The 57,671-nt window shown below is 46.1% G+C and carries 43 protein-coding genes, 2 pseudogenes and 1 riboswitch (1 of these 46 cut by a window edge); of the genes and pseudogenes, 19 read left to right on the top strand and 26 right to left on the bottom strand.

The genetic code is table 11. The annotated features are described in order from the left end of the window. Positions 1 to 27: 27 nt before the first annotated feature. The 7 genes from Q4Q49_RS06220 to Q4Q49_RS06250 all read right to left on the bottom strand — a co-directional run bounded on the left by Q4Q49_RS06220 (position 28) and on the right by Q4Q49_RS06250 (position 7,754). On the bottom strand, positions 28 to 1,713 hold the full coding sequence (locus Q4Q49_RS06220) for a cobyric acid synthase (RefSeq protein WP_311998905.1): 1,686 nt from the start codon (positions 1,711 to 1,713) through the stop codon (positions 28 to 30). Between the two features lie 73 nt (positions 1,714 to 1,786). Beyond that, a complete protein-coding gene (gene cobU, locus Q4Q49_RS06225; RefSeq protein ID WP_259562574.1) occupies positions 1,787 to 2,407 on the bottom strand; it encodes a bifunctional adenosylcobinamide kinase/adenosylcobinamide-phosphate guanylyltransferase in 621 nt (206 codons plus the stop codon). Further along, complete coding sequence (locus Q4Q49_RS06230; RefSeq protein WP_006082834.1) at positions 2,404 to 3,192, bottom strand: adenosylcobinamide-GDP ribazoletransferase; 789 nt, start codon at positions 3,190 to 3,192, stop codon at positions 2,404 to 2,406. Before Q4Q49_RS06230 ends, cobU begins: the two co-directional genes overlap by 4 nt. Positions 3,193 to 3,298: 106 nt before the next feature. Then, on the bottom strand, positions 3,299 to 4,381 hold the full coding sequence (cobT, locus tag Q4Q49_RS06235; RefSeq protein WP_311998906.1) for a nicotinate-nucleotide--dimethylbenzimidazole phosphoribosyltransferase: 1,083 nt from the start codon (positions 4,379 to 4,381) through the stop codon (positions 3,299 to 3,301). Between the two features lie 165 nt (positions 4,382 to 4,546). Continuing rightward, entirely contained in the window at positions 4,547 to 5,704 is a 1,158-nt protein-coding gene (locus Q4Q49_RS06240; RefSeq protein WP_259569747.1) for an iron ABC transporter permease, read from the bottom strand. Then, a complete protein-coding gene (locus tag Q4Q49_RS06245) occupies positions 5,673 to 6,566 on the bottom strand; it encodes an ABC transporter ATP-binding protein (RefSeq protein ID WP_259503600.1) in 894 nt (297 codons plus the stop codon). The genes Q4Q49_RS06240 and Q4Q49_RS06245 overlap by 32 nt, the downstream gene beginning before the upstream one ends. A gap of 99 nt (positions 6,567 to 6,665) precedes the next feature. Beyond that, a riboswitch (cobalamin riboswitch) is annotated at positions 6,666 to 6,831 on the bottom strand. Between the two features lie 203 nt (positions 6,832 to 7,034). Continuing rightward, a complete protein-coding gene (locus Q4Q49_RS06250; protein WP_311998907.1) occupies positions 7,035 to 7,754 on the bottom strand; it encodes a histidine phosphatase family protein in 720 nt (239 codons plus the stop codon). A gap of 343 nt (positions 7,755 to 8,097) precedes the next feature. Between Q4Q49_RS06250 and metH the strand changes: the two genes are divergently transcribed. The 3 genes and pseudogenes from metH to Q4Q49_RS22170 all read left to right on the top strand — a co-directional run. Beyond that, on the top strand, positions 8,098 to 11,832 hold the full coding sequence (metH, locus tag Q4Q49_RS06255) for a methionine synthase (protein WP_311998908.1): 3,735 nt from the start codon (positions 8,098 to 8,100) through the stop codon (positions 11,830 to 11,832). Between the two features lie 1,187 nt (positions 11,833 to 13,019). Then, positions 13,020 to 13,700 (top strand): annotated as a pseudogene (locus Q4Q49_RS22165) (PAS domain-containing protein); the annotation flags it as partial. A gap of 150 nt (positions 13,701 to 13,850) precedes the next feature. Next, a pseudogene (locus Q4Q49_RS22170) lies at positions 13,851 to 14,246 on the top strand (methyl-accepting chemotaxis protein); the annotation flags it as partial. An 859-nt stretch (positions 14,247 to 15,105) separates the two neighbouring features. On the opposite strand, the gene Q4Q49_RS06265 reads toward Q4Q49_RS22170, so the two are convergent. The 4 genes from Q4Q49_RS06265 to Q4Q49_RS06280 form a co-directional block, all read right to left on the bottom strand. Next, complete coding sequence (locus Q4Q49_RS06265) at positions 15,106 to 15,339, bottom strand: hypothetical protein (protein ID WP_311998909.1); 234 nt, start codon at positions 15,337 to 15,339, stop codon at positions 15,106 to 15,108. Between the two features lie 69 nt (positions 15,340 to 15,408). Next, the gene (locus Q4Q49_RS06270) at positions 15,409 to 15,840 is read right to left on the bottom strand and encodes a hypothetical protein (RefSeq protein WP_311998910.1); all 432 of its coding nucleotides are present in this window, start codon (positions 15,838 to 15,840) and stop codon (positions 15,409 to 15,411) included. Between the two features lie 291 nt (positions 15,841 to 16,131). After that, positions 16,132 to 18,411 (bottom strand): DEAD/DEAH box helicase, encoded by a 2,280-nt coding sequence (locus tag Q4Q49_RS06275; RefSeq protein ID WP_311998911.1) that lies wholly within the window; start codon positions 18,409 to 18,411, stop codon positions 16,132 to 16,134. Next, on the bottom strand, positions 18,405 to 19,106 hold the full coding sequence (locus Q4Q49_RS06280) for a hypothetical protein (protein ID WP_259542072.1): 702 nt from the start codon (positions 19,104 to 19,106) through the stop codon (positions 18,405 to 18,407). The genes Q4Q49_RS06275 and Q4Q49_RS06280 overlap by 7 nt, the downstream gene beginning before the upstream one ends. 1,230 nt (positions 19,107 to 20,336) lie before the next feature. Between Q4Q49_RS06280 and Q4Q49_RS06285 the strand changes: the two genes are divergently transcribed. Genes Q4Q49_RS06285 through Q4Q49_RS06295 form a run of 3 tightly spaced genes read left to right on the top strand, consistent with a single transcriptional unit; the run spans position 20,337 to position 25,053 of the window. After that, positions 20,337 to 23,234 (top strand): molybdopterin cofactor-binding domain-containing protein, encoded by a 2,898-nt coding sequence (locus Q4Q49_RS06285; RefSeq protein WP_311998912.1) that lies wholly within the window; start codon positions 20,337 to 20,339, stop codon positions 23,232 to 23,234. Next, positions 23,231 to 23,764, top strand: a complete 534-nt coding sequence (locus Q4Q49_RS06290; RefSeq protein WP_106649631.1) for a (2Fe-2S)-binding protein — start codon at positions 23,231 to 23,233, stop codon at positions 23,762 to 23,764. Before Q4Q49_RS06285 ends, Q4Q49_RS06290 begins: the two co-directional genes overlap by 4 nt. Next, positions 23,764 to 25,053 carry a cytochrome c gene (locus Q4Q49_RS06295; protein WP_311998913.1) on the top strand — a complete coding sequence of 430 codons (1,290 nt, stop codon included), beginning with the start codon at positions 23,764 to 23,766 and terminating at the stop codon, positions 25,051 to 25,053. Before Q4Q49_RS06290 ends, Q4Q49_RS06295 begins: the two co-directional genes overlap by 1 nt. Positions 25,054 to 25,160: 107 nt before the next feature. On the opposite strand, the gene Q4Q49_RS06300 is transcribed toward Q4Q49_RS06295, so the two are convergent. Next, positions 25,161 to 26,141, bottom strand: coding sequence for a dienelactone hydrolase family protein (locus tag Q4Q49_RS06300; RefSeq protein ID WP_311998914.1), 981 nt, complete (start codon positions 26,139 to 26,141; stop codon positions 25,161 to 25,163). Positions 26,142 to 26,361: 220 nt separating this feature from the next. Between Q4Q49_RS06300 and Q4Q49_RS06305 the strand changes: the two genes are divergently transcribed. After that, positions 26,362 to 27,309 carry a LysR substrate-binding domain-containing protein gene (locus Q4Q49_RS06305; protein ID WP_311998915.1) on the top strand — a complete coding sequence of 316 codons (948 nt, stop codon included), beginning with the start codon at positions 26,362 to 26,364 and terminating at the stop codon, positions 27,307 to 27,309. Here Q4Q49_RS06305 and Q4Q49_RS22175 read toward each other — a convergent pair. Further along, positions 27,289 to 27,381: a pentapeptide repeat-containing protein gene (locus tag Q4Q49_RS22175; protein WP_371824891.1), complete on the bottom strand. Its 93-nt coding sequence runs from the start codon at positions 27,379 to 27,381 to the stop codon at positions 27,289 to 27,291. The two genes, Q4Q49_RS06305 and Q4Q49_RS22175, sit on opposite strands and share 21 nt — an antisense overlap. A gap of 253 nt (positions 27,382 to 27,634) precedes the next feature. On the opposite strand from Q4Q49_RS22175, the gene Q4Q49_RS06310 reads away from it, so the two are divergent. From Q4Q49_RS06310 to Q4Q49_RS06330, 5 genes are all read left to right on the top strand, one after another. Then, a complete protein-coding gene (locus tag Q4Q49_RS06310) occupies positions 27,635 to 28,843 on the top strand; it encodes a NupC/NupG family nucleoside CNT transporter (protein ID WP_012088411.1) in 1,209 nt (402 codons plus the stop codon). 351 nt (positions 28,844 to 29,194) lie between these two features. Beyond that, positions 29,195 to 31,492 (top strand): hypothetical protein, encoded by a 2,298-nt coding sequence (locus tag Q4Q49_RS06315; protein WP_311998916.1) that lies wholly within the window; start codon positions 29,195 to 29,197, stop codon positions 31,490 to 31,492. A 12-nt stretch (positions 31,493 to 31,504) separates the two neighbouring features. After that, positions 31,505 to 33,235, top strand: coding sequence for a hypothetical protein (locus tag Q4Q49_RS06320; RefSeq protein WP_311998917.1), 1,731 nt, complete (start codon positions 31,505 to 31,507; stop codon positions 33,233 to 33,235). 126 nt (positions 33,236 to 33,361) lie between these two features. Next, entirely contained in the window at positions 33,362 to 35,674 is a 2,313-nt protein-coding gene (locus tag Q4Q49_RS06325) for a hypothetical protein (protein WP_311998918.1), read from the top strand. Positions 35,675 to 35,815: 141 nt separating this feature from the next. Beyond that, complete coding sequence (locus Q4Q49_RS06330) at positions 35,816 to 36,913, top strand: calcium:proton antiporter (protein ID WP_311998919.1); 1,098 nt, start codon at positions 35,816 to 35,818, stop codon at positions 36,911 to 36,913. A gap of 29 nt (positions 36,914 to 36,942) precedes the next feature. Here Q4Q49_RS06330 and Q4Q49_RS06335 read toward each other — a convergent pair whose 3' ends face one another. From Q4Q49_RS06335 to Q4Q49_RS06355, 5 genes are all read right to left on the bottom strand, one after another. Continuing rightward, positions 36,943 to 38,568: a rhomboid family intramembrane serine protease gene (locus Q4Q49_RS06335; RefSeq protein WP_311998920.1), complete on the bottom strand. Its 1,626-nt coding sequence runs from the start codon at positions 38,566 to 38,568 to the stop codon at positions 36,943 to 36,945. A gap of 197 nt (positions 38,569 to 38,765) precedes the next feature. After that, positions 38,766 to 39,731 carry a D-alanyl-D-alanine endopeptidase gene (gene pbpG, locus Q4Q49_RS06340; protein ID WP_006082859.1) on the bottom strand — a complete coding sequence of 322 codons (966 nt, stop codon included), beginning with the start codon at positions 39,729 to 39,731 and terminating at the stop codon, positions 38,766 to 38,768. A 395-nt stretch (positions 39,732 to 40,126) separates the two neighbouring features. Continuing rightward, on the bottom strand, positions 40,127 to 40,618 hold the full coding sequence (locus tag Q4Q49_RS06345; protein WP_311889624.1) for a GNAT family N-acetyltransferase: 492 nt from the start codon (positions 40,616 to 40,618) through the stop codon (positions 40,127 to 40,129). Positions 40,619 to 40,796: 178 nt separating this feature from the next. Beyond that, the gene (locus Q4Q49_RS06350) at positions 40,797 to 41,516 is read right to left on the bottom strand and encodes an LrgB family protein (RefSeq protein WP_006082861.1); all 720 of its coding nucleotides are present in this window, start codon (positions 41,514 to 41,516) and stop codon (positions 40,797 to 40,799) included. 2 nt (positions 41,517 to 41,518) lie between these two features. Then, the gene (locus tag Q4Q49_RS06355; RefSeq protein ID WP_006082862.1) at positions 41,519 to 41,953 is read right to left on the bottom strand and encodes a CidA/LrgA family protein; all 435 of its coding nucleotides are present in this window, start codon (positions 41,951 to 41,953) and stop codon (positions 41,519 to 41,521) included. A 122-nt stretch (positions 41,954 to 42,075) separates the two neighbouring features. Here Q4Q49_RS06355 and Q4Q49_RS06360 point away from each other — a divergent pair, with 122 nt between their 5' ends. Continuing rightward, entirely contained in the window at positions 42,076 to 42,966 is an 891-nt protein-coding gene (locus tag Q4Q49_RS06360; protein WP_259513872.1) for a LysR family transcriptional regulator, read from the top strand. Between the two features lie 7 nt (positions 42,967 to 42,973). Here the strand turns inward: Q4Q49_RS06360 and Q4Q49_RS06365 are convergent, their stop codons facing one another. Then, on the bottom strand, positions 42,974 to 43,792 hold the full coding sequence (locus tag Q4Q49_RS06365; RefSeq protein WP_006085901.1) for a hypothetical protein: 819 nt from the start codon (positions 43,790 to 43,792) through the stop codon (positions 42,974 to 42,976). A gap of 433 nt (positions 43,793 to 44,225) precedes the next feature. Here Q4Q49_RS06365 and Q4Q49_RS06370 point away from each other — a divergent pair, with 433 nt between their 5' ends. From Q4Q49_RS06370 to Q4Q49_RS06380, 3 genes are read left to right on the top strand one after another with little or no spacing between them, the layout of a single operon-like run. Continuing rightward, complete coding sequence (locus Q4Q49_RS06370) at positions 44,226 to 44,960, top strand: basic amino acid ABC transporter substrate-binding protein (RefSeq protein WP_006085902.1); 735 nt, start codon at positions 44,226 to 44,228, stop codon at positions 44,958 to 44,960. A gap of 7 nt (positions 44,961 to 44,967) precedes the next feature. Then, the gene (locus tag Q4Q49_RS06375) at positions 44,968 to 45,648 is read left to right on the top strand and encodes an amino acid ABC transporter permease (protein ID WP_006085903.1); all 681 of its coding nucleotides are present in this window, start codon (positions 44,968 to 44,970) and stop codon (positions 45,646 to 45,648) included. Further along, positions 45,641 to 46,366 (top strand): amino acid ABC transporter ATP-binding protein, encoded by a 726-nt coding sequence (locus tag Q4Q49_RS06380; protein ID WP_311998921.1) that lies wholly within the window; start codon positions 45,641 to 45,643, stop codon positions 46,364 to 46,366. Before Q4Q49_RS06375 ends, Q4Q49_RS06380 begins: the two co-directional genes overlap by 8 nt. A gap of 457 nt (positions 46,367 to 46,823) precedes the next feature. Here the strand turns inward: Q4Q49_RS06380 and Q4Q49_RS06385 are convergent, their stop codons facing one another. Beyond that, positions 46,824 to 47,675, bottom strand: a complete 852-nt coding sequence (locus Q4Q49_RS06385; protein WP_107946806.1) for an AraC family transcriptional regulator — start codon at positions 47,673 to 47,675, stop codon at positions 46,824 to 46,826. A 92-nt stretch (positions 47,676 to 47,767) separates the two neighbouring features. Further along, entirely contained in the window at positions 47,768 to 48,589 is an 822-nt protein-coding gene (locus tag Q4Q49_RS06390; protein WP_107946805.1) for a GNAT family N-acetyltransferase, read from the bottom strand. Positions 48,590 to 49,390: 801 nt separating this feature from the next. Between Q4Q49_RS06390 and nfsB the strand changes: the two genes are divergently transcribed. The 3 genes from nfsB to Q4Q49_RS06405 all read left to right on the top strand — a co-directional run bounded on the left by nfsB (position 49,391) and on the right by Q4Q49_RS06405 (position 52,131). Next, the gene (gene nfsB / locus Q4Q49_RS06395; RefSeq protein WP_311998922.1) at positions 49,391 to 50,044 is read left to right on the top strand and encodes an oxygen-insensitive NAD(P)H nitroreductase; all 654 of its coding nucleotides are present in this window, start codon (positions 49,391 to 49,393) and stop codon (positions 50,042 to 50,044) included. Between the two features lie 345 nt (positions 50,045 to 50,389). Continuing rightward, a complete protein-coding gene (locus Q4Q49_RS06400) occupies positions 50,390 to 51,034 on the top strand; it encodes a DNA-J related domain-containing protein (RefSeq protein ID WP_006082872.1) in 645 nt (214 codons plus the stop codon). A 341-nt stretch (positions 51,035 to 51,375) separates the two neighbouring features. Beyond that, positions 51,376 to 52,131, top strand: a complete 756-nt coding sequence (locus Q4Q49_RS06405; protein WP_311998923.1) for a DsbA family protein — start codon at positions 51,376 to 51,378, stop codon at positions 52,129 to 52,131. 157 nt (positions 52,132 to 52,288) lie between these two features. Here the strand turns inward: Q4Q49_RS06405 and Q4Q49_RS06410 are convergent, their stop codons facing one another. From Q4Q49_RS06410 to Q4Q49_RS06430, 5 genes are all read right to left on the bottom strand, one after another. Beyond that, positions 52,289 to 52,816 (bottom strand): cytochrome b/b6 domain-containing protein, encoded by a 528-nt coding sequence (locus tag Q4Q49_RS06410; RefSeq protein WP_311998924.1) that lies wholly within the window; start codon positions 52,814 to 52,816, stop codon positions 52,289 to 52,291. A 136-nt stretch (positions 52,817 to 52,952) separates the two neighbouring features. Next, complete coding sequence (gene hemG / locus Q4Q49_RS06415; protein WP_311998925.1) at positions 52,953 to 53,474, bottom strand: menaquinone-dependent protoporphyrinogen IX dehydrogenase; 522 nt, start codon at positions 53,472 to 53,474, stop codon at positions 52,953 to 52,955. A gap of 390 nt (positions 53,475 to 53,864) precedes the next feature. Continuing rightward, positions 53,865 to 55,490: a di-heme oxidoredictase family protein gene (locus Q4Q49_RS06420; RefSeq protein WP_311998926.1), complete on the bottom strand. Its 1,626-nt coding sequence runs from the start codon at positions 55,488 to 55,490 to the stop codon at positions 53,865 to 53,867. 155 nt (positions 55,491 to 55,645) lie between these two features. Next, complete coding sequence (locus Q4Q49_RS06425; protein WP_006085915.1) at positions 55,646 to 56,806, bottom strand: imelysin family protein; 1,161 nt, start codon at positions 56,804 to 56,806, stop codon at positions 55,646 to 55,648. 41 nt (positions 56,807 to 56,847) lie between these two features. Next, positions 56,848 to 57,671 carry the 3' portion of a hypothetical protein gene (locus tag Q4Q49_RS06430; RefSeq protein WP_311998927.1) on the bottom strand. The gene runs 583 nt beyond the window's last position, so the window shows 824 of its 1,407 coding nt (coding positions 584-1,407); its start codon lies beyond the right edge, outside the window; its stop codon occupies positions 56,848 to 56,850.

Here is a 57,671-nt window from a genome sequence, read left to right on the forward strand (position 1 = left end):
TGCTTTTAAAACTTATGCTTCTAAAACTTATGCTTCTAAAATTGGCTGTAATTTTTGCATATCTAAATGCTCGGCTAACACATCGGCTAAACGCTCGAGTTGCTGCTCACGTATTTGATTGATATCTATCGCCTGAGCATCGTTTAATCCCGCCCAGCGCAAAATCAGCTGACAGGCATCCGGACTATCAAATAGCCCGTGTAAATAAGTACCTAAGATTTGCCCATCATCACTTTGCAGGCCATCGGCAAAACTCATCGCTGGCGCAGCTAAGCTTGTCGATTCTGGGATTAACTGCAAGGGCGCATTCGTTTGTTCAAGCCTAGGGATAAGATAACGTGATTCACCGCAGTGGATTTCATAACCCTGCACAGCAACTGTTTGCCCAAGTAACCTTAGCTCACCGCTCACCCGCCGTAACTGTTTATCGGCTTTCAGTTCTGTGCTCAATGGTAAGTAGCCAAGTCCTTCGGTATCGCCCGCACTGTCTTCAATCCCTAAGGGATCGGCAATGCTTTGACCTAACATTTGGTAACCGCCGCAAATGCCGAGCACTTTGCCGCCGTAACGCAGGTGTATGGCGATATCCTTATCCCAACCTTGCTGGCGTAAAAAGGCCAAATCGGCGCGCACATTCTTACTGCCGGGCAAGATCAATAAATCGGCGGCGGGCAGATGAGTGGCGTGACTCGCAGCTTGGGTTTGCAATGACACATAATCAAAATCGATATCGGGATGCAGCCGTAGCGGATCAAAATCCGTGTGATTACTGATCCTTGGGTACACTAATACCCTCACTTTTAAGCGGCTGTTCACGCCTTTGGTCGGCGAGCTTATCAGCGCATCTTCGGCATCGAGATGCAAATCATGCAGATAAGGTAACACGCCTAAAACAGGCTTGTTCGTATAAGCTTCAAGCCAATCGAGGCCAGATTGCAACAGGCTAATATCGCCACGGAAACGATTGATCACAAAGCCCTTTACCCGCGCCTGTTCAGACTCAGATAATAGCGCCAGCGTCCCGACCAAATGGGCAAATACGCCGCCATTATCGATATCGGCAATGATGATCACGGGGCAATCTACGGCTTCGGCAAATCCCATGTTGGCAATATCGCCCTCGCGCAGATTGATCTCCGCTGGACTGCCCGCGCCTTCCACCACTATGGTTTGATACTGGCCACTTAATCGCTCGAAGGATTCCAACACAGCACCGAGCGCCATTGTCTTGTAATCCTTAGATTTAGACCCAAAAAAGGCCGAGGCTTCGAGCGTCGTCAGGGCTTTGCCGTGAACGATAATTTGCGCGCCCGTATCCGAGCTAGGTTTAAGCAGAATAGGATTAAAATCGGTATGGGGCTCAAGATAACAGGCCACGGCTTGCAGTGCCTGTGCGCGGCCAATCTCGCCGCCATCAATAGTGACAGCGCTATTGAGCGCCATGTTTTGCGGCTTAAAGGGCGCAACCTTTACGCCCTCTCGGGCGAGCAAACGACAAATCCCCGCCACTAAGGTGCTCTTACCCGCATCCGACGTTGTGCCCTGTACCATCAAGACTTTTGCGCGTCGAAGCGAATTAATAGCAGGTCTATTCACCACAGAATTAACCGCAGGCGTATTCACCACAAGATTAGCAGCAGAATGAATAGCTAAAGCGTCAGCGGTATCAAGTGCATTTGCACAGCCTGTGTTGTCTGTGTTTGGAGAGGACATAGGGTTAAAAACTTATTCTAGTTTGCAGGGATAAAGATAAAGCTCAGTCTCAACATCACTTAACTTAGTTAGATTACAGTGGTTTGAGTGCCAAGGGTAAACCCGCGACCACTAAGGTGACATTGTCAGCTAAGGCGGCAACGGCTTGGTTTAACCAGCCCGCTTCATCAACAAATTGTCGGCTCAATTCACCTAAGGGCACGATACCAGAGCCAACTTCGTTACTGATCAACACCACCACACCTTCTAGCTCGGCAAGGGAATCCACAAAAGCGGTTTTCTCTGCCTGCCAACTCGCCAGAGCTTCATCGTTAGAGGTTGAACTGGCAGAGGTTATAAAGTCGGTCGCATGCCACTCAGTCGGCGCCGGTTCATCCTCAATCTTGGCGCTGGAAGCGAGTAATTGATTGGTCAACCAAAGAGTTAAACAGTCCACTAAAATCACTCGCCCAGGTTTTGCTAAGCGCTTTAACAGTGCCGTAAGGGCGAGCGATTCTTCAAACAATTGCCATTCGATACCATCGTCCGTTCGTCCCGCTTGATGCTTGGCGATACGGGTCGCCATTTCATCATCCAGCGCCTGCGCCGTGGCCACATAGCAGGCATCGAAGCCTAGCGCAGTGTACTGGCGCACTAAGGCTTCACCGTAGCGACTCTTACCACTACGGGCGCCGCCTAGGACGAGGTGGATCACAGTATGTTACCCACAACGAGCAATACAAAATAACACACGATTTCAGCTATTTGCTGCGCCGCGCCTAAGGTATCACCCGTGTAACCACCAATCTGGCGTCTAAATATCACTATGATCAAACGGCGCAGTCCTATCATCACCAATAGCAATGACAATGCCGCTAACCCCTTGAGGAATAACAACACTAATACGCCACTGGCGATCAGGATAAGCAACTCATTAATGCCTTGATGTTGCGATAGCGGCTTAGACTTACTGGTCTCGTCATCGCGGACATATTTTTCACTAAAGATGATACTGGCTGATACCACGCGGCTGACTGTGTGCGCGACGATAAGTGCCGAGCCCGCGACCACAGGATCGTACAGCGCCAACTCGACTAACAACTGCCATTTCAGCAGCAGGGCCAACATCAACGCCAGTGCGCCATAACTGCCAAGGCGCGAGTCCTTCATGATCCGTAGCTTGTCTTCCGCCGTCCAACCACCGCCAAAACCGTCGAAGGTATCGGCTAGGCCATCCTCGTGAAATCCGCCCGTGAGCAAGACGCCAACCAACATAGCTAACAGCACAGAGACGCCGGCGGGGAGCCAGTTCTGCGTCAGCCAAAATACAATGGCACTTAACAGGCCGACCAAAAGACCGACGAGACCGAAATAACGGCTGGCCTTATTCAACTTATCGCTATCGACTTCGACCCATTTAGGCATAGGAATGCGGGTAAAATAGCCCATGGCAACTAAAAACAAATCTATCTCTTTGTGCCAGCTTTCGCGTTCTGACATAAAGCATCCTTAGTGAATTAACACTTGCTGCAAGGTTTAAGATTAAAACGGTTGGCTAAAAAGTTATTATTTTAAATAAGTAAAATAAGCGACTTAGCAGAGCACATCATACAACAGCCTCAATCCCCGCATCACTAAAACTCGCCATTTGATTGTAAAAATTTACTGAGGCTTGAATAAGCGGCAACGCCAAGGCTGCGCCCGTACCTTCGCCTAATCTCAGCCCGAGTGATAATAAAGGTTTCGCCTGCAAAAATTCTAACATCCGCTTATGGCCTTGCTCGTCTGACTGGTGGGCGAAAATCAAATAATCGCGCACATTGGGGGCAATTTGCACCGCGACTAATGCCGCAGCAGTAGCGATAAAACCGTCCACAACCACCAGCATTTTGCGCTCGGCGGCGGCTAACATCGCGCCCGTCATCTGCACAATTTCAAAACCTCCTAGGCAAGCTAACACTGATTTTGGCCCAGTTAAGGCGCTTTGATGCAGCAATAACGCCAGCTCAATCAGCATCAGTTTACGTTCTAAGGTTTCACTATTAATGCCCGTGCCACGGCCGACACAATCAATCACATCGAGCTGCATGATCGCCGCCATAATGGCTGCCGCAGCCGAGGTATTGCCTATACCCATTTCGCCAAAGGCGACTAAGTTACAACCTGCTTGATGGTGACGCTCAATCAAATCGCGCGCCATCGCAAAGCCTTTATCGACGGTTTCCAGCGCCATAGCGGGCTCTAAATGAATTGCCCCTGTGCCCGCGCCAAGACGTTGATCAATAATGCCTTCAACCCCTTCGACTGGCGTTAAAATACCGCAATCGATCACTTCGAGCGTAAAGCCCACCTGCCGACAAAAAACGTTAATCGCCGCGCCGCCATGGGCAAAATTTTGCACCATTTGGCGCGTCACTTCGCTTGGGGCAATCGACACGCCTTCTGCCGCAATACCATGATCACCCGCAAACACTAACATGGTTGGATGAACGATTTTCAGCACAGTATTTTGTGGCTGATCCGTTTTTTGTGAATCAGTCGCTTGCACGCGGGCAATCTGTAAGGCTAAGGATTCGAGCTGACCTAAGGCGCCGGGCGGCTTAGTCTTAAGATCAATTTTCTGCTGGATCAATGGATCCTGCGCTTTACTCACAGGGCTGATTTGAAAAGACACGGCTGACTGAGACATCCACACTCCACTTATTATCTTAAATAACCACAACGCATCCTGCGTCTATGACTAACATGTCCAATTTTGCATTTCCAATCGCGGGGCAGATATCAACAAAAATGCTGATTATCCCGCCAGTCTGCGCTTGCTAGATGACTCTAGGATTACGTTCTGACTATGTGCTTACGCCATGACTCTGCGTTTACGCAAAATCAGCAAAAAGAACATGCTACCTATGGCCGCCGTGATAATCCCCACGGGCAACTCTTGATTGCCCAATAAACAGCGCGCCAGCACATCAATCCACACCATAAATAATCCACCCACCAGCGCCGTTAATAGAATCGGCTGACGACCGGGAAACAGCATGCGCACTGTGTGGGGGATCATCAAACCGACAAACCCAATACCGCCGCAGGTGGCAACCAAAATCGCGGTAATCAAGGAGCAGAGCAGCAGCATATTGAGTCGCAACTTAGGCACATTCACCCCTAAGGTATGCGCCGTTTCATCCCCCGCTTGCAACGCCATGATCTGCCGTTTCATGCCTAAAATAATGAACAAACTCGCGCCAATCACCAGTGTTGGCAGCACTAGCAAGGACCAACTGGCCTTGGCGAAACTGCCTAAACTCCAAAACAACACAGAAGCCGTCGCCTGCGGACTGGCGAAATACAACAACAGACTCGTTAGCGCGCCGAACATAAAGGAGGTCGCCACGCCTGAGAGCAACATGCGCTCCACTTGGCTATTGAGCCCAAGGCCAGACAAGGCCAGCACTATCAGTACCGACAAACTGGCGCCAATAAAAGCGCCGAAGGGCAAGCTAAACCAAAGCAAACCCGACAAGGCGCCCGAGCCACTAAAAATCCCCGAGTTCGCCGCCATACCCGTATTCTCAAAAAATCCAGACCCCGTAAATAACGTCAACATCACCACAGCGCCAAAGGACGCGCCTGAGCTAATGCCAAACAGATAAGGGTCGGCCAATGGATTGCGGGTCACGGTTTGCAGCACGCTGCCCGCCAAAGACAAGCCCGCACCCGCCACAAAGGCCAGTAAAATACGCGGCAGTCTGAGCTCCATCACGATGCGCTCCGTCATGCCATTGGCTTGAGTGAGGTTGGCCATTTTATTGATAAACACTTGGATAACATCCATAAAACTGATGTTCGCCGCGCCAAAACTCGTGGCGGCAATGGGGGTTATCAAAGTGATTATGCCTAATGCGACCAGCATCAGTTGTTGTCTCGTCAAAGGTGTCACGATACGCCCCAAATGTAAGATGAAATGCTGTTTACTCCCTGAATCATCCGCCCTCGCCTCGCTCAGCCAAAGCATTAGCCATGTTGTGCGTCGAATCATGGTAGCCATAAAAGTAGCTGATTAAGGGCTTTTTATGTTGTGGATGGGTCGACACCTGAGCGCAAACGCCGAACACATCGCCAATTCGCGCCTCGGTTAATACCTCGGTTGGCGTGCCCATAGCGCTAACTTCACCGTTATGGATCAACAACAAACTGTCGCACAGGGCGCTGGCTAAATTGAGATCGTGAATGGAGGCAATCACGCTGATGCCAAGGCTACGCACTAATTCGAGGATTTGGATTTGATAACGCACATCGAGGTGGTTGGTTGGCTCGTCGAGGATCAACAGTTGCGGCTGCTGCACTATGGCGCGGGCGATCAAGGCACGCTGCTTTTCACCGCCGGATAAGTGCTCGTACTGTTGGTGCATCTTATGGCTCAGGCCGACTTTCTCTAGAGCCTTTGCAATGCGCTCGCCGTCACAGCTCGAATTGGTATCGAACATGCCCTTATGCGGCGTTAAGCCCATGCTGACCAATTGCTCTGTGGTTAGGTCAAAATAGTGCGGCGTGTCTTGCTGCACTACAGCGACACGGCAAGCAAACGCCTTGGGCGATAAACGCTCAATATCTTGATCAAACAGGGTAATTTTGCCCTGAGTCGGGCGAACAAAGCGATACAGACAGCGTAGCAAGCTAGACTTACCCGCACCGTTAGGCCCAATCAAACCCAACATCTGCCCCGTTGGCAACGCAAAGTTAATATTGGAAAGAATGGTTTTGCCATCGATACACCAGCTTAACTGGCTGACATCAAGCGCGACCGTCTGGCTCGCTGATGGGCGAGTGTCGCTGTCATTCAAAGCATGGCTCGTTTGGATGGCAGAGAGTTTCACCAACGCGGTGCTCCTAGCGAGTCCAAACCTGAATTAAAAAAGGTTGTGCACATTGTCATCGGCTCCCTCGAGTCACCCGCTCGAGAACTAAGGCTGCACGCAGCGATAACAGAAATAGGCAGGTCTCCTGACTCGTCACTTTTCTATTGAAAACAATATAAAAAGTCACTCACAGTTGCGGGCACAGTTCGGGCTGACTGACGAGCAGCTCCCCGATTCCCTATTATGTTGAGATTGATTTCAAGCCTTTGCAGCGTGTCTAGGCAATAGTTGCCACAGAACACACTCGCACCACTCAAAACTCCCAACACCTATTTCTGTGACGTCATCCGATACACTGCCACCAGCCTTGCAAGGCCGTGTGCGTCGGGGACGTCAGGAAAAAGCATTATCCTATATTTACCTTAATAGGCAATCGACAATCACGCTGGTAAGACAAGAAAAATCTTCACCTTAGGGCAACGCGGATCACTCGCAGCGTCCGCTCGGCCAATCTAAACGCCAGTAACAAACGCCGTGTTCATCTTGCAGCACAGTAATGCTCACCACGGCCGCCACGGGTAAATCGAGTTGACTGTAAAAGCCCACCGCCCGCTCAACCCCAAGGGCGCGCGCCATTAAGTGACGGATCACTCCGCCGTGGGTCACGACCCATACTTTGGCAGCCAGTTCGCCCGCAGCCACGCCCGCTCCCACAGCCAGCTCGGCGTTATCTGAGTCGACCGTCAATCGTTCAAACTCGGCGGCAAGTATCTGGTCAATTGCGCCATTCACCCGCGACTCGAAGCTTGCCATAGTTTCCCCATTGGGCGGCGGAGTTTGCCAAGGATTTTGCCAATACGCCGCTAAGTGTTCGCCCGCTTGTTGATACAGTTCATCGAGCCGACGACCGTCCCAATCACCAAAGTCGATTTCTTGTAAACCCGATAAAAGCTGCGCCTGCAATGGCCTTGACTCAGATACCAGCGCCGCCGTCGAATGCAATTCGGCGGCAAAGGCTTGGGCAAATTCGGCGCAGCGGCGTGAGGTCGAGCTATAAATCGCGCTACACACGCTGGCCTGTGACTCAACCGCTGCCGACATTTGCTGCCAGCCCTTTTCGCTTAAAGGCACATCCACACGGCCGCGTAAAATGGCGCCGCCTTCACACTCGCCGTGACGCAACAATAACAATCGAACTTGTTTCATCGTATTCCTATGTCTATCACTCATGGCAAATTCTGTTGAAGCCCCACATTAGACCCGTCGTCCTATATACTCAATTACGCCCTAGCTCTACAACTAGCCCTAAAAAAAGAGCCGTTAAACTGGGTGAAAAGTGCTGATAGGACCCAATTGTCGTCAGTCAATTTTGACCTTGCCCTGACAATCATAAGTCGCGTATTATGGACGTCTATACGTTTAAATGTCCAAAAACATTTTATAAAAACAAGTATCCAAAAACAAATGTCGATAGACCAGAATAAAATGCACTTTGCATAACAAGGGTCGATGCTTGGACTTAACTTAGCTGTATTTAAGGTAATTATTTATGACGATACCCTCTACCAAAGCCGGCCAGATATTGGCAGACATTCGTAAACAGCTTGCTGAGCGCATTCTAATCTTAGACGGTGCCATGGGCACTATGATCCAAGACCACAAGCTCGAAGAAGAGGATTATCGCGGCGAACGCTTTAAAGATTGGCACACTGACGTCAAAGGCAACAACGATTTATTGGTGTTGTCGCAACCCCAGATCATCAAAAAAATTCATACCGACTACTTAAACGCCGGTGCCGACATCATTGAAACCAACACCTTTAATGCTACGACTATCGCCATGGCCGACTACGACATGCAGTCGCTGTCCGCCGAAATTAACTTAGCCGGCGCCCGCCTCGCCCGTGAAGCCTGTGATGAAGTGTTTGCTGCCACAGGCATTCCGCGCTACGTCGCTGGTGTGTTAGGCCCCACTAACCGTACGTGTTCGATTAGCCCTGATGTGAACGACCCTGGCTATCGCAACGTCAGCTTCGATGAGTTAGTGAGCGCTTACCGAGAGTCCACTAAGGCGCTGATTGAAGGCGGCGCGGATATCATTATGGTCGAGACCATCTTCGATACCTTAAACGCCAAGGCCGCACTGTTTGCAATTGAATCGGTGTTTGATGACTTATTTGGTCAGCATTCGAGTGACCGCTTACCTATCATGATCTCGGGCACTATTACCGATGCCTCTGGCCGCACCCTTACCGGCCAAACCACCGAAGCTTTTTATAATTCCCTGCGCCATATCAAGCCCTTATCTATCGGCCTTAACTGTGCGCTTGGGCCAAAAGAGCTGCGCCCGTACGTCGAAGAACTATCGCGTATAGCCGAATGTTATGTGTCGGCGCATCCGAACGCGGGTCTGCCGAACGAGTTTGGCGGCTATGATGAAACCCCAGAAGACATGGCGAATGTGATCGAAGATTGGGCGCGCGAAGGCATGCTCAATATTATCGGTGGTTGTTGTGGTAGTACCCCTGAACATATCCGCGTGATCCGCGAAGCGGTGAGCCGTCACGACCCGCGTATTTTGCCAGACATTCCGGTAGCTTGCCGCTTGGCAGGTTTGGAACCACTGACTATCGATGCGCAATCCCTGTTCGTTAACGTGGGAGAGCGCACCAACGTCACAGGCTCGGCTAAGTTTTTAAAATTGATCAAAGAAGGCAAGTTTGAGCAAGCGCTCGATGTCGCCCGCGAGCAGGTCGAAAGCGGCGCGCAAATCATCGACATCAACATGGACGAAGGCATGCTCGATGGCGCCGAGATCATGCACAAGTTTTTAAACTTGATCGCCTCTGAGCCCGACATCAGCCGCGTACCGATTATGATCGACTCCTCTAAGTGGGAAGTCATCGAAGCTGGCCTAAAATGTATTCAAGGCAAAGGCATAGTTAACTCGATTTCCCTTAAAGAAGGCGAAGCCAAGTTTATTGAGCAAGCAACACTGGTGAAACGCTACGGCGCGGCGGCCATTATTATGGCGTTCGATGAGCAAGGTCAGGCCGATACTAAGGCGCGTAAAATCGAAATCTGTACCCGCGCCTATCGGGTGCTGGTCGACAAGGTCGGCTTTCCGCCAGAAGACATCATCTTCGACCCGAACATTTTTGCCATCGCCACCGGTATCGATGAACACGACAACTATGCCGTCGATTTTATTGATGCCATTAAAGCGATTAAAGCCACCCTGCCCCACGCGATGATTTCGGGCGGCGTATCGAACGTGTCGTTCTCGTTTCGCGGTAACAACCCAGTGCGCGAAGCGATTCACGCGGTATTCCTGTACCACGCCATCAAAGTCGGCATGGACATGGGCATTGTCAACGCGGGCCAGTTAGCCATTTACGACGATATCGATCCTGAGCTTAAAGTACGGGTCGAAAACGTGGTGCTTAACTTGCCCTGCCCAGTCGAAGGCTCAAGCAATACCGAGCAGTTACTTGAAATCGCGGAGAAATTCCGCGGTGATGGCGCACAGGTTGGTAAGAAAGAAGATTTAGAATGGCGCAGCTGGCCAGTGAGCCAACGCTTATCCCATGCGCTCGTCAAAGGCATTACCGAATTTATCGATGAAGATACCGAAGCCGCTCGCCAAGAGGCGAAACGTCCACTGGATGTGATTGAAGGCGCCTTGATGGACGGCATGAACGTGGTCGGTGACTTGTTCGGCTCGGGCAAGATGTTCCTGCCGCAGGTGGTGAAATCGGCGCGGGTGATGAAAAAAGCCGTGGCTTACTTAAACCCCTATATCGAGCTGGAAAAGGTCGAAGGCCAATCTAACGGCAAGATTTTGATGGTGACGGTAAAAGGCGACGTGCACGATATCGGCAAAAATATCGTCGGCGTGGTGCTCGCCTGTAACGGTTTTGAGGTATTCGATTTAGGTGTGATGGTGTCGGTGGAGCGAATTCTCGACGCAGTGAAAGAACACAATATCGATATCATCGGCATGTCGGGCCTCATCACTCCGAGTCTGGACGAAATGGTGCATAACGTGAAAACCTTCCACCGTGAAGGCTTAACCATTCCGGCGATTATCGGCGGCGCCACTTGCTCTAAAATCCACACAGCAGTGAAGATTGCGCCCCATTATCCCCATGGTGCTATTTATATCGCCGATGCGTCCCGCGCCGTACCTATGGTGAGTAAGCTCATCAACAACGAGACCCGCCAAGCGACCATAGACGAAACCTATGCCGAATACGACGATATGCGCACTAAGCGTTTATCCCAAGCCAAGCGCAAAGAGATAGTGTCACTCGAAGCGGCGCGCGATAATCGCTGCCAACACGATTGGGCCAACTACACCCCGTTCACGCCAAACGTGCTCGGGCGCCAAGTATTTGATAATTATCCGTTAGAAGATTTAGTTGAGCGTATCGACTGGACACCGTTTTTCCGCTCGTGGGAATTGCACGGCCATTACCCTGAAATCCTCACCGATAAAGTGGTCGGTGAAGAAGCGCAAAAACTGTTCGCCGATGGTCAGGCCATGCTCAAACAAATCATCGAAGAAAAGTGGCTCACGGCGAAAGCGGTTATTGGCTTATTCCCTGCCAATACCGTCAATTACGACGACATTGAGCTGTATACCGATGAGTCGCGCACCACAGTTGAAATGACCACACATCACCTGCGGATGCAGCTTGAGCGTGTCGGTAACGACAACTTCTGTCTATCCGACTTTGTTGCGCCAAAAGACTCAGGCATCGCCGATTACATGGGCGGCTTTGCGGTGACCACGGGCCACGGCATAGACGAACATGTGGCACGTTTTGAAGCCAACCACGACGACTACAACGCCATTATGCTCAAGTGCTTAGCAGACCGTTTAGCCGAAGCCTTTGCCGAGCGGATGCACGAGCGGGTACGTAAAGAGTTTTGGGGTTATGCGGCCGATGAGCAGTTAAGCAACGAAGCCTTAATCCGCGAGAAATACAAAGGTATACGCCCCGCACCGGGTTACCCAGCATGCCCAGATCACACAGAAAAAGGCTTGTTATGGGACTTGCTCAAGCCCGATGAAACTATCAACTTGAACATCACCGAAAGCTACGCCATGTTCCCCACAGCGGCAGTATCGGGCTGGTATTTCGCCCACCCGAAATCGCGCTACTTTGGCGTGAGTAACATCGGCCGCGATCAAGTGGAAGATTATGCGAAGCGTAAAGGGATGACTGTAGCTGAGACGGAGAAGTGGCTGGCGCCAGTACTTGATTATGATCCCGAGTAATCATGTTTACTCAGTAATTTGGCCAAACTGAATTTAGGCAACTTTATAAATGGGCAAAGTTAAGGGGCGAGTTATCGCCCCTAATTTTTTACTTTAGAAAATTAAAATCAAAGTCGTGGGGCTTCACCCCACACCCGACCAAGGAGGACTGCTCGTCCTATCCTCCTTGGATTCTCCCTTGCCGAACAACGTCCTTGTCTAACTGCCAGTTCGCCATCCCTGGCTCTAGTTCGAAACTCTGCTACGCAGCACTCACCCTAGCGAAGTGACATGCATTAGTTACCTGTCTCATACTCCAATAAAAATCGCCTAACGGCTCAGATGGCACATCCATGTGCCCCCGAGTCAGCGCCATCCTCCATGATGTCGCCACGGCCCCACTCTAACAACTAAGAGCTATCTGCGTATTTCGACAACTTCGCAGGGGATCGGTGAACGTCTGCGGCATTAGTGTTAACTTTTCGCAGTGAAAGAGTGATGCCAGTTCCACACTTCTTATTGTCCTCAACTTACCAAGTTATATTGTTGACTCAAGATGACTATTGATACTTCTATAAACTAAAGACAAGTGGATCAACTCAACCAAAGCGAAATGGATTATTCCGATAATGGAATATGGCCGCTACCCATTAACGACTAGTGAAGTGGATGAAGAACTCTAGATATCGAAATGTAGACCACACAAAGTGATTTTCTGAATAATTACGGTATATTCATAAGTCATACTAAGACCCGAAATAATAACTAACCCACAATAAACCGTGATATACACACCCGACACCAATCACACTTAAATCCTAAATAAATAAACCAATAAATTCAACATCATGAATAATCCAACATCCTTTCCTGCTTGAGAAAAAATATCCAAACACAGTATTCAAAAAACCAACCAGTAAGTCTAAATGATGACTCCACAACAACGTTATAGTGATATAGCCTTAGTTCAACGCTAAAGACGATATATAAAGCTATCGGCATAACAATTTGATCTAATTAGCAGACTGCATCATATAAGTAGAAAAAAATTTATCGACTATACTCAGTTTCTCATCATAAAAATGACGTTTTAAGACTTCTTGGAAATCAATATGATCATATTTAACAAAAAATTAAAGGCTGAACATGAACAATTGAAAGAAGAGTTATTTTCAATGCGGCAAGTTAGGGAAAGCCTTGATAGTGAGATGTTAGTATTAGCGCTAGATGCTGATGGAAAAATTATCGCAATCAACGCTAATTTTACTGACGACATGTTATTTCAAAAAAACTCACCTATCGGCAAACACTTAACGGAAATGGTGCCAGCGCGAGCTCGAAACACAAGTCATTATAAAGCAATGTGCAATGCCATAAAGCAATGCGAACATTGGGTAGGTGCACTACAAATTGTTAAGGGCGATGGTGAGGAAGCTTGGTTACGAGCCATTTTACAGCCCGTCAAAAACAGTAATGGCAAGTTAAAACACTTTTCTATTTATGCAAACGATCTAACCCGTACTATTGAAAGCTCGAAAAAACATGAAGATTTAAACCAAGCATTACAGCGCTCTACCGCTGTTATTGAGTTTAACTTAGACGGTACAGTCATTACTGCTAACGATAACTTTTTAAATGCGATGGGATACACTAAGAATCAAATTGTTGGTAAACACCATAGAATTTTTTGCGAACCAGAAGAATATAACTCAATAGAATACAAGCATTTTTGGGATCAGCTATGCAAGGGACAATTTGTCGCGAATCGCTTTAAACGTGTGGATAGCTATGGCCGTATCGTTTGGTTAGAAGCCTCTTATAATCCTATTTTTGATAGCTACAACGAACTCTACAAAGTCGTAAAATTTGCCACTGTTATCACAGATCAAGTCAACAGAGAACTGGCCGTATCCGAAGCGGCTGACATAGCCTATAGCACATCCCAACAAACCGATGCTTTTGCAAAAAAAGGGAGCTTAGTGCTACAAGAAACAGTTGTGATGATGAATAAATTAGCGACGCAAATGAATGATGCAGCCAAAGGCATTGAAGCATTAGATAAGCAATCTCAAATGATTGGTGAGCTAGTAAAAAGTATCAGTGGCATCGCCGATCAAACCAATCTTCTTGCCTTAAATGCAGCAATTGAAGCCGCTCGCGCAGGAGAACAAGGACGCGGTTTTGCAGTCGTTGCAGATGAAGTCAGACAACTTGCCTCACGTACCAGTAAAGCGACAGAGGAAATTGTAGAGGTAGTATCAAAAAATAAAATGTTAACCGAAAGTGCAGTCAATATGATTGAGCAAGGTAAGCAACAAGCGCAACAGGGGTTAACACTCTCAACCCAATCGGGTGAGGTTATGTCAGAGATTCAAGATGGTGCACAAAAAGTGGTTAATGCAGTTGGCCAATTCACCAACCAGCTAACTGTCTAATTTTAAAATCCTTATGCCCTATAAAAATACATTTATGGTGTTACATAAACGTGGTTGAACAGATTATCCATACACAAAAGCCAGCTCGGCAATCCTTGCCTCTCGCTATTAGGTGCAATAACCATCGGGGTTTGGATTACGCTAACGCGGTTGTAGAAGCTGATTCAAACTTCGTTTGATTTTTTAAATCAAAATCAAAGTCGTGGAACTCCATTCCACACCAGGGCAAGAAGGGGATCAACAGCAATCCCCAAGTATATCCATATACAACAGCCAGTTTGGCATCCCTGCCTCTCGCCCATAAGCGCAATCACAAAAGGTGATTATTCGCCTTGCATCTCCCCTTGCCGAACAACGTCCATGTCTAACTGCCAGTTCGCCATCCCTAGCTCTCGTTCGAAACGCTGCTACGCAGCACTCACCCTAGCTAAGTACATGCATTAGTTACCTGCCTCATACTCCAATAAAAATCGCCTAACGGCTCAGATGGCACATCCATGTGCCCCCGAGCCTGCGCCATCATCCATGATGTCGCCACGGCCCCACTCTAACAACTAAGAGCTATCTGCGTATTTCGACAACTTCGCAAGGGATCGGTGAACTTCTGTGGCGTTAGAGTGAACTATTCGCATTGAAAGAATTATGCCAACGCCACAAGACTTATTACCCTCAACTTACCAATTTATATAGTAGACTCGAGCTTATCATTGATACTTTTATAAACTAAATATAAGTGTATCAACTCAACCACAGCTAAATTAACTATTACAACGGTGAAATATTGTAGATCACCCATAGACCATAGGTTAAATAAAAAGAAAACTTCTAGCTATCGAAATTTAGACCACCTAAAGTAATTTTACTGATAATCTTTGCCTATAAGCATAGGTAACACTTTAAAATTAAAAGTGACTGCAATAGCAATATATACACAAAGCATGCTAAGTAACGAAAATAATAATTTAAAGCTAAAAATATTCATCTGCATAAAAATCGATTCAGACTTAAATTCAACTATCAAATCAACTGCAAGGCCGATAACAAGTGTCAAAGCAAGCACTATGCTCATACCCAAAAAACTAATTTTTTTCATAAAAAACTCTTAAATCATCCCTAAAATAAATCAATAAACACAGTCAGCGAAACATCTTGAAAGTAAAAATTAACCAAATAAATTCAACCTATTATACTTTTTCATAAGTATATTAAAAACAAAGAACAAGGTCAGAAACATGAGTGTTTTTACAAAGATATCAATAAAACGTAATGGACTCATCCCGCCAGCTAATAACACATCGAAAACAGGCAGTGATGGCAGCACAACAAATGTAAAAAATGAAGTACCTAACACAGAGTAAATAAAATACCTTGGATACCCAACTCGATTAATAATCAAAGCACATACTAAAGAAAATATGATCATCAGTGGAAGATGTATCCAAAAGCAAAATACAACCATCCCCAAGTTTTCACTTAATGCTTTTACATTGAAAGATAACAGTAAATCCCACCACCATTTGCTATCGACAGACAACCCACTTCCATGCATAAATATCGACACAGCTATGCCGAAGATAATCACTAAAAACTTCAATTTACCTCCAATGGAATGCACTCTATTCAGAGTTACACTGGCCTCAATTTCAAATTAAAAATCTACATCAAGGTCGTGGGGCTTCACCCCCTGATTTTTTTATCAAGAGTCGACCAAGGAGGACTGCTCGTCCTATCCTCCTTGCTATTGTTTTCACCAGCAGCCAAGACGCCCCTAGCGAAGTTACATACATTGATTAGTGGCTTCGCATGGGATTGGTGAACTTCTCTGGCATTAGAGTTAACTTTTCACATTGAAAGAGTTTTACCAGTGCTATTTCTTTGATTTTTACTACGGAAGATACCATTCAACAAGTTCTTTCACCTGTTCAGACCCATTTAAAACATCAGGCTTAAAAATTATATTATCTTCAGTGATTGAATCAATATACTCAGTTAATTCTTTGATTTCATCAGGTGGAAAACCATAGCGCAGAAGTAAGGTATGAGTGGTATCATTTGTCCCATACTTCAATAACTCTATCATTTTAAGAGCGTTATTATCCTTAGTAAAATTGTGATAAATAGAAAACGCCCCCATTAAAACATCTGATAAAGAAAATGAAATAACAGTATCCATATAGTCATACGTATCAAAAACGATAGCATCATAGCTAACATCTTTTACTCTTACATCAGATTTGAATAATGAAAAACTATTAACTAATGAGCTATCAGGTAATTTATTAGCAGGTTGAGAAAATCTAGCAAAACTTGTTCTAGCCTCACCTCTTCTTGATATATTATTGTATCTTATCCCCACAATCTCCTTGAAAGATCTGCCCTGAATTACAAGGATAAAAATATCGATTGCAGTGTTAAACACATTTGTTTCACCATCGAACAATTCTCGCCCCAAAGATATACAGTATACATTAAATAGAGCATCTTTTAACCGTACTCTATTTTGTTTATTGTTACTACCAAATAATTTTTCTCCGAACCCGCCAACATAAACAAGCTCAAGTATTAATTTAATGTTTTCGATAGACTCTTGTGAAGATAATCGTTCAACTTTAGACATTGGCAGATTAAACTCATTATTGAATGAACCATCTAAGATTGAAGATATCAGCTCTTTCTCATCAGTAACCTCATCAACTTCTTGGTCTAAAATAGATATCTCCGATAAACTAAATGAACTGTTTACCCTCTCTATTAAAAGTTTTGGGTTTTTAGTATAAACATACCCAAAGTCAAACTTTAATTCCTTAGAAAGACGACCACTTCGACCAATTAAGTTTTTAAAAGCAAGCGCCTTATCCTCTTCTGATATTCCTTGCATCCTCATATTGTCTAGCCAAACAATATCAAAAGGCATATTTATACCCTGTGCTAAAGTACTAGTTGCGAAACAAATTTTAGCAAAACCAGCTCTAATAAAATCTTCAATAAGAAATCTAACATCTAATGGGACAGAACCATGATGAATTACAACCCCCTTCCTCAGTAGCCCTACAAGATTTGAACGATGATTTGTTTCATTAGCACCGAGTAATTCTTCTACTTGAGAAATGATTTTAACTGCATTTTTATCTTTAACTACATTAAATTTATCAACATATTTTCTGAAATCTTTTATAAAATCCCCTCGATATATTGAAGACTTAGATACAAAAACTAAAACAGACATTTCACCATTAAAAGCTACTGACTCAAACTTTTCATCTAGTTTAATGCTGTTTCTAATAAGATGACCACTCTCATAATATGGAGAAAAATAGTAGTCTTCTTTATTAGCATGCCCATAAATAAATGCTTTACCTACAGTACTATGTGGATATGACCTTGAATATGATTTCCCCTCATCCATTGAATGTTTTTTAATCTGAGCACTTGGATTATCAACAAATGGGTGTGCAAATATTAATTTTGCATTAGGAAAGAATTTTTGTACACGGCGAACAAGAACATCAAAAATTACGCCTCTCTCTTTTTCCTCTGAGACTTGCGCTTCATCAAAGAAAAAAAGTGAAATATTCAAATTTAAGTTTTCAGAAAATAACTCTCTAGCTCTTTCTGGGGTCAACACAAATATTCTTCTTAATTTACGGATTTTAAAAACACAATCAACGAAAGAAGAGATCATCACAGACTTATCATTTTTGAAACGTTCTCTTATAGTTTTTATATATTCTGCAATTAAGGCTCTAGATGGTACAACTATGACACTATCACCTTCGATTTCATATATATAATCTCTTAAAGAAAATGACTTACCTGCACTAGTAGGCGCAGAAATTGACACGAACTGTTGGTCTTCTATCGCATTTCTAACGCTAGCTTGAACAGGAGTTAAGTATTCTCTATATTGTTTCTTATGAGTTTCACCTACACCAGACAAAAGAAATGCAAAAAGATCATTAGGTTTAATATTTTTGTAGAAAAGGCCTAACACTGACAATATTTTTTCTTCATATTCGCGAAAAATTATTGGATGAAATATTTTATAATATGTAAGACTTTCTAACACCTTACTATCAACAGGCCCTTCTTCATGTAGTTTATTTATAATTTCACACAAACCATCTCTTACATCATATTCAGTATTTATATTTTTTATACTTAACATTTAACACCAACCACATATACCATTCTGGAGTTATTCATCAAGTCTGATTTCTTTACGCTATCAATAGCATTTCTCATTATTGAACTTGTATCTTTTGAATTTATCGAAAAGGCTACAACAACACCAAAATTATCACTATCTAAATTCTCGATAGACTTACTACCTGTTAAGTTTATCAAATGGACTCGATCTCTTAAGTGTTTTTCCTCTTTAAGAAAGCGAGAGGCCTGTGGTATCGCTTCACCATGAGGATTAATACTTCCAGAATATTTTGCTTCTCCAAAATTAATTAGATCTCCTTTACACTCGGTATGAAAATCAAATCCTTCATTTTGCTTTTTCTGTGGCTTCCATATTTCAGCAATTGGTAAAGCTCTATGTTCAAAAATTAGTTCAAGTGCACGTGTTGATCCGATAGATACCATTACCTCGCCGAACTCAGCACTCAATGAATTTCTATCTGTAACATTTCTAAATATCTTAACGAGTGCATCAGCAGTTTCACGGGCCGTATATTGATATGAGCGCTTTGTCCCAATATCCATTGTCAACATCCAAGATGTATCAAGCACAGACGATGTTAATTTTTCAGCAATACATTGCAAGTCTTCAATAGTCACAACACAAGCTTTAATAGTTCCATCTTCAGTGTAATTGATATGCTTGCATCCCCATTCATGATCCTGCTTTTCCATTAACAACTACCTCACCCTTTATTTTTAACATTAATTAATGAATAAAATTGTTATTGAAGTCATCTCAAAAAGATCAACCAAAATTAAACTGCTCAATTTAAACACTGCTGCCGCAGAATACATTTCCCCTCGGAGTTGCCGCAGGGCGAATAGGCAAATTGCGTGAGTCTCGCCATGGATGGCGAGCTAGCTTTCGCAGGTGCAGGGATGCATCCTTCGGAAGCGATAGCAAATTTGGCAATGAGCCCAAGGGGCTTTCAACTCCGTTGGGGCGTCATGGAGCATCCAAGGAGGATAGGACGAGCAGTCCTCCTTGGTCGGGTGTGGGTTGAAGACCCACGACCTTGATTCACCTCGGCCGCTAGGCCGCAAAATTACCAGTTCACAACTTTGTGAAACGGCAAATTGTGAACCGACAAAGCTTCCCCATTGCTACCGCACTTCGCCAACATCTGTCAGCCAAGCCATCACTCAAAACAAGGTTGCACCAGCTCAAAACGCCCACTGCTGAACATTGAGCAAAATGCCAATAAGCACTGTGGCAACAAGCATAAGTGCCAAAGCATATTCACGAATTTGCAGGAGGAGTTGGGTATCTAAGAAAGAGAAAAGACACATCGTCCTGATGCAAGTGACTCGAATCGCGGGTACGCGATTAAAGCTCATCCTTGTTAAAAACCTAAGATAGCGACATAGCGTACACTTGTCTATAACTTTAGCATTACAAATCAAGTAATTAAGCAAGCACTGATTTAACAATGTTGATATGGCTGCATGTGACTAAACCTGTCGCCATCAAATAGCACTATCGCTTGATCTTGCAGTGGCATGAAGTCTCGCTGTGTCAGGCGGTCTGTTTTGGCAAGCGAGCCAATTTTGACATGGGAATTAGCCTCAAGTTAGCGAGTTACCCAAGGGGCTCTAACCTAAGGGCTCTGAACAAAATTCAGCCATAACATAACTGAGTTGAATCACAGTGCGAACATCACTGTAGAAGCCTGATAACACAGGTGCTACACACGAATTTAGCTTGATTAAAACTAAGGCGATTAGCGGTCTAAATTTGCATTTTCAGCCCTACATGCTAACGTGGCTAATGTAAATTTACATTCAGTGTTTATCAAAGTTATGTCGCAACAATCAATAAAAAGTCGATCGACAACAAGCCTATATCGGGCGATACCAAGCAGCGCGGCTGATATGACACGGAAGCACAACTGAGGTTGAGATATGGAACCATCTAATACATCACGCCGGACCTTTATCAAGCAATGTGTGATTGGCGGGGTTGCCGTATATTCGGCCCCTTTGTTGTGGGAAATGAGTCGCGCGAATGCGGCGATTGTCTCACCTGAACTGGCAGCCCAATGGCAAACTCAGGTTAATGGTCAATCCAAACCTAAGTTTCGTAATGACGGCATAGCGAAGGTCACAGGCCAAAAGGTCTATGGCCGTGATTACCGCGCTATGGACATGGAAGGCTGGCCCAAGCAGCAAGGTTACGCTTTTATCCTACGCGCCGCCGATGCATCCCATGTTTATCAAGGCTTTTCCCTCGACCACCTGCCCGCATCGGCTAAGCCCTATAAAGTGATTACCGCGGTCGATCTGGCCCGCGATAAGGTCAAGCTGCCCGATTTTTACGGTGACAACATGTTGCTGGCCGAAGGGCAAACCGCCGACTACTTAGGCCATGCGGTGGCGATATTATTGTTCGACAGTTTCCCCGCTTTTAAGCAAGCTAAGTCTTTACTGCAATTTGATCAGACCTTACTGCGCTTTGGTGAGCAAACGCCGTTTGTGTCGGACTCGAAAGACCCGTACGCCAGCTGGCGCCTTATTCGAGTAGAAGGTGAAAATGGCGCAAGGGAAGATTTATATAGCCCGCTCCACGATGGGCTGTTTTTCCCTAGCGTAAAAGATCGCAAGCCTGAATGGTTAGGCAATCCGAATGCCAAAGGGACAGTGTCTGAGCGCGGGCTTTATTATGCAGGCGAGATAGATAAGCAGATTGCTAGCGCCCAAGCCAATCAACAGTGGCAAGTTTTAGAGCGGGAATATCGCACCCAGATCATCGATCCTATGATGATGGAACCCGAAGCCTTTAACGGCTGGTATGACGCAACTAGCCAAACATTTCATACAGTGATTACCTCGCAGTCGCCACAGGACTTTCAAGAGATGGCAGTGCACATGCTGTTATCTGGCCCACTGGCAGGCAAGGTAAAACATCTGGTGGTGCACTCGCCTTATATCGGCGGTGGATTTGGCGCGAAAGACCATTCGATATTCCCCTATTACGGCGTGCTCGCGACCATTTATGCCAAGGGGCCAATCCGACTCGCCAATGACAGATTCGAGCAATTCCAATCTGGGCTTAAACGTCATCCGTTCATCATGAAAAGCCGCTTAGCGGTGGATAAATCGACCTTAAAAATCCAAGCCTTAACTTCACAGATGACAGTCGATGGCGGCGGACGCGTCAACTTTACCCCGTCTGTGACCTCGGTTGGCGCGACGGCGATGCAAAGCATTTACTACACACCGCGCAACGATATTATCGCCTCCGCCTATGCGTCGCGTAACCCAGATGCGGGTTCGATGCGCGGTTATGGCACGCTGCAATCGATGACGGCGATGGAATGCATGATCCACGAGATAGCCGACGAGTTAAAAGTTGATCCCTTTAAACTGCGCGCCGCCAACGTGATGGAATCCGGCCAGCGTAATACTCAAGGCGCAATTCCTAACGGTACTTTGCGTTACCGCGAAATGCTCGACATGGCCGAGCAAGCTCCTGTGTGGCAAAACCGCGCGGTGAATAAAAAGGACTATGAGGCCAAACATCCGGGGATGCGTTACGGCGTCGGTTTTGGTATCGCCACTAAAGATTATGGTACGGGCGCAGCAGCGCCAAGTGCGGCGGTTCGCCTAGCTAAAGACGGTAAAATCACCCTAGAAATCGGCTTTATCGAAATGGGCACAGGCACGCAAACCTCCCAAGCCGTCGTAATCAGCGATGCTCTAGGCAACTTTGCCGATGAAGTAAAACTCGCCGAAGTGGATATTTGGGATGCGATGCAATTAGTGCAAACCGATAATCCTTATATTATTTCGCAGCAACGCCAAGATGAAATGGCGGCCAATCCACGCTGGACGCCCGTTAAAGCCATGGCATCGTCGGCGTCTATGTCGGCCTATTACCAAAGCCATGTCAGCCGTATCGCCGCCGACGTGATCTACCGTCACGGCCTGTGGCCTGCAGCGGTATCGATTTGGAACGAGTTGTATTTTAACACCCCAATGGGCTCGACTAATTTGCATAACGCCCGCGATGGCCGCTGGGTTGATGGCAAGTTAACCGCCTTGGGCTTTCCGCCGCTGTCGATCGATATTCTCGCGAAACGCGCCCACGACATGGGCTTAGTGGTCGGCGTGATGGGCCATGCCTTTAATCGCTGGGCTTGGGCCGAAGCCGATTTCGACATTCTTGGCACTAAAGAACGTTTAGCACTCGATGCGCTGGCGTTGCAATACGGCGAAGGGAACGCGACGTTTGCGGCCACCTCCGACACGACTAAGAGTATCAAAGCGCGTCAAGCCAGCATGAAATCTAATGGCTATCACTTGATCGATCGTCAAGCCATGAGTTATCCCAAGGCCGAACTGAACAATGCCATGGTGACTTACTACGCCCCCTGCGCCACTTTGGTTGAAGTGGCCGTAAACGAAGGCAATGGCGAAGTCACGCTGCTGAGCTCTCATACTTGGTTAGAAGCGGGCAAAGTGATTGTTAAAGAATTAGTCGAAGGGCAAATTCAAGGTGGTCTTGCGATGGGAATTGGCCATGCACTGCATGAAGGCTTACCGCCATTTGAAGCAGGCGCCGGCAATGGTACGTGGAACCTCAATCGCTATCAGGTGCCGTTAGCGCGGCATGTGGGCGTGTGGGATCAACGTCATACCATATTGCCGCAGTTATCTGATAACGATCCCAGCCGTGGTATCGCCGAAGTGGTGATGATCCCTGTGGTCGCGGCGCTGATTGAAGCCGTGTATCAAGCAACCCATGTCCGCTTTTACGATTTACCTATGACAGCGAAAAAAATTAAGGAGGCCATGGCATGAGCCAGTCTATTAAACTGACCATTAATAACCAAGCCGTAGGCCCGATTGACGTCGCCGATGGTGTGATGATGATTGAGTTTCTACATGAATACTTGAACCTCACAGGCACTAAGTTTGGTTGCGGCGCAGGCGTATGCCACGCCTGTACAGTGATCGTCGACGACGAGCAAGGCATGAGTGAAGTGGTGCGTACCTGCATCAATGGTGTTGAGCGTTTCAATGGTAAACGCGTCCGCACTGTCGAAGGTCATGCTAGACAAAACTCCCTTGGCGAAATCACCGCCCTGAGCCCAGTGCAAGAGGCTTTTTTGGAGCATTTTTCGTTTCAATGTGGTTGGTGCACCTCGGGCTTTGTCAACGAATCGACCGCACTGCTTGAGCGATTAGAGCGACAACCTATCGCTAAAGATCAAGTTGAAAAAGTCGTTGAAGATGCCTTGAGTGAACACGTATGCCGCTGTACTGGCTACGTAAAATACTATGCGGCGGTCAAAGATCTGATCCTCAAAACTAAGGGGCTAACCCTGTGATGACATCAGCCAATCTGCGCTATTTCTCGCGCTATTTCCCGCACATTAGTAGGATAAAAAATCTGTTGAGCCACAATCTACTCCTGAGTTTAGGGCTAGGTTTACTCGCCTGTTCCAGCAGCGTTGCCGATGAAGGCGGCAATACGAATAACGACATCGCACGCGGCGCGTATCTGATGAAGATAGGCGACTGTGTGGCCTGCCATACTGCAGTCGGCGGGCGCGAACTCGCGGGCGGTTTACCGTTCGAAACGCCCTTTGGCGCTGTGTACTCAACCAATATCACCTCAGATAAAGAAACCGGGATTGGCAAATACAGTTACGAGGAGTTTTTTGATGCCATGCACCACGGTGTTGGCGTCAACGGCAACCTCTACCCTGCTATGCCCTACACGTCATACAGCCTGCTGACGGACGACGACACTAAGGCGATTTATGCCTATTTGATGAGTACTAAACCCATCAAGCAAGCCAATCGCGACAATGATGTTTACTTTCCGTTTAACCTGCGTTTTGGCCTAAAAGCTTGGAACTTGGTCGCCCACGATGCCAAGGAATTTACCCCGAACAAGGAAAAAAGCGAGCATTGGAATCGCGGCAATTACTTAGTCAATGCCCTAGGGCATTGCGGTGAATGCCACACCCCAAGAGACACGCTGTTTGCCATGGAGCAGGACAAGCACTTTGAGGGCGCGATTATCGAAGGGCTTGAAGCATCGGACATTCGCCCCGCCGAGCTTAACAGGCAGAACTGGACCCATGAGGATCTTAAGTCGCTGTTTACTGAAGGCTACTCCCGTAAAGGCACTGTCTTTGGCGGCATGTATCCCGTGGTGTATCACAGCTTTAGCCACTTGACCGAGGATGATATGCGCGCGGTCAGCAGTTATCTGCTCGATACCGACGAAGATATTAAACCACAAGCGCTCACCTTTAACGGCCATAAACCTGAACTGCCAGGTTATACACTCTACAAAGGTTACTGCGCCGGTTGCCATGGTCAAAATGGTGAAGGTCGCCCCAACGTCGCCCCAGCTATGGCTGGTAACGCCACCTTAGATAAGGCCAGTCCACACAATATCGTCGCCGTGATGCTAAAAGGTATTCAAAGCCAGCATTACAACGCCACCACCAGCTTTTATGCCATGCCGGGATATGCTGATGAGTTAAGCGACGAGCAGATTAAAGACTTAGCCAATTACCTAAGACTCACCTGGAGCACACAACCCGGTAATCTCGATGTGAAGACCATTCAAAGCTTGAAAGAAGTGATCCTCGAGCACGACTAACCCACATAGATATGTGGGAGATTTAAGATAAAAGCCGACGCTAGCGTCGGCTTTTGCTTGATTGATATAGAGCACGAAAATCTGTCAGTCAACGGCGTTTACTCTCACTAACCACGCAGTCGAGTATCGAAGAAGGCTAAGCTGCGCGCCCATGCGAGCTCGGCGGTGGCTTTATCGTATCGTCCTGTTGAGTCGTTATGGAAACCGTGATTCACATTCGGGTAAAGATAAGCGACATAATCGGCTTTATTGGTTTTTAGCTGGGTTTCATACTCGGCCCAAGTGTCGTTCACCCGCTGATCCAATCCAGCAAACTGCAACATTAGCGGCCCTTTCACGCGGCTACGCAGCTCTGCAGCGGCTGGCGTGCCATAGAAAGGTACACCAGCATTGAGCTCATCAGGAATCGTCGCGGCCAGCATATTGACGATATAGCCGCCAAAACAAAAGCCCACGGCACCGAGTTTGCCATTACTCTGGGGATGGGATTTTAAAAACTGCGCGGCGGCAATAAAGTCTTGCTCGATTTTGGCTCTGTCTAAACTGCTTTGCATGGCGCGGCCCGCATCATCATTGCCCGGATAACCACCGAGGGAATAAAGTGCATCGGGGGCGAAGGCGATATACCCCTGCGCCGCTAATCGGCGAGCCACATCTTCGATATAGGGATTTAGGCCACGATTCTCGTGCACCACCAATACCACGGCGGCTTTTTTAGTGGGATCTAAAGTCTTGGGCTCACCAGCGGCACTGCCAGCAAGCAATAACTCATTAGGTATTACTAAATAGCCGCGCCCTTCACCGTAGCCATTGGGCGAGGGAAATTTAACATAGCTGGCTTGAATACTCGGGTCGTTAAACGACACTTGTTCGGCAAGGGCATAGTTCGGCATGAGTGCGCCCGTGAGCGTTGTCAGGGTAAACCCTAGCGCCACTAGTCCTGCGAGCCGCCCCATAAACTCACGGCGATCGATAATGCCGTGGGCATATTCGTCATACCAGTCAAAGGCTTCCTGCGGTATCGGCTGCACTTTCTGGGCATGCATCTGACTTGTTTCTGCTACGGCTTGCTTGTCTTGCTGTGTCATCGTTATTCCTCCGTTGAACAAGCTAACCACAGGTCACTTCCCTAGCTTGTGGGTGTTAAGATTTAACTCAAGAGTAAAGGAAGAATCGTACTTAGGGCAACTGACTTTAACGTGTGCTGTTTTGTAAGCTTGGTTTGAAATAACACACGATTGGCACAAACGGCTGTCGGTTAAGGCTAGGCTAGCTTAAAATAGCGATTTAGATTCTAGAGGGCTTGGCGTGATACAACATAGAGCTAGCCAGATGGTGATATTTCACACTCTGGTAACCAGTGGCAGTTTTACCCAAGCGGCAGCTAAATTAAAAACCTCGACCTCCTATGTCAGCAAGCAAATTGGCGCGTTGGAAGCCGAGCTGAACTTACTGTTAGTGCAGCGCACCACTCGCACCTTAGTGTTAACTGACGCGGGCCAGCAGTTTGCGCGTTATTGTGAGCAAGTGTTTGAAGCGACGCAAAATGCCGATGCCATGATGCTGGATGCCCGCGACGACATTAGCGGCACGATTCGCCTAGGTTCCTCTCAATCCTTTGGCACCTTACACATCATCCCAGCGCTGGAAGTGTTGCAGGAAAAATATCCCGAATTGCGATTTGAGCTGAGCCTGTTCGACCATAAGGCCGATATGCTAGAAGAAGGCCTCGATCTGTGGATCACTAACCATGAACAGCTGAACGAAGGTTATATCGCCCAGCACCTCGCCGAGACTAACTTTGTGGTGGTCGCCTCCCCCGATTATTTACTCAAGCACGGCATCCCACACCATCCACGGGAGTTAGCTCAGTACAATTGTGTTATCTATCAAAGTAAAAGCCGTAATTATGATCGCTGGAGTTTTGCTAAGGATGACCTTGAGCAAACCGTCAATGTCGCGGGAAATTACCGTGTCGACTTAGCCGAAGCTGTGCGCAATGCTGTGATTGCAGGAAGAGGTATAGGCTATGTGGCCACTTACTTGCTCAGCGATGAGTTTCAAAGCGGCAAGCTCATTCAACTCTTACCCGATTGGAAACCTCTGCAACAGATGCCCGTTTATGTGGTTTACCCAAGGCGGCGCCATTTACCGACTAAGTACAAAGTAATTATCGAATGTTTAAAGTCCCATATCGGCCACCCGCCCTACTGGGATAAAAAGCTCAAACCTTGGTTAGGTAAGACAGTCATTTAAACTGCAACCACTTAAACTGCAGCCACTTAAGCTACTGTCATTTAAGCAACAGCCACTTAAGCTGCATTTCAAACCAGCACTGACTACTGCACCAGCCTAAAGCCGTCTGTGGCGTGATGTCTATTATTGCCGCAGACACAAATATTATTTCTTCTGGGCAACAGTAGCCAAAATCGTTTTTATTATCCAGCATAAACAGCAACTTAAATAGTTGCAATTTTCGACGCTTTTATCGTAACAGCCCAGTAACGCCCTCGACTTGCCCTTACGCTGACTCGGCCTACAATGCGCGACTTCTTCTATCACTCAAAAGAATAAACCCATTATGACCGCGATATTAGGCATGATTAGCATCTTGTTTTTTGCTTGGTTACTGTCAGTGAACCGCAAGAACATTCCCTACCGCACTGTGATTTTAGCCCTAGGCCTACAAATTATATTTGCCCTGTTGGTGCTCTACGTCCCTGCGGGTAAGGCCGTATTGCAGTCTGTTACGGCGGGCGTGTCGAGCGTGATAGCCTATGGCAACGAAGGGATTGGCTTTCTGTTTGGCGATCTCGCCACGGGTAAAGTCGGCTTCGTATTTGCGATCAATGTTTTAGGTATCATCATCTTCTTCTCGGCGCTGATTTCAGCTCTATACCATATTGGTCTTATGCCTAAGGTGATCAACATTATTGGTGGTGGCCTGCAGCGTTTATTGGGCACGGGCCGCGCCGAGTCTTTATCTGCCACGGCGAATATCTTCGTCGGCATGATTGAAGCGCCGCTGGTGATCAAACCTTATTTAAAGCACATGAGCGATTCGCAATTCTTCGCGGTAATGAGCTGTGGTTTAGCCTCAGTCGCGGGCGGCACCTTAGTGGGATATGCCGCTTTAGGTGTCGATCTTAACTATCTGATTGCCGCTGCCTTTATGTCAGCACCTGCGGGTCTGTTGATGGCAAAAATCCTCATGCCACCCAACGAAAATGACAAAAACAATTCAGATGAAATCACCTCAGTCGAACTGCCACGCGCCACCAATGTGGTTGAAGCCTTAGCCGATGGCGCTATGTCTGGCATGCGGATTTCAGTCGGGATTGGTGCCACTCTGCTAGCTTTTGTCAGCGTTATCGCCCTGTTGAACGGCATGTTAGGCGCTGTGGGTGAATGGTTCGGTTACCAGTTAAGCTTCGAATTTTTACTCGGTTATCTGTTCGCCCCTATGGCGTGGCTGCTGGGTATTCCTTGGCATGAAGCCATTACTGCGGGCTCACTGATTGGCCAAAAAATCGTGGTGAATGAGTTCGTGGCCTTTATCCAGTTAATGAAAGTCGAAGACCAACTGAGCGCCCATTCTCAGGCCGTAGTCACCTTTGCCCTGTGTGGTTTTGCGAACATTTCAACCATGGCAATTTTGATCGGTGGACTGGGTAGCATGGTGCCAGAGCGCCGTGAGTTTATCGCCCGTAATGGTTTTCGCGCCATTGCCGCTGGCGTATTCGCTAACCTCATGAGTGCGGCCATTGCCAGCGTGATCCTCTCGCTGTAGCTTGTTTTCGATAACAGCTTTCTGTCCTCGAGTATCAATCACTGATCTCGAGCATCGAAATAGAAACAGCGGATCCCAGCGTAAACCCAAATCAAGCACGCCTTGGTTTGGGTTTTGCTTTATCCCCCGCTTAATTATCCGCTTAAGCTCGTCTTTACTGCCGCAAGGCTGACCTAAACCTCGTCGCAAACAAAATAAGCACGGACAGTCTCTTTACCTTGCTTGCTCGCCTTTTAAGCTCACATTTTGATGACGTCGTTTTATTGCCTCAGATAGTTTTTGTGTATAATGTCGCCAAACCAAGATTAATACATTTACATTTCAATAACATGCGTAACCAAGGGAGCACAAATGGCCACAAGGAAATACAAGGCAGTTCACGCCGCAATCGTACTGACAGTGGCAAGTATCACACTCTTGTTAACCGCCTGCGATGACTCAACGACGTCCTCAGAATCGGTTACGGCGAATATACCCGCAGATCGCGAGTATCAGATTATTTCTACCATAAGCCTCAACGATGGTTTCGAAACTCGCAAAGTGTTGCAGGCACGATTACTGCTGGATTACCAATTACAAGATGTAGAGGGTAAGGCGGCCAGCTTGACCACACCGTTAACCCATAACGCCCGCTTTTTTATCCAACCTAATATGTTGCAAATTAGCGATTATGGCATGCCGATCCCGGTGAGTAATATTGACCCCAAAGGCAAGTCCAATGAAATCTTTCAGTTGGTTAAAGATGGCTTTAATGTGGAATTTAGTAATGGTGAAGTCCGCGAACTGACCCCCATTGCCAAGATGGATCAAAAAGATATCAAGGAGTTATTTGAGCGCTGGCAAAATCTTAATCACTTGTTTAAACAAGCCCCAACCTTGCCTGTAGCGCTTGAGCCTAGCGTCGGTTATAGCATCAACGCCCCCATGGATGGGCGCTTAACTTGGACGGTTGAGCAAGTAAGTGAAGATAAGTTGATCGCCGTATTACAAGGGGAGAAAGACAAGTATAAGGCCTATGGCAAGTTCGAAGTTAACCGCAAAACGGGTTGGTTAGAGAGCATGGCGTTTTTTCAACGGGAAGAGCGCCAAGGGCGTACCTTTACCCACCGAACCGTAATGGCGCCTAAGGAGAGGCCGTATATCATGAGCACGCTTTGGCATGCCGATGATAGCTTTGATGCTGAGCGCGATAGGGATGATAGGCAAAAGGAGCTGTACCGCATTAGCGATATACCGCAGGAATATCGCCCCAATAATGAGGCATTTATAAAATCCTTATTACCTGATCAACAAGGTATTTTAGATAATCTTGGCCCTTGGGGCACTGATACCCCTGAAGATCTGCAATTGCGCTTTGTCCACAATATGAGTCCGCAATATGTGGAAGCCGATGTGCGTTATGAGGACTTAACCGCCTATGACGCAAACGGCAAACCGATTGACATTCACTTCTGGCAGCACGGTAAAGGTTGGGCGAGGAATTACCATCCCTCGATTGAGTCTTCAACCGATATTATTGCGACTGGGTGGGATAACACAGCGAATAAACTCAAACAGATAGACCATATTACTGCCAAGCTAACACTTATCCCACAGACGAATAAGATAGTCGAAAAGTCGTGGGATGAACTGCTGGCAACACCTTACACGGTTGGCGATGCCAGCCTAACAATCCAAGTGCTCGATGCCGAGGCGAAACTCTTTAAAGTCGTGTCAAAGCAGAGTGAGGATCAGAGTATTAATCTGCCTTTCCAACAATTTAAAGGCATGATGGCTGAGGCCCGTCGCGAAGGAAATTATCCCTCTTGGCTAACGGCGACGGAAAAGGAACTGCTAGAGCAATTGATTGGAGCCGATGAGAGCCATCACCTCACCAGCAACACACTGTTACTCAAGCTGGATGAAATTCCTAAAACCCTGATGTTAATTGAGCAACAACCCCAGCCGGAGTTGACTCAAACCAAAACGATCCGCTTTGTACAATTTAGCGACTACAACAAAAATCTGGCGAATCCTCCCACCGAGTTTGGTAACGCTGGCCTAGGTAGCTTTATCAATCCAGCGCTAGATGCTGCAAAAAATGAGTTCAGTACGATCCAAGGGATAAAACCTGTAACTGACAATGGTCATAATCTGTATATTCCCATGTCAGCTGCCTTGGCAACCGCCTGCAAACCTGAAATAGATCAAGGTTTTAATGAGGGTAAAAATCCCGTCACTTGGCAGTTTGATCCCAACGCCCCAAACGGGGCAGCCTATAGTTTGATGACCCCAGACCGCGTGCGGCAGTTTTTCTACGATAAACAGATCAAGGGCAAGATCCATTGCCAAGGTGATATTCACTGGCAGCCTTTAGAACTGGCTGTAACCGACCGCCCTTGGTTAATCGATTTAGAGTCTTGGCTGACGCAAACCGGATATGGCAATGAGCCAAGTAGCGATCTTAAAAATTACTTTAAGGTCGAAGATGCCCAAGGCAACCTGTTAACCATTCGACTCCCCGAAAATACTGAGCAGCGGATAAACGAGGTGCTGGTCGATGGCCGTTATTTGAGTATTGCAGGCCCCGCCGCCAAGGTGAGTTATATGACGATCGCCAAAGAGCCCGTCGATATCCCCTATGAATTCACCTTTAAACCTTTGCCATAAAAAGGAGCGGTTATGCGTATATTTACAGTAAAACGGCTCCTTGGAGCACTCGTACTTATCAGTACCCATGCCAATGCAGAAAACGTGCTGCTCGATGCCCATTGGAAGGTTGTCAAAGATGAAAAACAGGCTTTGTACTATTTTGAGCAACCCGTTAACCTGACAGATGGCTACTATAAGGTCAAGGTTTACTACAAAGAAAAGAATAAGCTTTTCTGCTCAACGGCCATCGCCGATAAAAATATCGGTAAGGCCCTCACTAGCGAGCAATTTCGCGGGCCCTATCAATGTAACTTCGACGATGGAAAGCCCTACGAACAGGGCTTTCGTAACGCACAAGGTCAGCTCGATGGCGTAATCAAAAAGTACATTGCCACTGGCCAATTATATACTGAGTCACACTATGAAAATGGTGTGAAACAAGGCCCTGAAACGGGTTATTGGAATGGCGGCAATATCCGCTACAAAACCGATTTTAAAGATGGTCAACAAGTCGGCATCAGCGAACATTTTGGCCCCGAAGGCGAAGTCACTGCCAAAATTTGCCATGACCCTACCTGTGTGAGCCAATACTTTAACCTTGGCAAACTTAACCGTGAGGAGCACAAGGTCGATGGCCTACTGCAAGGCACTGAGACCACTTGGGGGTTGAACGGGCAAGTCATCTCGACCCAAGAGTGGCTTAAGGATAAAAAACACGGCGACTATTTTGAATATTTTGACAATGGTAAGGTAAAGCGGCACTTTCAATATCAACAGAATTATAAGGTCGGTGAGCAACTGGCTTACTATGAAAATGGCCAACTCAAATTAAAGGAAGTGACCAACGATAAGGGGGATGTCCTCCAAGCCATCGAATACGATGACCAAGGGCAAATTAAAAAAACCACAGACAGCAAATACCAAGGTAATCGCTGGGTTTATCGTAAACAGCAGCGCTATCGCGATGGCCAATTGATTGAGACTCAAGAAGAAGACAAACTCAAAAACTGGTCACTCTCCGAAACCTTCAAAAAAGGCTTGTTAATCGAACGCCAGGAGCGACTCAATAACCAATTGAATGGTTTACAGATCAAGTCCTTTGACTACAACGATGTCATCACCCTCTCCCGCGAATATTATGAGGTGGGTAAGCGTGAAGGCGCCTATGAAACGGTAAAAATTGAGCCTGCCACAGGGAAAACTCAGCTAGTAGAGCAAGGTCAATATGCCAAGGATAAACAAGCAGGCACTTGGAAGAAATTTCAAGACGACGCCACCCTCACCTATAGCCACGATGATAATGGTGAGCTCCACGGTGAATACCATAACGAGACCAACTCAGGCCAGTTGCTTGAGTCAATTCACTTTAAACATGGCAAGCCCGATGGTTTAGTCCAGCGTTACGCCAATAATGGCCAAGTGTATGAAAAAGGCGTATACCGCAATGGTCAACAGGATGGCGATTGGATATTTACCGATGGTGAGTTCGGTTTTCGCCCAATACCCAACCCTGAAAGACGTTATTGGTATGGTCGCTATGACCAAGGCAAACAAGTCGGCCATTGGGAATTGCGCTCATCTGAAGACTATGTGCTCCAAATCGCCAAATATGACGAACTAGGCAGGCTTGATGGTAAACAATACGAGTTTGAGGATCATGGCTGGATACGGGTGATTAATAGCTACCATAATGGCCAGTTTTTAAATCAGGAAATGCCACCCCCTGTGGTCACTTCTGATGATGTTTTCCCTCGGTTTTAGCTTAAGCCTAGACGCTGTGCACTGCATTGAGTGCACAGCGCAATAGATAAACCAAGCAGTTTAAAATTAGGATTCTTATATAGGCCGCACATACCTTGGCCTTAAGACCCAGAACAAGGAATCAGCATGTTCAATACCCCATTTCGCGTGATTAGCCTCGCCATTGCAGGGGCTAGTATAGTGAGTCTCCATGCGCAGGCAGCGCAAAACCTCTCCTCCATGATGGTCGAAATTCGTCAGCAAGACGGAATACCCAGCTATTACAATCTCGCCACTGGCATGCCCTTAAATGGCGATATCGCCATAGTCCGCGATAACCAAGGATATACCTTAGGGCAGTTTTCCGAAGGGATACCTAATGGCAAATGGCAAGTATTTCATACTAATAACAGCAAGCTTATCGAAGGAAACTACCTGCAAGGTTATCAAGATGGCACTTGGCGACTGTTCGATTTAAGCGGTGCAGTCACAGAGGAGCAGCAATTTACCAAAGGCGTGCCCACGGACGAATGGAAGGAATACAACAGCAGCGGCCAACTCACCCAAACAACGCGCTATAAAGACGGTAAAAAAGAGCAGGTAAAACGCTTCTATGCCAGTGGTAAACTGCAAGCCCAAGAAAGCTACCTCGATAACCTGCGCCACGGTAAATGGGAAAGTTTCTATGAAAACGGCACCTTATCCCAAAGCCAAAGCTATGCGAACAACCAACTCTCCGGCCCCTATTTAGAGCAAAATCCCGATGGGCAAGCCTCTGTGACTGGCCGCTTCGATGCCGAAGGTCGCCGCCAAGGATTGTGGGAAACCTTCTTCGACGACGGAACTAAATCGAGTGCCAGCCAGTTCAACCTTAATCAGCTCGATGGTGAAGAACGGACGTTTTACCCCAATGGCGAACTCGCTAGCCTCTGCCAATATAAGGCAGGGCAACGCCAAGGCAAGTGTCAGCAATTTAACGATGCGGGTAAATTACAAGTTGAAGAACAGTATGTTAACGACGCTTTAGATGGGCAGCAGCAATATTTTAATGCCGAAGGAAACCTCACCAGCGATCTCAACTATAAGCAGAACCAACTTGCCGGTACGCAAAAGTATTTCTACGACAACGGCCAACTTAAAGAACTGCGCAGCTATCAAGACTCAAAGCTGGCTGAGAATGGCCAGTATCCGCTTCATGGCCCATCGGAGCGTTATGATGCCGAAGGTAATTTACTCGAAAAAAGCCACTACGACATGGGCATTCGAGATGGGCTATTTGAGCGCTATAGCGCAGGCAAACTGCAATCTTCTGAGCAATGGCAACAGGGGCAGCGACACGGTGAATCACGCCGTTACCATAGCAATGGTCAACTGCGCAGCTTAGATGAATATGTCGAAGGTAAACTGACGGGTAAATCCGAGTCCTACTTTGAGGATGGCACTGTTAATGAGCGGGGCAAACGCATTAATGGTCAATGGGTGGGTCAATATGAATCCTTTTATGACAATGGCAAACCTCGCGAACTCGCCCATTACGCCTCGGAGAAAAAGGAAAATGCCAGTCGTTATCCGCTCGATGGCCATTTTGCCCGTTGGTATGCCAATGGCGATCCTAATGAAGAAGGCGAATATCAAAACGGCAATAAACAAGGCTTATGGATCCAGTACAGCGAAGGCCAGAAACAGCGGGAGCAAACCTTCGCCGATGGCAAACTCAATGGTGATTATATTGAGTATTACCACGGACGTCGCCGTGTGGCAGGGCAATATCTCGACAATCAAAAAACGGGTCTGTGGATTGACTACCGCTACGAAGAAAAAGACCCTACCTATGGCACGATTCCAGAAGGGAATATCCAACAAAAAAGCCATTGGCAGGAAAACAAGCGTCACGGCGTTAGGGAGTTTTACAGCTTTAAGCAAGTGGTTTACCGCTCCGAAACCTATGATAAAAATGATAAAACAGGCCCGTATGCCGAATATTATCCCAATAATGGCCAGCTAAAACTCAGCGGCACTATGAATAAAGGCAATCAAACTGGGCTATGGGAAAGCTGGTTTGAGGATGGGATACAAGCGGCCAGCACTGAATTTTTAGACGGGCAAAACCATGGTCAATCGAAGGAATACTACAGTAACGGCCAACTCAAACTAGAGGCCACATATGCCAAAGGCTCGTTCGATGGTCAAGTTAAACAATATCACCAGAACGGTAAGCCACAACTCGTTGAAACCTGGGTTAAAGGCCAAAAAGAAGGCGATGCCAGCTATTATCACAATAATGGTAAGTTAGCCGAGCAAGGCACGTATCTGAGGGATCGCAAGGAAGGTCTATGGCAAAGCTTTTGGCCTAATGGCGAAAAACGCACCGAAGGCAGTTACATCAGTGACCGAGAGTCAGGGGATTGGAATCACTATGATCAACTCGGCAAACTGATTAAAACCGAGCACCACGGCTAACCTAGAAATGGGGTTTAGGATTAAAAAGCGATCTAGCTCAAATAATTATCCTTAACCCCAAATCTAAAAGAAGTTTCATGCAAAGTGTGCCATAACAAGTGTCTATACTAACGGCCTTTTTTCGCTTTGGACAAACTGCCTATGAAGACATTTATGAAAGACGAGTTCGCCCTGCTACTGGGAATACTGACCTTAGTATTCTTCAAAACCGGTGGCGATAGCCTACTCGCCGATGGCACTGCGCTCTCGACCTATATTCCTGCATCACTCGCCCTATTAGGCGTTGTCACTTGGGCTATCTTCTCAGTGGTGCGCCACTCTGATGCGCTAGCAATTAAGCTTGGCGATCCCTATGGCACCTTAATCTTAACCCTGTCGGTGATATCACTCGAAGTGGTGATGATCTCCTCCGTGATGCTGACAGGAGAACCTAACCCTGTGATGGCGCGCGACACTATGTTCGCCGTGGTCATGTTGATTATCAATGGCTTAGTGGGATTCACCTTATTACTTGGCGGCTGGCGTTACCACACCCAGCTTTTTAATTTAGATGGCGTAAAATCCTATTTGGTCGTCATTATCCCCCTCGCCTTACTCTGTTTAGTGCTGCCCAATTTTACCGAAGGCGGCACTATCGGCAGCATGTCTAAAGCCATGTCTTGGATGCTGATCATTATTTCGATTCTGCTCTATGGCGTATTTTTAGTCGTACAAACCAAGAGCCACAGTCATTTCTTTGTCGATGCCGATCATGAAGACCACGAGGAACACCACGGCATATTACGCAGTAATGCCTATCATACCGTGCTATTGATTGGTTACTTGCTTGTGGTGATCTTATTGGCAAAAACCTTAGCCATGCCAATCAATTACAGTGTCGCTACCTTAGGCGCACCGCAGGCATTAGGTGGCTTTATCGTGGCCTGTTTGATCTTGTCACCCGAAGCGGTGGGCGGATTTAAGGCGGCGTTAAACAATCAATTACAGCGGGCGATGAATCTGTACTTCGGCTCAGTGCTCGCCACGATTGCCCTTACCGTTCCCGCAGTATTAATTATTGGCGGCGTGATAGGTCAAGAAGTGCATTTAGGCTTGTCACCCGCCGACATGGTGCTGTTAATCACCAGTTTAATGGTCTGCAAGGTCAGCTTCAGCAGCGGTCGCACCAATGCCCTGCACGGCGCGACGCATATAGTGCTGTTTATCGTTTACTTGTTCTTAATGTTTGAACACGCCTAAACCTTCTTAAATCCAAAGCCGAGCGCGACTTATTTGCGTCTCGGCTTACGCTTTTTAACTGGGCTATGGCCCTCAATTTTCCGGGCCCCCTGAGCACCTCGAGCCCCCTGAGCCCGCTGAGCATAGCGCAGCGAAAGGTAACCCAACACTAACCCACTCAACAATCCGCCAATATGGGCAGCATTGTCCACTCCACCCAATAATCCTGCGACAAGACTTATGGTCACAAAAAATGCCAAGTTAATACTCAGTATCCAGTTGATATCCTGATGGAAAATCTTTTTCCAAGCCCAAATCACGAGTATTCCTAATAGCCCCATAATGGCGCCCGATGCACCGACACTCACAGTGGCATCATACCAACAGATACTGGCGATACTCGCCAATACCCCAGTGATCAAATACGCCAAAAATAGTCGCCACTTACCGAGTACAGGTTCAAGAAAGCTGCCGACAAAAAACAAGCCGTAAAGATTCAGCGCTAAGTGGGCTAAACCGCCATGGATAAAGGTACTCGTGATTAAGCGCCACCACTCACCAGCAAGCACTTTAGGTCGAAAGTTAGCCCCCCATTCGAGCATGAAACTACCCTGTAAATTAATAAAATGTTGGCTTGACCATGCCATAAGGATAAACACTAAAACATTGAGATACATCAGAATAGGAGTTGCAATAAAACCCGGCTTGGGCCGTATCATTTCAAAAAAATCGTTAAGCTCGGCGATTGTGCCCGCATGGTTCAAACGCTTTGTAACTGTTTCAGCTTTAAGCGCTTCTTCATCCAGTTTCACCCGTAGCAAGAGCACAAACCAGACTAAAGCACCTGCAACAAACCAAATCAGCATCCAAGCGAGTTTATTGCCATTACGGGCTTCAAATGGCTCAAACTTCGGCATAAAAATCGTTGGGTATTCAGCTTGATAAAGCGGACTTTTTTCCGCTGCGCTAAGTAAGTCTCTCTTAAGAGACGAAGGGGCTAATCGTTCAAGGTAAACAAACGTTTGCGGGTCAAACTTATCAAACTCACGTTGGGATTGAGTCAAAAACGCCTTGTATGCTTGTTCTTTTTCATCGGGTTCGAGTCTATTACTGATCTCCTGCTGATAAATTTTGCCATACCAGGCTAAGACAGAAGTTCGGCGACGATCGGCGCCACTCGCAAAAATCGGCATCGCAATATAGAGCGTCATATTCAAGTGACTGTTACTTTTTCCTGTAACCTCAATATTTCGCTGCACACCAATTTGCGTCTTATCAATATAAGCTTGCTGTAACTGGTAATACTGTGTCTTTTTATGCAGATACAATTCTTGGATCGATGCTAATTGGGTTAACTGCCCCGTTGCTGTTTTAAGATATTCCTGCGCAATAATACAAGGCACAGCCACGAGCTGCACGGCGAAAAGTAGATAGAAAAAGCGTGAATTATCCTTAACAAACTTCAGCAGTTTTAGCCTTGGCCTCAGAAAAACAAGCAACAAGAGCCATGACAGTATCAGCGGTAATCCAAAATTGACCAGATCTTCATCTATGCTAAAAAACTCAAATTTAATCAACAACAGCCAATGGATTAAGCTGTAGCCAGAGATAAATAACAGGCTCGTGAATAAGAAGGGAAAATAGATCAGTTGAAGTTTTTTTAGCAGTACATCCACGCGTATTTCTTCCTTGAGTACATCAATCACTATGGTAATAATACCACGGGGAATTTACCAAAAATCATCAAGGACTTACAGTATTAAAAAGCCAAAGGCCAGATGGATTGCTCATCTGGCCTTTGGTTTTTTATTCTTTATAAAGCCGTTAAAGCAAGAGAGTCGCTCCAGCTCGACGTCTAAGTAAAAGCCTAGCCCTAGGTCTCACTCAACTTAGCTAATTGCTGCTGGCTACGCTGTTTCTTATATTGCTTAGCTTCGGCTGGGATCGGGGTGACTTTACCTGTTTCTAACCAGTTACGTAAACGGTTTGCATCGGCTATATGGGTATATTTGCCGTAAGCATCGAGTACCACAAAGGCCACTTGGCGTTTTGCCATTTCGGTGCGCATCACTAAGCAATGCCCCGCTTCGTTAGTAAAACCGGTTTTGGTGAGATGGATATTCCAGTTATCTTTATAAACCAAACGGTTAGTGTTGCGGAAATCTAAACTGTATCTAGGTTTAGCAAAGGTGACCGTCTTTTTCTCGGTCGAACTCAATTGGCCTAGCATAGGGTAACCTTCACTGGCCTTAAGCAGCACAATTAGGTCGCTGGCGCTGGAGACGTTTTTGTACGACAAACCTGTCGGTTCAACATAACGGGTATTCTTCATGCCCAGTGCTTTAGCTTTGGCATTCATCGCCTTAATAAAGGCTTTATGCCCACCGGGATAATGGTGAGCAAGGCTGGCTGCTGCGCGGTTTTCTGATGACATTAAGGTCAGCAATAACATGTCTTTACGGCTAATTTCACTGCCGATACGCACTCTAGAATAGACGCCGCGCATTTCTTTGGTGTCGTTAATATTAACCGCTAACTTTTCGTCCATCGCCAGCTTTGCATCTAAGGTCACCATGGCCGTCATCAGCTTAGTCACTGAGGCGATGGGCACCACGGCATTAGGGTTACTCGAATATAAAACTTCATTGGTTTTAAGGTCGACCACCATAGCGCTACTCGATGCCACTTCTTGCTGTTTTGCAGGTGCTTTTTTAGCGGGTGCATTTTTGCTGGCATGTTTAGTAGTGACAGAGGCCGAATCGGCTGAATGCGCTGTCGCGGCAACAGTGAGACTGCTGCATACAAGGATAAAACTACTGAGCAGAAAACGGATCTTCATTTAGATTTCACTGAATAGATAAGGGATCGATTGTGCTATGGCACAAGGTTTGGCTAAGTATAGGAGTTCTACCGTGAAAGAAATAGAATGCAATTAGACTTTTATCTGCAAGATCAGCAGTTTCTCCTCAATTTTTATTATGTAAAACCAGCTTAACCTGTCACTAATCTTGAATAATCAAGCGGCTAGATCCAGTCTTTTGACTTACTACAGCGACTACGTCTTTAAAAGAGAGTTTTGGCAGTAGAATCATTGGCAATAAAAATAATGAACGACTTTTTACACTTTTAACAAAAGCGACTGCAGTTCAGGGATTTTAAGGATTGGAAGATGTGATTTATGGCGTATAAACGCATTAACATACGCCATAAATACCGAGATTGAGCCGTTATAGGCTAACGTAAAACAAATTCGAGCAATGCTTCAGTATCTTGGCTCTCTTGAATTAATTGACCCGTCAGCACAAACCCGTGTTTTAAGAGGACTCGCTGGGAGGCTAGATTATGCTTAGCCACTTCGGCAAAGAGTGGCCTCGCACTCACTAAAGGCAAAAATTGCGCTAAGGTTTGGGTCGCGATGCCTTTGCCCCAGTAATCACGGTCAATCCAATATCCTATCAGCGCTTGCCCGTCACTATGCCAATGGCCTATGTTGCCCACAAACTTGCCATCGAAATCGATAGCCCTCGCTAGCACATTGACTTGTCCAAGAATATTCCCATGCCAATGCTTAAAAAACGCTTCCCGATCCCTTGGTGGAAACTGTGCAAGCTGGTTAGCAATGGGATCGCTTTGATGGGCAAAAATCGCCTCAAGATCAGTTTCTTCAACCGGACGTAGACTCACGCTTTGTTGTGTTTTTAACGGTTTATCTCGCTCATTAGACATCTGTAATCATCCTGAATACTTTGTATTTCAACTGGGTACAGCATGCCATATTTAGGACGGGTCACAAGCAAAAAAAAAGGCGCATAACTGAGAAGGTGTTAGCGCCCGAAGAGGCAAACTTGCCAAAATTGAGGTGTGTCAATTCAAGCCATAAAACTCACACGATAGCATTCAAAGCCTAGATAAAGATCAAGGCAAACACGGGGGCGCCTAATACCATAGCGATACCAATAAAAATCATAGTCAAACTGGCGATAACGCCTTCTTGCTGACCGATTTCAGTGGCTTTTGCCGCGCCAGCACCGTGGGCCGAGGCGCCGAGTGCCACACCTTTACCTAACGAAGTACGAATCCGCATAAATTTGAATAACGGCTCACACACCAGCATGCCAATCACGCCTGTGATTAACACCATCATGGCCGTCAACTCAGGCACGCCGCCAAAGGCACTAGTGGCCTCCATCGCGAAGGGCGTCGACACCGAACGCACCAACAAACTCTTAGACAATTCCACCGGCAGAGGCACAAACTTCACCAGCAGCCATGAAGAAATCATCCCCAGAAATAATCCGGCCGTTACACCTAACCCTATCGTCAGCGGATATTGGCGGATCAAGTTACGCTCACGATAAATCGGCAAAGCAAAGGCGATAGTCGCGGGCGCTAACATGGCCATCAACCAATGGGTGTATTCAAAATAGGTTGGCAGCGGGATCTTAAGATTAAACACCAATAAGGTAATCACTATCGGCGCTAACACTATGGGCGCTAACCACCAGACTCTGTGGTACTTATAGAGACGCTTAGCGCCGAAGTAACAAAATACCGTCAGCAATAAACTAAATAGAGCTAATCCGGTCTGCGACAACACAAAATCCACCACTCTTGAGTCAGTCATAACTAAGCTGCCTTAGCGTGGCGACGGGCCTGCTTTTTGATGTTCAGTTGGCGCTCAAAACGAAACACTCTATCGACCACAAAACCAGTACCAAACATCACACACACACTGCCCATCACTAAGGTAAACAATATATTGGTACCGTATTGCTCAAACAAACCTTCGTACTTAATGACCGAAATCACTGGCGGGATAAAAAACAGCAATAACTCACCAATCAACCAAGCGGCGCCCAGTTGTACGGCATTTTCGGGAATGAGCTTAAAACCTAATAAAAATAAGAGTATGCCTAAGCCAATCACACTCCCAGGAATAGGCGAATGTGCCCAAGTGGCGAACCAATGACAAGCGAAGGACAGTAAACAGAAGAGGCCGATTTGGGTTAATAACAAAGCCCAATGTCGACACTGACGTATTGCGGCTTGTGGGAATGACATGATTTTCTCGGTTAGAACAAAGTTTTCTATGGGGCTATTCTAGGCTTGCTTATTTGATAAAAAAAATGAATATTAATAATGTAATACATGAATTCTAAGAATGCATATAAAGGTGAAGCCCAATGGACCTCAAAGTTATTCGCTATTTTATCGAAATCGTCGATGCCGGAGGCTTTGGTAAAGCCAGCGATAAAGTCCACCTCACCCAACCTGCGTTATCAAAAGCCGTGCGTCAGTTAGAACAAGAACTCGATCTCACCTTGCTTGAGCGGGGTAAACGCGGCACCCAAGTCAAACTCACTCCCGCGGGCGAAGTCGTTTATCGTCACGGTAAAGACCTGCTCGCAGGGCGGCAACGCATGCTCGCCGAACTCACGGCACAGCGCAGCTTAACTGCGGGCGAACTCAATCTGGGATTAGCGCCGCTCGGCAGCGCCGAGATTTTTGCCCCCATTATTGCTAAGTATCGCCAGCAATATCCGCAAATTGACATGCACTTGCTCGTCCGTGGCGGTGTAGAACAAACTTCGGCGATCCAAAAGGGTGAGATTGAACTGGCCACAGGGATTATCGATTTTGATGACGGCTATGATGGGATTAGGGTGTTTAACGATCCTATGGTAGTGGTGCTTCCCAAGGAAAATCCGTTATCCACCAGACAGATACTGTCGTTTAGGGATCTCAGCGCCGATCCTCAAGTGATGTTCGAAACCGAATACACCCTCTATCAATTAGTACTCAATGCCTGCCGACACGCCGGATTTGTCCCTAAAAACATCACCCGCGTTAGCCAAGCCGATTTCGGGATTGCCTTAGTCGCGGCGGGCACTGGGGTGATGGTATTGCCGCGCTCTATCGCGCGGCGCTACAGTGTACCCGGCGTCGTGAATATCCCGCTGGCGAGTGACGAGCTGCGCTGGGAATTATCGCTCTTTTGGCGCAAGGACCAAGTATTATCCTTCGCAGCTCAAGCCATGATCGCCTTAGTCGAGAAGCACTTAACTCATAAGTGACACTATGTTACCAAGGGATCACTAAGCTCAAACGCACTAGCGTATCGCTATCCCATGGCAGAATAGGCAAATACTCAGCCGAGTTAATATCGACTTTGGCATAGTGGTCTAAATTATATTGCGTGTGCTCGGCGCTCAACACGAGCATGCTGTTAGGCCGCCAAAAATCGGTTTGGTAACTCAGCTCAAAGCGATATTGATTCTCTAACCATTTGCCCTCGTCTTGCCAGGTTTGTGCGGCCACTTGCATATGTAGCTTAGGCGTCACATTAGCCCCGACACTTCCCATAAAGGTATAAGCAAAGGTACCGTTGCCAAAATCGCCACGATCGTAACCTCGGGTTCTAGGCACATCGTCATCGATTTCGAGATAGTAATAACCTGCCCCCGCCTTCAACTGGGCCTGTAATTCTTGTCCGTCAAAGCTAGCCGTCAACCCAGGAAATACCTTAGCTTGTTTCTCCACCGAGCTAACAGTATTACGCTTTCCCTGTAAATCGAACTGCCAACCCAATGAAAATTCGGGGTTAATACGATACAACTCACCACTCGCAGCATAGGCAGACTTAAACCACACAGGGATGTGGTCAGGGTCGAGTTTATCGACATCTACGTCTATATAGGCATCCAGCGCCGCCGTCAGCAAAATATCGCTTTGGGTTTTATATTCTAACAATAGACTCGCATTCACCCCTAAGGTGTGAGAATCCTCGACCACAAAATCATGACTGCCTAAGCTGTAATGCCACTGAGTTTGCTCTTCGGCCTGCAGTGCACTCGATAAGCACAGGGCTAAACACACTAATGCTGAGTTGAGATAGTTCACTTTTGACTCCTGAAATATCGTTTCTAGCTTGATAATCAAATCAGCCAGAGGATTAAACTGCATAAAATAGGAATAACACCAACTAAGGTTGCCGTTAAAGAGCGGCTAAACTAGCCAATTTAATCAAAGAATAATAGGCGATAGTTCAAATTATGACACTCTCATTGAGAAGCCGCTAATAAACACCACAGAAGTACAGATAGCCAAAAACCTAACAGTAACAATAGTTATAGACCAAAGCACAATAATTCAACCCAGAAAAAACAACTTACACACAAATTTGTACAGGAAAGCAGCGCACCTCAATCTTGCGACTGAAAACCGCAAAATAGAAATGAATTTTTAATCAAATTAACAGCATAATTATTGACACTTAATGCTCATCTGCCTATAGTCGCCACACTGATAGTGAAATCGAACAAGAGAGTCTTAAATGAAAAAGTCCATGTTATTAGGCGGCCTGACCTTAACTGCCACCTTGTTGTTAGCTGGATGCGGAAAAAGCGATGACGTGTTAGTCGTTGGCACTAATGCCGCCTTCCCTCCTTTTGAATATGTTGGCGGCCAAAGTGGCGATGAAATCAAAGGCTTTGATATCGATCTGGCCAAGCAAATCGCTAAAGATGCGGGCAAGACGCTCAAAGTCGAAAACATGAAGTTCGATTCACTGATCGTCGCGCTTAATTCAGGCAAGATTGATTTTATCGCCTCAGGTATGACGATTACCGCTGAACGTCAAGCAAACGTAAACTTCTCAGAGCCTTATTACGAAGCGACTCAAGTGGTACTAGTAAACAAAGATAACGATAGCATTCATACGCTTGAAGATATTAAAGGCAAACACTTTGCGGTGCAGTTAGGCACAACCGCTGACATCATGTCGAAAAAATATACCCAAAATATCACCGCCTTTAATACGGGTTTCGAAGCCATTATGGAGCTTAAAAATGCCAAGGTAGATTTAGTGTTATTCGACAGCGAACCTGCCGCTAACTATCTGGCTAAAAATCCTGAATTAAAGATGATCAAACTGGATTTTCCTGCTGAGTTTTATGGTTTCGCCGTATCAAAAGAGCAACCTGAACTGTTGGCGAGCATCAATAAAACACTGGCTAACATGAAAGCCGACGGCCAATATCAGACGCTCGTTTCTGCCCATATAAAGTGATATCAGCATGATAGACGCAATTAATACCTCGCTGTTTAGCCCGATTGGCGAAGATGGCATGATAGGCATACTGCTGATATTAAATGGTTTGAAAGTGACGTTAATCGTCACTTTCTTCGCCATGTTATTAGGCGCAGTGTTAGGCATTGGCACCACCTTTATGAAGATGTCGTCTAAGTGGTATATCCGCTTCCCCGCCAATCTTTATGTCGGTGTCATCCGTGGCACGCCTGTGGTTGTGCAGTTAGTGATCCTTTACTTTATCGTGCTTTCAGCCTTAGATGTCGATAAGATCACCGCCGCTATTATCGCTTTTGGTCTCAATAGCGGCGCGTATATTTCTGAGATAATCCGCGCGGGGATTCAAGCCGTTGATAAAGGTCAAACCGAAGCGGCCCGTTCACTCGGTTTATCCCAAGCGATGACCATGAAGTCGATTATTCTGCCCCAAGCGATTAAGAATATTCTGCCCGCACTCGGAAATGAATTTATCGTGCTCCTCAAAGAAACCGCCGTCATTGGCTTTATCGGTGGCGTCGACCTTATGCGCGCCGGTGAAATCATCCGTAGCCGCACCTTCGAGGACAGTGTGCCGTTATTTACCTGCGCACTCATCTACCTATTCCTGACCTACAGCTTCACATTTGTGCTGTCGAAATTTGAAAAGAGGTTGAAACAAAGTGATTAAAATAACCAACCTGCATAAAAACTTCGGCGATAACAAAGTGCTCAAGGGCATTAGCGAGCATATTCGTCAGGGCGAAGTGGTGAGTGTGATCGGCCCAAGTGGCAGTGGCAAGAGCACCTTTTTGCGTTGTATTAATCTGTTAGAGCAGCCAAGCCAAGGCGATATCGAGATTGAAGGTCAATTGATCACAGCGCCAAACGCCTGCGTCGATAAACTGCGGCAAAAAGTGGGCATGGTGTTTCAAAACTTTAACCTGTTCCCCCATAAAACCGTCATTCAAAACATCACCTTAGCACCCATCAGCCTAAAACTGATGACGCCAGCTCAGGCCGAAACGAAAGCCCTCGACCTACTGGCACAGGTTGGCTTGAGTGACAAAGCCAATGCCTATCCCGCTAGTTTATCGGGCGGCCAAAAGCAAAGGGTCGCCATTGCCCGCGCATTAGCGATGGAACCAGACTTGATGTTATTTGATGAGCCGACATCGGCACTCGATCCAGAAATGGTCGGCGATGTGCTAGATGTGATGAAAGACTTAGCGCTAAAGGGCATGACCATGGTGATTGTTACCCACGAAATGGGCTTTGCGCGGGATGTATCCGATCGCGTGATCTTCATGGACGGCGGCTATGTAGTCGAATCTAGTCCGCCAGATGAGCTATTTAGCCACCCGAAAGAAGCCCGTACCCAAGCGTTTTTAAGCAAAGTATTGCGCTAAGCTTAAGCGGATTCAGTTCAATCCATTATTGGAGACAGGGGCGGATTGCCATCTTGCATAACTCTCTGGCTTGCCTTTTTAGCACTAGCGTAACCTGTAGATTTAAAAGAGATACGTAACCCACTTTTAGACAGAAGCACGTAAAAAATAGAGGGTTAGTACGACTAAATGACTTGTTACTTGGTAACTTAAATGCTGGCTCCTACGGATGGGCGATCCATGGCATTCGCTCATCGACTCGCAGCCAGTCCATCCGTGGATGCTCGACCGCCCCGTCCTTGGGGCGGACGGTCGTCTCGCAAATCACCCTAGCTCACCGTTTTGGCATTAGCGTAACCTGTAGATTTAAAAGCCTTATGCAGCACGCTTTTGGACAAAAGCGAGCTAGAATAATCACGTCAATACTTTCACTTTAGATTAGGTTCTGTAATGCGTTAGTGCCCATTGAATAGTTCCATCAGCCTAACTTTGATTTTGAACTAACACCACCATAGACATCAATCGTCAACCCTCGCTCTTTCTCATAAGTTTTAGGTGTAAAGCCAAGCTGTTTTTTAAGGTGGCGGATCAAGTGAGGTTGATCACTAAAACCAAATTTGAAGACAACTTCAACCCAATCTAGTTCAGTCGATTCACGTTGATAGAGATACTCTAGCATTGCTTCTAATCTATTCATCGACTGGCACTGTTTAAGGGTAAGCCCTGTGGTGCGTTGAAAGCTTCTTTCTAGGGTTCTTTGTGAACAATACAGTTTTTCACCCAGCTCAGATATCGTACTCTGGTCTAGATGTTTAAGTACATTGCGAGTGATTTTACTGTGCTGATCTTCGGTGCACTGTTCCAACCAAGGCGACAGCATCGTATCTAACTGCTCTACACACTGCTGTGGATTGGTTCGAGCCAGTTCAATCAGTCTGCTTTCATCCATACCTAATTGCTTGAACAATGTTGAGTCTTCCACTGACTCCACTTCATCTAGTGCCAAAGGATTGGCAGAAAAATTGGGTAAACAGTAAAGAGCGCCGACACGAAACTTGATACCAAGATGAACAAATGGCTTAGAGTGATCTAATTCAAAGGTCTGCCGATGTGGATAAAGCCAATGGCTGCCTTCTCCCTTCGCTATGCTCGGGTTCAGGTCATAAGAGTAGGCTTGATTGTTAGGTGAAAGAATCAAATGTGCCGATGGGTCAGGGTTGAGCTTTGGGAATTGATAAGTCTCTGAATCAGGGTGCTTATCAATCAACCAATAGCATTCTACATATTGGGAAACACATGGTGAGTTTGGCGACTTTAGCCAATGGATCATAACCAGTTCCGTTAGGTTTATTGATTAAGGGTACTATAAGTCAGATCGTCGTAAACCAAAATCCCCCTTACAACAGCAAGAGGGATAACAAGTTATTTGTTGTTAAATTCAACCTGAACAATGCGGTTTGAAGATGATAAACCCGCACGTTTAATGGCTTTTTGTGCACCTACATTACTGCTCTCAGTAGAACAGATAGGCGTTAAACCACGCTGATTAGCTGAGTTAACTAGCCAGTTAAGCATTTGAGTAGCAATGCCTTTTCCACGTTGTGATTGAGCGACAATCATGCCAAGGTCTGCATATCCCGTTTGGTACTCATCAAACAGACGGCACTCGCCCGTTGCAATAAGTTCATTCTCGCTCCAATAACCGAATAACTCTTTACGATTAATCAGGTTACCAAAGTAGCCTGTAAGCCACTGCTCTGGTGCACCGATAGTAGTGGCTGCAAACTCAACAAATTGCTCCAGTTGCTCTGACTCTGCTAGCTTTAGTTCAAACTCTGGAATAGTGCTTTGCTTACTCGCCTCTTTTTGCTTGTACATCAGAGAATTAACCTTCACTGCTGATGCGTTATCAAGGCTAAGTGATAGATACTGCGGCTCTGCTGTACTGACAAATGCGCCATTTACAGCCCCAATGACTGAGTTATTTTGTTCTGCGATAAGCGTGAACAGTTCTTTTGCATCCATTTTAGTATCATTACTCAGGTAGAACTGCAACATATAACCTTCGCCATTGATGCAGCAGTATCCAACTAGGGTTTCTTGTTCATAAAACCCAAAGTGTGTAGACATGGGTACAAATCCAAAGTGCCACATACCATCAAGAGGTGCTGTTGATTGTGCAAAATATGCTTGCTTTAGTGTGCTGATTTCTTCTAGATTTTCGATTGGTTTAATTTCTAACATCGCTTTTTACCTAATTTTTTGATTTACTGGAAAGCCTTCCATCTTTATCTAAAAAGTGCCTCGCTTTCGTATGTCACACATAATAAGCAATGTCTGCTCGCTAAGATTGAACAAAAACGACAATGTTTAAATCGGTTTTTTAGATGTTGGGCTAAGTTCGAACTAAGTGGCCCTCATAAGCAATTAATACCTTATTGAAGGTGTTTTCAAATAAGGATTAGTAATCGATTACTGCTGCTAATGAAAAACGCTTTGGGGCAATAGCTTTTTAGCTAAACGAACAGCAGAAGTGTTAGTTAAGATTGGCATTGTTGCAACAGTGACCGTTGGCGACATGGATGTCGCCGTCGAGCCCTCAGGGACGAGTTTATGGCGTGTCACTGGGGAAATAATGACAATCAGTGCAGCACAACTGACGACAAATTTGTCTTGTTTTGGGGCAAAAAAGTGACAATAAATTCAGGATTACTAAAGGTTCCTTTACCTCGGCTTTGGAGGGTTAATAGCCATTCAACTAAGGCAGCTAAAGCTTTGCCCTAATCTTTGCTGCCAGCATCTGTCCCTGATATTTATCTATAATTTCCCTACAATTGAAATCGAGCTTCAACGGTAAAGACACCGATTCCCTATCCAAAATCTCAATTAAACGACTTGGCGTTTTACTCCTTTTTAGCGTTGCATCGGCATACAGTTTCAAAAATTTTTTGAAACTAATACCTGTCTTGATCACATTGTTTTTTACTTGAACCTGCTTAAAATGCTGCCATTGAATTTGTATTCCTGATGATTTGGAGCTGTTACATGAGTGATTTAAGTTTCTTCGCCAAAAAACGTTACACCACTAAAGCCTTTGATCCAACAAAGACGATTCCAGCGGAAAAAATTGCAGACATCAAAACCCTACTGCAATTCAGCCCCTCGTCAGTAAACTCACAGCCTTGGCATTTTGTACTAGCAAGCACGGCCGAAGGAAAAGCTTTAATCGCCCAAGCAACCGAGAATTATGCCTTTAATACCCAAAAAATCCTCAATGCTTCCCATGTGGTGGTGCTCTGCACTCGCACTCAATTAGATGAAGCGTATTTGCTGCAAATCCTTGAACAAGAGGAAAAAGATGGCCGCTTAGCTAATGAGGAAGCAAAACAAGCCCAGCATAATGGCCGTTCTTTCTTCGCCAACATGCATAAATTTGAGATGAAAGATGCCCAACATTGGATGGAGAAACAGGTCTATTTAGCGCTCGGCACTTTAATGCTCGGCGCAAGCGTGTTAGATATCGATACTTGTCCGATTGAAGGTTTTGATGCCACTAAAATGAATCAAGTCTTAGGCTTAAGAGAGCAAGGTCTATGCGCCTGCGTAGTTGTCGCCATGGGTTATCACGCAGAGGATGATTTCAACGCTAAATTGCCTAAGTCTCGCTTAGTTCAAGAGGTGATTTTTACTGAAATCTAGCCCTCATCTTAAGTGAATAATAAACATGCCCTTGATTTAATGTGATATAAACAAGGGCATAATTTTTTGCACCGTAGCGCTCTTCGCCGACAATATCCTAAAACCTGCCTGCTATTAACGGCTTATTTGCACAAGAAGCCATCTAAAGTAGGAGTAAACCACCACGGTATTGCTCTAAAATTCATCTTTGCCTACACTTTGCCTCTATGGCATGATTTGCTGCACAGTCCAGAACGGCATAGCTTAGTGGATCATCGTTTATCGTAGTTTCGAGTCATTTTTTTTGCAGCCAGTGGTTTTATCGGCGCATTGGTCACACTCACTATTTAGGATGGGACAGTCAGTATGTTATTTGCCAAACCCTCGCTCACTGAAGAACCTCAATCGATTCGAGTTGCAAACACTAAGGGCGATAACCCACTGATTTGGCCATTACTCACGGTTTTACAAGCCTCAAATCAAAGTTGGAAAATCCATCACTTAGCCACAGAGTTACAAACTCAAGGGCTGATCCACCAGCTTGATGAAAATCCGGGTAACGACTTATTCAAACGTAACTTCCTGCTGATGAACGCCCTGTTTGAACTGCAGGAAATATTACTGCCCAAGCAATGGCTGCAAGTCAAAGCCATGGAAATCCAAATCTTCCGCTTAGTCCCATCGAACGTTAACCTTCTGATTATGCAAGATACTTCCCTACGTGAGTATTATCTCGATTGGAATAACTACGACACCAGCGAAAACGTAGTGCGTGAATTACTTGAGGCTTTCTGGAGCAATTATAAGAGCTATATTGGCTTAAATATCAATCTGATGAACAAGGGCAATGCACTGCGAGTTTTCGAATTAGACGAGAGCGCAACCGCCCGCGATATCCGCAAGCAATGGCGCCGTTTAGCGCTCAAGTGGCACCCAGACCGACCCGATGGTGATGCGGCACGGTTTCGCGAGGTGTGCGAAGCGTGGCAGTCACTTAGGGACATTGCCTAAGCATTTCACCAGCGATAGTACTTGCCATTAATCAACACCTATCGAATCGTTACCTATCGATTTAGCGGTGTGATCCTGTCTGCACTATTGCGACGCCAAGGCAACGCTAAAGTAAATCTTAGGTAAAACTTCCATTGGGATCACAGATTTAGCCCAGTCACGACGAGCCAATTCAGTCATAATTAAGCCTTTCCATTTAACCTGAACCTATGCATTACGCTGGATTTTGGCTAGCTAAACTTCTAGATTGAAGCTCACTTTATGGCTTCTGTTGGCCGTTAAATTTTGCCGATAACAACAACTGACACAGTGAATTCAATCCCACCGAATTTGAGGAAACTATGATTAAACAATTAGCCTTGGCTGTAACCTTAGCAATTGCGCCCTTGAGCAGCTTTGCCGCCAATTTTGTTGAAGGCACACATTACACTCAAATCTCGACCAAAGCGCCTAGCAGCGAACCTAAACTGACTGAATTCTATTCATTTTATTGTCATAACTGCTTCAACATGGAAACCAATTATTTGCCTGATATCAAGGCAAACCTCAACAAACAGATAAGTTTCGACAATAAGCATGTCGACTTTATGAATAGCGATATTGGCACCGAAGTGATGCGCTCTTTGGCCGTGATCCAAAGCCTTGATAACAAAGACGCCTTAACCCATGCCATGTTTACCGCAATCCAAGGCACAGAGGGCGCAAACGGCCACGATCACAGTGCACCAGGCCATCAACACGAGCCACAAATTAACAACCGCGACGACATCAAAAAAGTCTTCGCCCAATTTGGTGTCGATGCGGCTAAATACGACGAATTAGCCGATAGCAAAAGCACCGATGAAAAGCTGACCCTGTGGCGCACTCAGCAAAATGAATTCAAAATCGACAGCGTACCCGCCTTTATCGTGAACGATAAATACGCAGTAAATTTAAACAGCATCAAAACCTTAGATGAGTTGATTGGATTAATTAACTATCTTGCCGTTGAGAAAGATGCCGCAGCCGCTAAAACCTCATCAGGTGGCAGCCTAGGCTGGTTATTTCTAGTCTTTGCCGCCGCGATAGGGGTGACGCGTCAGCAACGTCTTAGCTAAACCAGACACAAGCGTTAATGCAAGGCACCCGCCAGCATAAAAAATGGCCTCCAAATTGGGAGGCCATTTTTATTCGCATTCGATACAAGCTTTCAATATAAGCGCTTAATTCAATCGCCTATATAAACACAGTCACTTAGTGATATTTTCCAATCTATTATTGGCGAATAAAATCGAGAATATGGCTCGCTGCCAAGACTAAATGTACGATCAAGAAACCGATAAAAGCCTGCGCAAAAATTTGATGATAACCGCGCCACGCCATCGCCGTGGGTGTGCCTTGAAATAACAACCAAACGACACCCGTAATCCCAGTCGCCACCAGCAGTAGCATCCCTATACCTTCGATGGCACTAAATAACCCTTTGCCGCCTGCGACGGGGAATTTGCCTTTTGTGAGTCCAACCATATCCTGTTTTAACTGCGCCCAATCGCCAACTAGCCAACCAAAGTATTGGTGCCATTTGCCATGCAAGGTATTGCTGAGCAAGAACAATATCCCCAGCACTGCGCACGCTAACCCTAAATAAACATGCAAATAGTCCCAAAAACCGGCGTTATCGGGTATCCGTCGGCCCATAAAAATCCACGGGCTGGCACACACGAGTAAACTGCTCGATATCACAATCCACACATGCAGATACGCCATCATGACTCGGAACAAGGAGCTGAGTTTACTCATCATATTTTTCATCCTACTTAATGCTTCCTTTGCCCTTTGCATGATTGAAGTTTGAAGATTAAATGCATTCGCGGCGGCTTAGTGAGCGCGAATAAAGTGGGCTAGGGGCAAAACGCGGCGCCACGATTTAATGCCCAAATTAGGCACGGTGGATCTGCTCACCAAATTCAGCCACTTTCTGCCAATCCGTGTATTCCACATTGGTAACTGGATCCGTTGGTCCTTTCGTTAACCACATGATGAAACGGATGATATTTCTATCTAAGGCGTTATAACCTTGGTAATTCAAATTACCACCAAAAACCCGCAACAACTGTGGCCGCCAAGTGGTTTTACTTAAGAATGCCTGCATATAAGGATTGGTTTCTGGGGTATTTTTCTCAGGTTTACGCGCGACTAAACTAACGGAGAAAAAACCACTGACCTTATCCGTCAACACGGCTTGATGCTTTTCGATAAATTCGTACAAGCTAGGATTATGTTTACCATGGCGAATACTGGCGCCTATGATGATTTTATCGAACTCATTGAGCGCGGGAACGGCCTTAATATCAGCGGTAACCACGTCATTGTCCAAGGCTGTTAACTGCTGCGCGAGCTTAGTTGCGATCTTTTGGGTCTGGCCGTGAACACTAGAATAAATGATGAGAATTCTTTTCAATTTAGCCTCGATTAATCCCAAGTAAAATAACCATAAGCGGCCTAAAAAATACTGTTACTGGCGGCTTAATTTCGACTCTCTATGCCAGTTTGGCATATCAAGTGACATCACAACGCACAGACTAAATACACAAAAAGCAGCGATAGACACTCAGAGTCATTGGCATTCCAGTGGGATTTAACTGGGTATGCAAACGTAAAACAACCATTAAGATATTTCATATTAGGTGATTTACCCTGCAATTTACATGAAATAGATCACGGGCTTAGCCCCAAACCACTCAGGTATATGCGGTAGTTTTAGCAAGCTCACAAAAAAAGGCAAACCCTGAGGTTTGCCCATACTGAAATACAGTAAACAGGATGAATCGACAAATCATCCTGTCACGCTTTACAAAGACATTAGAAATGCAATGACTTGTTCACGTTCATTTTTAGATAAATTCATGAAGGCAACTTGACTCTTTTCAGCTTCACCACCATGCCACAATATCGCTTCTTCTAGAGTTGCGGCTCGTCCATCATGTAAGAAACCGGCTTGAGGATTAACCGTCTGAGTTAAACCTATACCCCATAGTGGCCTTGTACGCCATTCGCTTCCCGAGGCTAAAAAGTCTGGTCGGCCATCGGCGAGCCCTTCGCCCATATCGTGTAATAATAAATCAGTGAAGGGATATATCTTCTGTCCTTTTAAGCTATCACTCATGGCTCGTCCACCAATGTCGCCACTCGTTTTAGTGGTATAAGAGGGCACATGACAAGCGGTACAATTAAGTTGAGTGAATAATCTCGCCCCCTCTCTTACATTCGGTTGATCAACATTCCGCCTTGCAGGAACGGCCAAGGTTTCAGCATAAAAAACAACAGCATCACTGAACTCAGCTCCGACTTCAGGCGCACCATTTTCATCTGCCCCTGTATCAATAAAACCTGTTCGAGTGAGATAAGCATCGTGTAGCGACGTACCTTTGATACTTTCATCGGGGAATAGAGGATTGGTTATGCCAATATCGCCACGCAGTGCACCTAAGGATTGCACCCGCACACTCGGGGTATTCGCCTTCCAGCCAAAACGGCCTAAAGACACAGGTTCTGGATCGCCCGTTTGTGCCTTCACAGCATCAAACACATAGTTCGCGCGCCCAGAAATACCGTCATGATTGGCATCATTTTCATCAACATGTTGCAAAATATCCGCTGCCGCAATCGCTTCGAGTAAACCTAAGCCAAAGACTGGCATGCCATTACGCCATCCCATTAACACATCTTCTTGCAAAAGATTTGAGGTCAAATTGGGGCTTTGCTTAGTTTCGCCGGGCGCATCATAGGGGTTTTCCACTTCAAATAGCGGCTGCTTCAATAAGACTTCAGTACCGTCTGGGTAGGTCACTGACTTTGTTTCATAGGATAAGTAAACATCTGCTTGGCCAATAAACTGATTCTGCTGCCAATCACTACGTGCTTGCAGTACGCCTCGATGAAACAGTTGTCCACCGAAATCAGGTACTGGAATGGGGGCACAATAATCATTACTCACGTCGCCTTTAATACAGGCATCGTTGGCAGCCTTACTTATCCGCAAAAAGATGCCCGCATCCGATCCCAATTTAACTCGTGTCTGGCCCGTGCTGACTTGCGGAGTCGAGTTACGTCCATCGCGTTGATGGCATGCATTGCAGTTAGCATTATTAAATACAGGACCTAAGCCATCTAACTCAGGGTGTTCAGCGTTTGGCGCCGTGGTAAAAGAAGTCTCAAAAAACTTATCGCCCGCCATATGCAGCGCAAGTTCAGTCGCGGTTAGATTTACCGATGGTGTAGAGAAACCATGTCCTGAATTACCTGCATCAAAGGTTGTCGTTGCGCCGCCGCTGGCAGTGATATCCGTATATTCAGGATAAACAATGGGTTCAGGTATGGGTGTATCAACAACTTGTGCATCGCCACTGCCACCACAGGCGCTCAGCTGTAAACAGCCAATGAAAAATGCAGGTAATAAAACGTGTCTGTTATTCATCAAAAATCTCACACAAATAAAATGACAAAGCAGCAACTATGCAATTGCATCCTTGCTGCTTAAGACATAACTCACCAAACGGGTTCCGTCGTTTAGCGTCATTTCATGACAATGCCAAGAACCTCTATCGCCTTAGCATTGCTCTGAATATGAAATTAAGATTTCCAACGAGAAAGCAATGGTATGACATCAGACTCAAGTGTGGTTTTCAGCTTGGTCAAGGCATCCACAGCCACTTGAATTCGCGCCCTTCCCGCATCATCTTTAATCGCTTGGCGGAAAGGCTGTTGATTGCTGCCGGCAATAGCGCGGATCTTGATAATGGCATCATCGATTTCACTGCTAACACGTGTCGCTAAGTTCGCATCGGCAGCGGCCACGAAGTTAATGATGCCCTGACGATCACTGTTACCAGTAAACTCTCCTTGATATACATTTCGTACACCAATGATGTTATTGGCAAAGTCATCTAATGAGTTCCAAGAATATTGCGACTCCACCTTTGAAGTATCAGCGGTGGCAAGGGAATCACCAAAGGGATCAGCAATCTTACCGTTACCGACCTCATCGACAATCGCGATCATGCCATTGATCAACTCTTCAACTACAGCCAATTGCGATGAGTAAATAGTATTGCCTGCTACACCGGGATTCTTCAGCAACTCAGCGTAGGGTTTAGCAGCAGCATCTTGCGGATTGTGGTTTATCTGCCAAGCATCGTCGAGCTGCTTAGTGTAATCACGGAACACTTCGGCCAGTGCAATGAGATACTCACGTTCTTTTGCTGTTAACTGACTGATAGGTTTAGTATTACCATTCACACCATCGCCGAATAATAAGAATTCAATGGTATGAAAACCTTGTACATCATCGTTCCAGCCCTTAATCGTCTCAGCATCAAAACCTGAGTTAGTATTTAGCTGTGTTTGTAGATCGGTCGTATTGAGTGGCCAGCTATCAAGATGTGGATCGATGCTAAGTGAGTCAACTGGGCCAAAAATATGTGATTCACCTTGTTCCCAAGGTAAACGTGCCGCTTTCCACGCAGCTTGAGCTGCGTCTAAATCCGCTTGTGCTGTTGAGTTAGTTAGCTTCTGAGTCGCCAGTAAAAGTGCTTCCGCTTTCGCGGCTAAGTCCGCATAACCAGCCACGATAACGTCATCGGTCAAGTTAATGATCATCTCAGTGGCGGCGTAACTAAAGCGATTATCCGGTGTAGTTGGTGTTGTGGGCGTTGAATCATCCGATCCAGAACCACCACAGGCAGCTAAGGTACTCATAAGGGCGATGGCTATTGCCGTTTTACGTAATGTCATAGTGCTTAATGTCCTATTTGTTCCATCAAAAGTGAATGTGACTAGAGCGAAAATTGATAACCCACGCCAAGGGCGAAGAAATTAGTATCTTGAATGCTCGCGACAGCCACTTGTTGTAAGCCTGCTTCCGCTTTAATCACTATCTGTGGGATAGGGAAATAGTTAATGCCGACACTGGTCCAAGTATTTTCAAAACGCTTAGTCGCCGTGCCTGTTTCGACTTCCATCAAAGGATTGGAATAATCTATGTTGGCAAATACGGTTAACGGAAGAGAGGTGAAATGATTCAAATCGATGCCAGCTTCAACAAAGAAAGCCTGTGACTGCGATCCTAACTGTGCGAAGTTACCAGGCCTTAAGCCTGGCGTTGTCTTATTTGCTTGAGTAATGGCATCGCTGTCGCTCAAGGTACCGTAGAGATACTGACCGCGTAAGATCCAAGGACCTTCAACATAAGCTGCTGCGACGGACACTATGCTAACTGTGCCATCCACATTGATTTTATTACTCTTGTGACGATTACCACTGGTATTGCCATAGTAGTAAGCGACACCAACGGCGGAACCTTTCTTAAAGTTGCCGTAATCTAAACGTCCTGCAAATGCTAAATCGTCACCATTAACATGCTCGAATCGTTTTTGATGACCCGACGCTGCCCAATCATAGGTTCTAAAATATTCTGAATTGAGACCACTGATAATTTGGGCCTGATAGTGGAAATCAGCCATTTCACCATATATACCGATACCGTTTTCATTCCAAACGGCGGGGATCATGGCGGCTTCGCTTCGATGACGCATCACGGTAAGATATTGATTTGGTTTGTGCAGCATACTGGTCAAGCCAATAGGAACATGGATATTAC

It is taken from the genome of Shewanella sp. SP1S1-7, assembly GCF_031932105.1.
GTDB lineage: Bacteria > Pseudomonadota > Gammaproteobacteria > Enterobacterales > Shewanellaceae > Shewanella > Shewanella baltica.

Bases quoted from the DNA above. Each gene is read 5' to 3' on its own strand.
- Q4Q49_RS06220 (WP_311998905.1), bottom strand. From the start codon at position 1,713: ATGTCCTCTCCAAACACAGACAACACAGGCTGTGCAAATGCACTTGAT.
- Q4Q49_RS06230 (WP_006082834.1), bottom strand. From the start codon at position 3,192: ATGTCAGAACGCGAAAGCTGGCACAAAGAGATAGATTTGTTTTTAGTT.
- cobT (WP_311998906.1), bottom strand. From the start codon at position 4,381: ATGTCTCAGTCAGCCGTGTCTTTTCAAATCAGCCCTGTGAGTAAAGCG.
- Q4Q49_RS06240 (WP_259569747.1), bottom strand. From the start codon at position 5,704: ATGCTTTGGCTGAGCGAGGCGAGGGCGGATGATTCAGGGAGTAAACAG.
- Q4Q49_RS06250 (WP_311998907.1), bottom strand. From the start codon at position 7,754: ATGAAACAAGTTCGATTGTTATTGTTGCGTCACGGCGAGTGTGAAGGC.
- metH (WP_311998908.1), top strand. From the start codon at position 8,098: ATGACGATACCCTCTACCAAAGCCGGCCAGATATTGGCAGACATTCGT.
- Q4Q49_RS06265 (WP_311998909.1), bottom strand. From the start codon at position 15,339: ATGAAAAAAATTAGTTTTTTGGGTATGAGCATAGTGCTTGCTTTGACA.
- Q4Q49_RS06275 (WP_311998911.1), bottom strand. From the start codon at position 18,411: ATGTTAAGTATAAAAAATATAAATACTGAATATGATGTAAGAGATGGT.
- Q4Q49_RS06280 (WP_259542072.1), bottom strand. From the start codon at position 19,106: ATGGAAAAGCAGGATCATGAATGGGGATGCAAGCATATCAATTACACT.
- Q4Q49_RS06285 (WP_311998912.1), top strand. From the start codon at position 20,337: ATGGAACCATCTAATACATCACGCCGGACCTTTATCAAGCAATGTGTG.
- Q4Q49_RS06290 (WP_106649631.1), top strand. From the start codon at position 23,231: ATGAGCCAGTCTATTAAACTGACCATTAATAACCAAGCCGTAGGCCCG.
- Q4Q49_RS06295 (WP_311998913.1), top strand. From the start codon at position 23,764: ATGACATCAGCCAATCTGCGCTATTTCTCGCGCTATTTCCCGCACATT.
- Q4Q49_RS06300 (WP_311998914.1), bottom strand. From the start codon at position 26,141: ATGACACAGCAAGACAAGCAAGCCGTAGCAGAAACAAGTCAGATGCAT.
- Q4Q49_RS06310 (WP_012088411.1), top strand. From the start codon at position 27,635: ATGACCGCGATATTAGGCATGATTAGCATCTTGTTTTTTGCTTGGTTA.
- Q4Q49_RS06315 (WP_311998916.1), top strand. From the start codon at position 29,195: ATGGCCACAAGGAAATACAAGGCAGTTCACGCCGCAATCGTACTGACA.
- Q4Q49_RS06320 (WP_311998917.1), top strand. From the start codon at position 31,505: ATGCGTATATTTACAGTAAAACGGCTCCTTGGAGCACTCGTACTTATC.
- Q4Q49_RS06325 (WP_311998918.1), top strand. From the start codon at position 33,362: ATGTTCAATACCCCATTTCGCGTGATTAGCCTCGCCATTGCAGGGGCT.
- Q4Q49_RS06330 (WP_311998919.1), top strand. From the start codon at position 35,816: ATGAAGACATTTATGAAAGACGAGTTCGCCCTGCTACTGGGAATACTG.
- pbpG (WP_006082859.1), bottom strand. From the start codon at position 39,731: ATGAAGATCCGTTTTCTGCTCAGTAGTTTTATCCTTGTATGCAGCAGT.
- Q4Q49_RS06345 (WP_311889624.1), bottom strand. From the start codon at position 40,618: ATGTCTAATGAGCGAGATAAACCGTTAAAAACACAACAAAGCGTGAGT.
- Q4Q49_RS06350 (WP_006082861.1), bottom strand. From the start codon at position 41,516: ATGACTGACTCAAGAGTGGTGGATTTTGTGTTGTCGCAGACCGGATTA.
- Q4Q49_RS06355 (WP_006082862.1), bottom strand. From the start codon at position 41,953: ATGTCATTCCCACAAGCCGCAATACGTCAGTGTCGACATTGGGCTTTG.
- Q4Q49_RS06360 (WP_259513872.1), top strand. From the start codon at position 42,076: ATGGACCTCAAAGTTATTCGCTATTTTATCGAAATCGTCGATGCCGGA.
- Q4Q49_RS06370 (WP_006085902.1), top strand. From the start codon at position 44,226: ATGAAAAAGTCCATGTTATTAGGCGGCCTGACCTTAACTGCCACCTTG.
- Q4Q49_RS06375 (WP_006085903.1), top strand. From the start codon at position 44,968: ATGATAGACGCAATTAATACCTCGCTGTTTAGCCCGATTGGCGAAGAT.
- Q4Q49_RS06385 (WP_107946806.1), bottom strand. From the start codon at position 47,675: ATGATCCATTGGCTAAAGTCGCCAAACTCACCATGTGTTTCCCAATAT.
- Q4Q49_RS06390 (WP_107946805.1), bottom strand. From the start codon at position 48,589: ATGTTAGAAATTAAACCAATCGAAAATCTAGAAGAAATCAGCACACTA.
- nfsB (WP_311998922.1), top strand. From the start codon at position 49,391: ATGAGTGATTTAAGTTTCTTCGCCAAAAAACGTTACACCACTAAAGCC.
- Q4Q49_RS06400 (WP_006082872.1), top strand. From the start codon at position 50,390: ATGTTATTTGCCAAACCCTCGCTCACTGAAGAACCTCAATCGATTCGA.
- Q4Q49_RS06405 (WP_311998923.1), top strand. From the start codon at position 51,376: ATGATTAAACAATTAGCCTTGGCTGTAACCTTAGCAATTGCGCCCTTG.
- Q4Q49_RS06410 (WP_311998924.1), bottom strand. From the start codon at position 52,816: ATGATGAGTAAACTCAGCTCCTTGTTCCGAGTCATGATGGCGTATCTG.
- Q4Q49_RS06420 (WP_311998926.1), bottom strand. From the start codon at position 55,490: ATGAATAACAGACACGTTTTATTACCTGCATTTTTCATTGGCTGTTTA.
- Q4Q49_RS06425 (WP_006085915.1), bottom strand. From the start codon at position 56,806: ATGACATTACGTAAAACGGCAATAGCCATCGCCCTTATGAGTACCTTA.